The sequence below is a fragment of the Reyranella sp. genome (genome assembly GCF_965279625.1).
In the GTDB taxonomy this organism is placed as follows: domain Bacteria; phylum Pseudomonadota; class Alphaproteobacteria; order Reyranellales; family Reyranellaceae; genus Reyranella.
Map to the genome: position 1 here is coordinate 790851 of NZ_OZ257251.1, position 54032 is coordinate 844882.

General features: G+C 66.0%; 59 protein-coding genes (2 of these 59 cut by a window edge). 21 read left to right on the forward strand and 38 right to left on the reverse strand.

Annotation, left to right across the window (positions count from 1 at the left end):
- The 7 genes in view from ACQY78_RS03745 to ACQY78_RS03775 are tightly spaced (at most 9 nt apart) and all read right to left on the reverse strand, a layout consistent with a single transcriptional unit that may run on beyond the window.
- On the reverse strand, positions 1–384 hold the 5' portion of the coding sequence (locus ACQY78_RS03745) for a hypothetical protein (RefSeq protein WP_428682873.1). Its footprint begins 54 nt before the window's first position; the window shows 384 of its 438 coding nt (coding positions 1–384); the start codon lies at positions 382–384; its stop codon lies off the left edge, out of view.
- A gap of 6 nt (positions 385–390) precedes the next feature.
- Positions 391–1803, reverse strand: a complete 1413-nt coding sequence (locus tag ACQY78_RS03750) for an amidase (protein WP_428682875.1) — start codon at positions 1801–1803, stop codon at positions 391–393.
- Between the two features lie 4 nt (positions 1804–1807).
- On the reverse strand, positions 1808–2881 hold the full coding sequence (locus ACQY78_RS03755) for a dihydrodipicolinate synthase family protein (RefSeq protein ID WP_428682877.1): 1074 nt from the start codon (positions 2879–2881) through the stop codon (positions 1808–1810).
- A 9-nt stretch (positions 2882–2890) separates the two neighbouring features.
- Entirely contained in the window at positions 2891–3760 is an 870-nt protein-coding gene (locus ACQY78_RS03760) for a GNAT family N-acetyltransferase (protein ID WP_428682879.1), read from the reverse strand.
- On the reverse strand, positions 3747–4778 hold the full coding sequence (locus tag ACQY78_RS03765; protein WP_428682881.1) for an NAD-dependent epimerase/dehydratase family protein: 1032 nt from the start codon (positions 4776–4778) through the stop codon (positions 3747–3749). The genes ACQY78_RS03760 and ACQY78_RS03765 overlap by 14 nt, the downstream gene beginning before the upstream one ends.
- Entirely contained in the window at positions 4775–6220 is a 1446-nt protein-coding gene (locus tag ACQY78_RS03770; protein ID WP_428682883.1) for a mandelate racemase, read from the reverse strand. The genes ACQY78_RS03765 and ACQY78_RS03770 overlap by 4 nt, the downstream gene beginning before the upstream one ends.
- Positions 6217–7035, reverse strand: a complete 819-nt coding sequence (locus ACQY78_RS03775) for a sugar phosphate isomerase/epimerase family protein (protein WP_428682885.1) — start codon at positions 7033–7035, stop codon at positions 6217–6219. Before ACQY78_RS03775 ends, ACQY78_RS03770 begins: the two co-directional genes overlap by 4 nt.
- Before the next feature lie 108 nt (positions 7036–7143).
- Between ACQY78_RS03775 and ACQY78_RS03780 the strand changes: the two genes are divergently transcribed.
- Genes ACQY78_RS03780 through ACQY78_RS03800 form a run of 5 tightly spaced genes read left to right on the forward strand, consistent with a single transcriptional unit; the run spans position 7144 to position 11789 of the window.
- A complete protein-coding gene (locus ACQY78_RS03780; RefSeq protein ID WP_428682887.1) occupies positions 7144–7911 on the forward strand; it encodes an ABC transporter permease in 768 nt (255 codons plus the stop codon).
- A 29-nt stretch (positions 7912–7940) separates the two neighbouring features.
- Positions 7941–8927: an ABC transporter substrate-binding protein gene (locus ACQY78_RS03785; RefSeq protein ID WP_428682889.1), complete on the forward strand. Its 987-nt coding sequence runs from the start codon at positions 7941–7943 to the stop codon at positions 8925–8927.
- Positions 8928–8945: 18 nt separating this feature from the next.
- Positions 8946–9746, forward strand: coding sequence for an ABC transporter ATP-binding protein (locus ACQY78_RS03790; protein ID WP_428682891.1), 801 nt, complete (start codon positions 8946–8948; stop codon positions 9744–9746).
- A gap of 57 nt (positions 9747–9803) precedes the next feature.
- Positions 9804–11039, forward strand: coding sequence for an acyl-CoA dehydrogenase (locus ACQY78_RS03795; protein WP_425065715.1), 1236 nt, complete (start codon positions 9804–9806; stop codon positions 11037–11039).
- A 3-nt stretch (positions 11040–11042) separates the two neighbouring features.
- Positions 11043–11789 carry a sulfite exporter TauE/SafE family protein gene (locus tag ACQY78_RS03800; protein WP_428682893.1) on the forward strand — a complete coding sequence of 249 codons (747 nt, stop codon included), beginning with the start codon at positions 11043–11045 and terminating at the stop codon, positions 11787–11789.
- 202 nt (positions 11790–11991) lie between these two features.
- On the opposite strand, the gene ACQY78_RS03805 is transcribed toward ACQY78_RS03800, so the two are convergent.
- The 6 genes from ACQY78_RS03805 to ACQY78_RS03830 are packed head-to-tail and all read right to left on the reverse strand — an operon-like array spanning position 11992 to position 18428.
- On the reverse strand, positions 11992–14226 hold the full coding sequence (locus ACQY78_RS03805) for a N,N-dimethylformamidase beta subunit family domain-containing protein (protein ID WP_428682895.1): 2235 nt from the start codon (positions 14224–14226) through the stop codon (positions 11992–11994).
- A complete protein-coding gene (locus ACQY78_RS03810) occupies positions 14223–14582 on the reverse strand; it encodes a hypothetical protein (protein ID WP_422013470.1) in 360 nt (119 codons plus the stop codon). Before ACQY78_RS03810 ends, ACQY78_RS03805 begins: the two co-directional genes overlap by 4 nt.
- Positions 14583–14589: 7 nt before the next feature.
- Entirely contained in the window at positions 14590–15636 is a 1047-nt protein-coding gene (locus ACQY78_RS03815) for an extracellular solute-binding protein (RefSeq protein WP_428682897.1), read from the reverse strand.
- A 13-nt stretch (positions 15637–15649) separates the two neighbouring features.
- Positions 15650–16480 (reverse strand): ABC transporter permease, encoded by an 831-nt coding sequence (locus tag ACQY78_RS03820; RefSeq protein ID WP_428682899.1) that lies wholly within the window; start codon positions 16478–16480, stop codon positions 15650–15652.
- Positions 16477–17346: an ABC transporter permease gene (locus tag ACQY78_RS03825; RefSeq protein ID WP_428682901.1), complete on the reverse strand. Its 870-nt coding sequence runs from the start codon at positions 17344–17346 to the stop codon at positions 16477–16479. The genes ACQY78_RS03820 and ACQY78_RS03825 overlap by 4 nt, the downstream gene beginning before the upstream one ends.
- Positions 17343–18428: an ABC transporter ATP-binding protein gene (locus ACQY78_RS03830; RefSeq protein WP_428682903.1), complete on the reverse strand. Its 1086-nt coding sequence runs from the start codon at positions 18426–18428 to the stop codon at positions 17343–17345. Before ACQY78_RS03830 ends, ACQY78_RS03825 begins: the two co-directional genes overlap by 4 nt.
- 169 nt (positions 18429–18597) lie before the next feature.
- Between ACQY78_RS03830 and ACQY78_RS03835 the strand changes: the two genes are divergently transcribed.
- A complete protein-coding gene (locus tag ACQY78_RS03835; RefSeq protein ID WP_428682905.1) occupies positions 18598–18744 on the forward strand; it encodes a hypothetical protein in 147 nt (48 codons plus the stop codon).
- Positions 18745–18906: 162 nt separating this feature from the next.
- A complete protein-coding gene (locus ACQY78_RS03840) occupies positions 18907–19614 on the forward strand; it encodes a class I SAM-dependent methyltransferase (protein WP_428682907.1) in 708 nt (235 codons plus the stop codon).
- A gap of 210 nt (positions 19615–19824) precedes the next feature.
- On the opposite strand, the gene ACQY78_RS03845 is transcribed toward ACQY78_RS03840, so the two are convergent.
- From ACQY78_RS03845 to ACQY78_RS03880, 8 genes are read right to left on the reverse strand one after another with little or no spacing between them, the layout of a single operon-like run.
- Positions 19825–20826 carry a glutathione S-transferase family protein gene (locus tag ACQY78_RS03845; protein WP_428682909.1) on the reverse strand — a complete coding sequence of 334 codons (1002 nt, stop codon included), beginning with the start codon at positions 20824–20826 and terminating at the stop codon, positions 19825–19827.
- A gap of 7 nt (positions 20827–20833) precedes the next feature.
- On the reverse strand, positions 20834–21901 hold the full coding sequence (corA, locus tag ACQY78_RS03850) for a magnesium/cobalt transporter CorA (RefSeq protein WP_428682911.1): 1068 nt from the start codon (positions 21899–21901) through the stop codon (positions 20834–20836).
- Positions 21902–21925: 24 nt separating this feature from the next.
- Complete coding sequence (locus ACQY78_RS03855; protein ID WP_428682913.1) at positions 21926–22210, reverse strand: putative quinol monooxygenase; 285 nt, start codon at positions 22208–22210, stop codon at positions 21926–21928.
- Between the two features lie 20 nt (positions 22211–22230).
- Positions 22231–22722, reverse strand: a complete 492-nt coding sequence (locus ACQY78_RS03860) for a MaoC family dehydratase (RefSeq protein ID WP_428682915.1) — start codon at positions 22720–22722, stop codon at positions 22231–22233.
- On the reverse strand, positions 22722–23408 hold the full coding sequence (locus ACQY78_RS03865; RefSeq protein ID WP_428682917.1) for a glutathione S-transferase N-terminal domain-containing protein: 687 nt from the start codon (positions 23406–23408) through the stop codon (positions 22722–22724). Before ACQY78_RS03865 ends, ACQY78_RS03860 begins: the two co-directional genes overlap by 1 nt.
- A gap of 7 nt (positions 23409–23415) precedes the next feature.
- Positions 23416–24297: a 3-hydroxyisobutyrate dehydrogenase gene (gene mmsB, locus ACQY78_RS03870; protein ID WP_428682919.1), complete on the reverse strand. Its 882-nt coding sequence runs from the start codon at positions 24295–24297 to the stop codon at positions 23416–23418.
- A gap of 27 nt (positions 24298–24324) precedes the next feature.
- Positions 24325–25392 (reverse strand): enoyl-CoA hydratase/isomerase family protein, encoded by a 1068-nt coding sequence (locus ACQY78_RS03875; RefSeq protein WP_428682921.1) that lies wholly within the window; start codon positions 25390–25392, stop codon positions 24325–24327.
- Positions 25393–25395: 3 nt separating this feature from the next.
- Positions 25396–26535 carry an isobutyryl-CoA dehydrogenase gene (locus tag ACQY78_RS03880; RefSeq protein WP_428682923.1) on the reverse strand — a complete coding sequence of 380 codons (1140 nt, stop codon included), beginning with the start codon at positions 26533–26535 and terminating at the stop codon, positions 25396–25398.
- A gap of 91 nt (positions 26536–26626) precedes the next feature.
- On the opposite strand from ACQY78_RS03880, the gene hemB reads away from it, so the two are divergent.
- Both hemB and ACQY78_RS03890 read left to right on the forward strand, forming a co-directional pair.
- Complete coding sequence (gene hemB, locus ACQY78_RS03885; protein ID WP_428682925.1) at positions 26627–27637, forward strand: porphobilinogen synthase; 1011 nt, start codon at positions 26627–26629, stop codon at positions 27635–27637.
- A gap of 10 nt (positions 27638–27647) precedes the next feature.
- Positions 27648–28136, forward strand: coding sequence for an NUDIX hydrolase (locus ACQY78_RS03890; protein ID WP_428682927.1), 489 nt, complete (start codon positions 27648–27650; stop codon positions 28134–28136).
- Here ACQY78_RS03890 and ACQY78_RS03895 read toward each other — a convergent pair.
- The 4 genes from ACQY78_RS03895 to ACQY78_RS03910 are packed head-to-tail and all read right to left on the reverse strand — an operon-like array spanning position 28133 to position 31376.
- Positions 28133–28258 carry a hypothetical protein gene (locus tag ACQY78_RS03895; protein WP_428682929.1) on the reverse strand — a complete coding sequence of 42 codons (126 nt, stop codon included), beginning with the start codon at positions 28256–28258 and terminating at the stop codon, positions 28133–28135. The genes ACQY78_RS03890 and ACQY78_RS03895 overlap by 4 nt on opposite strands.
- A gap of 30 nt (positions 28259–28288) precedes the next feature.
- Positions 28289–29527: an MFS transporter gene (locus ACQY78_RS03900; protein ID WP_428682931.1), complete on the reverse strand. Its 1239-nt coding sequence runs from the start codon at positions 29525–29527 to the stop codon at positions 28289–28291.
- On the reverse strand, positions 29524–30507 hold the full coding sequence (locus tag ACQY78_RS03905) for a YheT family hydrolase (protein WP_428682933.1): 984 nt from the start codon (positions 30505–30507) through the stop codon (positions 29524–29526). Before ACQY78_RS03905 ends, ACQY78_RS03900 begins: the two co-directional genes overlap by 4 nt.
- A complete protein-coding gene (locus ACQY78_RS03910; RefSeq protein ID WP_428682935.1) occupies positions 30504–31376 on the reverse strand; it encodes a YheT family hydrolase in 873 nt (290 codons plus the stop codon). Before ACQY78_RS03910 ends, ACQY78_RS03905 begins: the two co-directional genes overlap by 4 nt.
- Positions 31377–31543: 167 nt before the next feature.
- Here ACQY78_RS03910 and ACQY78_RS03915 point away from each other — a divergent pair, with 167 nt between their 5' ends.
- The 3 genes from ACQY78_RS03915 to ACQY78_RS03925 are packed head-to-tail and all read left to right on the forward strand — an operon-like array spanning position 31544 to position 36029.
- Positions 31544–32419: a DMT family transporter gene (locus ACQY78_RS03915; protein ID WP_428682937.1), complete on the forward strand. Its 876-nt coding sequence runs from the start codon at positions 31544–31546 to the stop codon at positions 32417–32419.
- A gap of 9 nt (positions 32420–32428) precedes the next feature.
- A complete protein-coding gene (locus ACQY78_RS03920) occupies positions 32429–33586 on the forward strand; it encodes a CaiB/BaiF CoA transferase family protein (protein WP_428682939.1) in 1158 nt (385 codons plus the stop codon).
- 4 nt (positions 33587–33590) lie between these two features.
- A complete protein-coding gene (locus ACQY78_RS03925; protein ID WP_428682941.1) occupies positions 33591–36029 on the forward strand; it encodes a penicillin acylase family protein in 2439 nt (812 codons plus the stop codon).
- A 4-nt stretch (positions 36030–36033) separates the two neighbouring features.
- Here ACQY78_RS03925 and ACQY78_RS03930 read toward each other — a convergent pair whose 3' ends face one another.
- From ACQY78_RS03930 to ACQY78_RS03940, 3 genes are read right to left on the reverse strand one after another with little or no spacing between them, the layout of a single operon-like run.
- Positions 36034–37344 carry a hemolysin family protein gene (locus tag ACQY78_RS03930; RefSeq protein ID WP_428682943.1) on the reverse strand — a complete coding sequence of 437 codons (1311 nt, stop codon included), beginning with the start codon at positions 37342–37344 and terminating at the stop codon, positions 36034–36036.
- 12 nt (positions 37345–37356) lie between these two features.
- Positions 37357–38193 (reverse strand): TauD/TfdA dioxygenase family protein, encoded by an 837-nt coding sequence (locus ACQY78_RS03935; RefSeq protein ID WP_428682945.1) that lies wholly within the window; start codon positions 38191–38193, stop codon positions 37357–37359.
- A gap of 2 nt (positions 38194–38195) precedes the next feature.
- Complete coding sequence (locus ACQY78_RS03940; protein ID WP_428682947.1) at positions 38196–38996, reverse strand: enoyl-CoA hydratase/isomerase family protein; 801 nt, start codon at positions 38994–38996, stop codon at positions 38196–38198.
- On the opposite strand from ACQY78_RS03940, the gene mepA reads away from it, so the two are divergent.
- Positions 38995–39861 (forward strand): penicillin-insensitive murein endopeptidase, encoded by an 867-nt coding sequence (gene mepA / locus ACQY78_RS03945; RefSeq protein ID WP_428682949.1) that lies wholly within the window; start codon positions 38995–38997, stop codon positions 39859–39861. The genes ACQY78_RS03940 and mepA overlap by 2 nt on opposite strands.
- A gap of 10 nt (positions 39862–39871) precedes the next feature.
- On the opposite strand, the gene ACQY78_RS03950 is transcribed toward mepA, so the two are convergent.
- Genes ACQY78_RS03950 through ACQY78_RS03965 form a run of 4 tightly spaced genes read right to left on the reverse strand, consistent with a single transcriptional unit; the run spans position 39872 to position 42984 of the window.
- Positions 39872–40267: a hypothetical protein gene (locus ACQY78_RS03950; protein ID WP_428682951.1), complete on the reverse strand. Its 396-nt coding sequence runs from the start codon at positions 40265–40267 to the stop codon at positions 39872–39874.
- Between the two features lie 26 nt (positions 40268–40293).
- Positions 40294–41091: an ABC transporter permease gene (locus ACQY78_RS03955; RefSeq protein WP_425065678.1), complete on the reverse strand. Its 798-nt coding sequence runs from the start codon at positions 41089–41091 to the stop codon at positions 40294–40296.
- The gene (locus tag ACQY78_RS03960; protein ID WP_428682953.1) at positions 41088–41861 is read right to left on the reverse strand and encodes an ABC transporter ATP-binding protein; all 774 of its coding nucleotides are present in this window, start codon (positions 41859–41861) and stop codon (positions 41088–41090) included. The genes ACQY78_RS03955 and ACQY78_RS03960 overlap by 4 nt, the downstream gene beginning before the upstream one ends.
- 7 nt (positions 41862–41868) lie before the next feature.
- Positions 41869–42984, reverse strand: a complete 1116-nt coding sequence (locus ACQY78_RS03965; protein WP_428682955.1) for a pyridoxal phosphate-dependent aminotransferase — start codon at positions 42982–42984, stop codon at positions 41869–41871.
- Between the two features lie 195 nt (positions 42985–43179).
- Here ACQY78_RS03965 and bamE point away from each other — a divergent pair, with 195 nt between their 5' ends.
- From bamE to ACQY78_RS03985, 4 genes are read left to right on the forward strand one after another with little or no spacing between them, the layout of a single operon-like run.
- Positions 43180–43476 carry an outer membrane protein assembly factor BamE domain-containing protein gene (gene bamE, locus ACQY78_RS03970; RefSeq protein ID WP_428682957.1) on the forward strand — a complete coding sequence of 99 codons (297 nt, stop codon included), beginning with the start codon at positions 43180–43182 and terminating at the stop codon, positions 43474–43476.
- Positions 43477–43507: 31 nt separating this feature from the next.
- The gene (locus ACQY78_RS03975; RefSeq protein ID WP_428682959.1) at positions 43508–44458 is read left to right on the forward strand and encodes a hypothetical protein; all 951 of its coding nucleotides are present in this window, start codon (positions 43508–43510) and stop codon (positions 44456–44458) included.
- Entirely contained in the window at positions 44455–45033 is a 579-nt protein-coding gene (locus tag ACQY78_RS03980; protein ID WP_428682961.1) for a chromate transporter, read from the forward strand. Before ACQY78_RS03975 ends, ACQY78_RS03980 begins: the two co-directional genes overlap by 4 nt.
- On the forward strand, positions 45030–45563 hold the full coding sequence (locus ACQY78_RS03985; protein ID WP_428682963.1) for a chromate transporter: 534 nt from the start codon (positions 45030–45032) through the stop codon (positions 45561–45563). Before ACQY78_RS03980 ends, ACQY78_RS03985 begins: the two co-directional genes overlap by 4 nt.
- Here the strand turns inward: ACQY78_RS03985 and ACQY78_RS03990 are convergent, their stop codons facing one another.
- Positions 45564–46130 carry a hypothetical protein gene (locus ACQY78_RS03990; protein WP_428682965.1) on the reverse strand — a complete coding sequence of 189 codons (567 nt, stop codon included), beginning with the start codon at positions 46128–46130 and terminating at the stop codon, positions 45564–45566.
- 121 nt (positions 46131–46251) lie between these two features.
- Between ACQY78_RS03990 and ACQY78_RS03995 the strand changes: the two genes are divergently transcribed.
- Both ACQY78_RS03995 and ACQY78_RS04000 read left to right on the forward strand, forming a co-directional pair.
- Positions 46252–46548, forward strand: a complete 297-nt coding sequence (locus ACQY78_RS03995; protein WP_428682967.1) for a PepSY domain-containing protein — start codon at positions 46252–46254, stop codon at positions 46546–46548.
- A 53-nt stretch (positions 46549–46601) separates the two neighbouring features.
- A complete protein-coding gene (locus tag ACQY78_RS04000) occupies positions 46602–47171 on the forward strand; it encodes an NnrU family protein (RefSeq protein WP_428682969.1) in 570 nt (189 codons plus the stop codon).
- Here the strand turns inward: ACQY78_RS04000 and ACQY78_RS04005 are convergent.
- The 5 genes from ACQY78_RS04005 to ACQY78_RS04025 form a co-directional block, all read right to left on the reverse strand.
- Positions 47168–48703 carry an amidohydrolase family protein gene (locus ACQY78_RS04005; RefSeq protein ID WP_428682971.1) on the reverse strand — a complete coding sequence of 512 codons (1536 nt, stop codon included), beginning with the start codon at positions 48701–48703 and terminating at the stop codon, positions 47168–47170. The genes ACQY78_RS04000 and ACQY78_RS04005 overlap by 4 nt on opposite strands.
- Before the next feature lie 26 nt (positions 48704–48729).
- Positions 48730–49560 (reverse strand): ABC transporter permease, encoded by an 831-nt coding sequence (locus ACQY78_RS04010; RefSeq protein WP_428682973.1) that lies wholly within the window; start codon positions 49558–49560, stop codon positions 48730–48732.
- The gene (locus tag ACQY78_RS04015; RefSeq protein ID WP_428682975.1) at positions 49532–50314 is read right to left on the reverse strand and encodes an ABC transporter ATP-binding protein; all 783 of its coding nucleotides are present in this window, start codon (positions 50312–50314) and stop codon (positions 49532–49534) included. Before ACQY78_RS04015 ends, ACQY78_RS04010 begins: the two co-directional genes overlap by 29 nt.
- 10 nt (positions 50315–50324) lie before the next feature.
- Positions 50325–51323, reverse strand: coding sequence for an ABC transporter substrate-binding protein (locus ACQY78_RS04020; protein WP_428682977.1), 999 nt, complete (start codon positions 51321–51323; stop codon positions 50325–50327).
- A gap of 64 nt (positions 51324–51387) precedes the next feature.
- On the reverse strand, positions 51388–51837 hold the full coding sequence (locus tag ACQY78_RS04025) for a YqaA family protein (RefSeq protein WP_428682979.1): 450 nt from the start codon (positions 51835–51837) through the stop codon (positions 51388–51390).
- Positions 51838–51988: 151 nt separating this feature from the next.
- On the opposite strand from ACQY78_RS04025, the gene ACQY78_RS04030 reads away from it, so the two are divergent.
- Positions 51989–52321, forward strand: a complete 333-nt coding sequence (locus tag ACQY78_RS04030; protein WP_428682981.1) for a hypothetical protein — start codon at positions 51989–51991, stop codon at positions 52319–52321.
- 157 nt (positions 52322–52478) lie between these two features.
- On the forward strand, positions 52479–54032 hold the 5' portion of the coding sequence (gene mdlC, locus ACQY78_RS04035; protein ID WP_428682983.1) for a benzoylformate decarboxylase. It continues 48 nt past the right edge of the window; the window shows 1554 of its 1602 coding nt (coding positions 1–1554); the start codon lies at positions 52479–52481; its stop codon lies beyond the right edge, outside the window.

Genomic DNA, 54032 nt, shown 5'->3' on the forward strand with positions numbered 1-54032 from the left:
GAGTGCATAGACCGTCGGCACGACGATCACGCCCGGCAGCCGCCAGCCGCCGCCGACCGGCACGCCCTTGATCGGCAGGACGACGAACCAGTTCACTGCCAACACAAGCGTGATCGCGAACAGCATCCACCCCAGAGGCCCTTTCAGGATGCCGGGCAGGCGTGCGACCACGAAGGCGCCGAGGACACCCCAAAGACCGCCCCAGAAGGCCAGCGAGACGATGGCCGGAACGCCCCAGGGCGGCACCGGCCGCGTGTTGTAGAGATTGGGCCGGCCGAAGCCCAGTTCGGCGGCGATGTAGAAGCCCCACTGATGGAACACCAGCACGCTGAGCGCGCCGGCGACGAAGCCCGCAACCACGATGCGCCAGAAATTGCCCATCACGTCACTTCACCTCCGAGGACGCCGATTTCGCCACGGATGCGCCTGTTCCAGCTGGGCGGCCAGTGACAACAGCGTGGCTTCCGCGCCGTAGCGGGCGACGAAATGCATCCCGATCGGCAGATCGTCCTCCGTCCATTCGAGCGGCACGGACATGGCGGGCACGCCGGCGGCATTGCAGACGGAGGTGAAGGCCACCATCGGCGCGAGCCCCTCCTCGTACTTCTCCAGACTTTCATCCATGCGCACCGTGCCCAGCGGCAGCGACGTGCGGGCGATGGTCGGCGAGAGGAGAATGTCGAAGCCCTCGAAGAAGGCTCCGAGTTGCCGACCGGTGCGGTGGAAGACCTGCACCGCGCGGATATAGTCGTGGGCACTTATCCTGCCGCCCTGCTCCGCATAGAGCTGCGTGACCGGTTCCAGATCGCCCGGCCCCGGCACGCGGCCATTGGCCCGCAGCTGGATGTTGGTGAAGGTGTTGGCGCACATCACCGTGCCGAAGGCCTTGCCGGCCGCCGCGGCATCGTATTCGGGCGCGGCCTCCTCGACGTGATGGCCGAGCGCCTCCAGCCGCTTCGCCGTGCGCTCGACGGCCGCGACCAGCGCCGGCTCCATCGATTCCCAGCCGACGGGCTTGCGCAGGAACGCGACACGGAGCCTGCCCGGCGCGCGCTTGGTCGCGTCGAGGAACGAGCCCCGGGCTTCGGGCGCGCCATAGGGATCGCCGGGTTCGCCGCCGGTTAGCGCGTCGAGCAGCGCCGCGCTGTCTCGAACGGAGATCGACACACAAAGCTGCGCGCCCGCGCCGGCCAGCGTCTCGCCAATCGGCGCCAGGCTGATGCGGCCGCGCGAAGGCTTCAGTCCGAACAGGCCGCACAGGGAGGCCGGAATGCGGATCGAGCCGCCGCCGTCGGTCGCATGCGCCATCGGCAGCGCCCGCGCTGCCACGATGGCCGCCGAACCTCCCGAAGAACCACCCGGCGACAGGTCGACACGCCAGGGATTGACCGTTGCGCCGCCGAAGGCGGGCTCCGTCGTTGGCGCGAGGCCAAACTCGCTGGTGTTGCTGCGGCCAACGATCACCAGGCCAGCGCGGCGCATGCGTGCCACCGCGGCGCTGTCATTTACGGCCACGGGTTGCTTCGCGAAGAAGCGCGAGCCGACCGTGGTCGGCGTGCCGGCACAATCGGCCATGAGCTGCTTCACGACGAAGGGAATGCCATGGAACGGGCCATCGCCCGCCGCCGCGACGGACCTGTCGAGCAGGTCGCCTTCGTAGAAATCCGTGATCGCGTTCAGGCGGCCATTGGCCTCGCGCAGCCGCACCAGAGTGGTGTAGAGCAGTTCCCGGGCACCGATCTGGCGGTGGCGGACCAGCTTCGCGACGGCCAGTGCGTCATGTGTCGAGAAAAGATCTTCCAACGGGTCAGTTCCGCCAGCGCTCGAGGTTCGCCGCCACGAAGGCGTCGTCATGAAGCTCGGGATAGGTCGCGTAGAGCCGGTCGATGCCTTCGCTCTGGCCGGGGCTCAGCTTCTCGTGTGGATCGAGACATTCGATCGACTTCAGAAGGCCCTGTCGCCGCAGGACTTCGTGGCAGCCCGGAATGCAGCCGGCGAAATCATGGTCGACGTCGAACACGACGCTGTTGCAGTCCGTCACGAATGAATCGAGCGCTAGCACCTCGGGCGGGATCGCGCCGTTCGACACCGAGAGCTTGAGCCGTTCCAGCATCTTCGCCGCGCCGCGCGTCCAAACGCTCCAGTGGCCGAGCAGGCCACCCTGGAAGCGCAAGGTCACCTCGCGATTGCCGGTGCGTACAACCATCGGCGTCACCAGATCGGCCACGATGTGATCGTCGTTGCCGGTGTAGAGGGTGATGCGCTCCTCGGCGTGCGCCGCGGCGATGCCGAAGCAGACATCGAGCGTGCGGTAGCGGTTGAACGGCGCCACCTTGATTGCCACGACATTGTCGATCGCGGCGAAGCGGGTCCAGAACTCGCGCGACAGCTTGATGCCGCCCACTGCAGTCTGCAGGTAGAAGCCGATCAGCGGCATCTCCCTCGCGACGGCGGCGCAATGCTCGATCAGTTCGTCCTCGCTCACGCCCTTCAGCGCGGCCAGCGACAGCAGCACCGCGTGGTAGCCGAGTGACCGCGCGGTACGCGCTTCCTCGATCGCCTGCGCCGTCTTGCCGACCGCGCCCGCGATCATGACCAGCGGCCGGTCGGTCCAGTCGCGCGCCGTCTCGATGGCGAGTTCGAGGACAGGGCGATAGAGCCCGACCTCGCGGATGGCGAATTGCGTGGAATGCACGCCCACCGCCAGCCCACCGGAGCCGGCATCGAGGTAGTAGCGGCTCAGTGCCCGCTGCGATTGCTTGTCGAAGTTCCGCTCGGCGTCGAGCGCCAGCGGGTGCGCGGGGATGACAGTGCCCTGCCGCAGCAGGGACAGGACCGGCGCCGGAAGATCGCGCCAGTGGAGGGCCTTGTCGGTGCTCATGCCTGCATCCTATCCCAGTTCCGGGCCTGCGAGGGCAAAGACATGCGAAGGGTCGTCCAGCCTCTTCGCCGTCCCCAGGGTCATCCGCATGTAGCCGCGGGGCGAGGTCGCCCCCTGCTCCTCGAGCCAGGTCCGGACGGCCCGATGCGCGTCCGGCACGTCGATGATGAACGGCCCCGGCGCGGCGGCGGCCGCACGCGAGATCAGACACAGGGCGATGGCCTCGCGGTCGGCCACGACCGGTCCCAGCGACGTCGCCACCCGGCCCTCGCGACCCAGCACGAAGCCCACGATCTTGCCGCCGACGTCTTCGGCCAGCCAGGCGCGGCCGGGTTGACGCAGGGCGAGGTGCATCAGGACCGAAGGCCGCTCCATGCCGGTGAGCGGCCGGTCGTAGACGGCGAGCCGCGGGAGGTCGGCCGGCGTGATCGGCCGGATCGTGACGCCACCAGGCAGTGCGACCGCTTCGCCCTTCACGCCGTCGAAGTGCCAGCGCGCGATCGGATACAGGTCACGAAACCCCAGGGCCAGGTAGATCGGCCGCCCCTGCTCCGTCGCATCGAGGCCCGCGACCGCGTCGGCGGCCTGCACTTCCTCGATGCAGCGCTTCAGCAGGCCCGTGCCGACGCCGCCACGGCGACGGTCCTTGGTCACCAGCACCATGCTGATCCAGGCGAGATTCTGGCCAAGCGGCAGGACCAATGAGCTCGCCTGCCACGTTCCGTCCGGTGCCGTACAGCCGAAGCCGCGTCCGGCGCCCAGCATGAAGCGCCAGTCAGCGACATTCTGGTTCCAGCCCGCCTCGATCGACAGAGGCCAGACCGCGTCAGCCTGCTCCGGATCGATCGGCTTGACGTCCAGCGCGTCAGTATTTGCCATCGCGCACCTCGTAGTGCGTGGGCTTGTTTAGCGTGGCCATGTCCCTCTGCAGCCAGTCGGTCGTCCACTCGATCATCTTCGAAAGCGGCACGCTGGGCGGACCGAACTCCTTCTCCATGCGGCTCGCATTGTTCAGCCACCCGGTCGGCGCCTCCTTGCCGGTGAGGATCGGTGTCCTCCCCAGCAGCTTGCCGAATTCGGCGGCCAGCTTGCGGATCTCGATGGTCTCCAGGCCCGTCACGTTGATCGGTGTCGTCGGCGTGGTCGCGCGTGCGAGGCAACGCAGCGCGACGCAATTCGCATCGCCCTGCCAGATCACGTTGACATGGCCCATCGACAGGTCGATCGGCTCGCCGTCCCTCACCTTGCGGCCGACGTCGTGCAGGACGCCGTAGCGCATGTCGATCGCGTAGTTCAGGCGGAACAGCCGGCCGGGCGTGCCGTGGCGAGCCGAGAAATACTCGAACATGCGCTCGCGCCCGGCGCAGGAATTCGCATAGTCGCCGGAGGGCGGCACCGGCGGCACCTCCTCCGTCGCGCCGCCACTGTCGACCGGCACGAACGGATAGACGCACCCCGTCGAGAAAGCGACGATGCGCGACTCCTTGAAGACCTCTGCGACCATCGCCGGGACCTGCACGTTCATCGCCCACGTGAGCGGCACGTCACCCGTCGCGCCGAACTTGCGGCCGGCCATGAAGACGACGTTGGCGGCTTTGGGCAGATTCTCCAGTGCTAAACGATCCAGCAGATCGGCCGAAATCGGCTCGACCCCGGCCTTCTCCAGCGCCTCCTTCACACCGGGCTCGCTGAAGCGCGCCACGCCCATCACCCGCTTGGTCGGCGCGGCGCGCTTGGCCATGCGCGCGAGCGTCGGCCCCATCTTGCCGCCGACACCCAGGACGAGGATGTCGCCCGGTGTCGCCGCCAGATCGGCCACCAGCTCGGCCGACGGCGCGGTCATGAAATCCTCGACGGCTTCGACGCTCTCGAAGCGGGCCGGAAGGTTGGCGCTCATTTCTTGCCTCCAGGATGGGCCGGGACCAGCCGTTCGCGCGGCGCGGCAGGCATGGAGCGCAACGCCGCGAAATCGAGATCGACGCCGACTGCAAAGCCCGGGCACCTGAGGGAGCCTAGTGCCAGCGCGCCGTCGCGGACCTTGAGCCGCGCCGGCTTGCCGGGCTGGCGCTCGTAGAGGTCGGGATGGGCGGCCACGAACGCATCCTGTTCGGCATCGGAGGCCGACGACATGCCGTCGATGAAATGATGGGCGTTGCGCTCGACATGGGTGAGGCCCAGCAGCGAGACCAGTGCCAGGTCCTGCTGGACGCTGACCCCGGGCTGCGTCGTCAGGTCCTCGGCCGACATGAAATAGCCCGGGCCGAGCCTGGCGACGCGCGCGGCGTTCAGGATCGATTTGTAGAAGCCCTTGCAATTCTTGCTCGAAACGCCGGCATAGCCGAGCTTCAGCGCCTCGGGAAACGTCGACAGCTCGCCGTCGGATTCGTCGATTATGACGGGGCGATACGTGGCGAGCGCCGTCACCGGCCGGCTGAGCGCCGCCTGCCGCTTGATCGGCTGCTCTATGAACAGTGTCGCCTTGACCATCTTCGCGAGCGCCGGCGTCTCCTCGACCTTGCGCCACAGCTCCACGATGCCGTCGACATCGTCGTACTGCTCGTTGCCGTCGAAGGTGACCTTGTAGTCGCCGGCTGCCGCATCGAGCACGGAAGCGATGCGCGTCAGCCGATCCAGGTCGGCCCGGATATCGCCACCGACCTTCAGCTTGTAGTAGCGCCCGCGATAGTAGGAGACGACTTCCTCCAGCGTCTCCGGCAGCCCGTCATTGACCCGTTCCGACGCCGGCCGCTCGGCCGTCGTCAGCGGATCGACCAGGCCCACCGTGTGACGCAGATCGATCGAGGGGCGCGGCTTCAGCCCCTTGAGGAAATCCGAGAGATGACGGGCGTCGATGTCAGGCGTCAGATCGGTCGCGGAAATGCCCGGCACATTGGCCGTGATGATCTGCGCAAAGGATCGGCCCGTCGCCTTGCCAAGCGCGTCCAAGATCGCCCGGTCGAGCAGGGCCGGTCCGTAGGAGGCGACCAGTGGATTGAGCCCCAGCTCGGCGCCGCGCGAGATCTGCTGGCGGTAGCTGCCGGCATAGAGCCCGAACGGTGTGTCGAAGCCGCGCGCGGTGTAGTGGTCGATGGCGAGCTGCAGGGCCTGCCGGAGCTGGTCGAGATTCTGGGCGTCGGAGAAGTCCGGGCTCTTCTCGAACCACTTGGCGCCCAGCGCCTCGGCGGCGACGCCTTCGCTGGTGCGGCCGTCCTCCAGCGCGATGCGCACGCGGATGATTGCCTGGATGCCCTGCGTCACGGTGATGACGCCGAAGCGGAACGGCAGGCGCAGGCGATGCTCGCGCTCGAAGCGGTCGACCGCCTCAACCTTCACTTTCATACCGTTTGCTCCAGCAGACCTTGAACATAGCCGATCATGCGCGCCGCGCAGGTCGGGCCGTCGGGTTCGTAGATGAAGGGTTCCATGGCGACCCAGCCATCATAACCGGTGTCGTGCAGCGCCTCGACCACGGGAGCGAACTTGTCGGCCCCCTCGCCCGGTCCACGCTTGTTGCGATCGTTGAACTGGACATGCGCCATAAGCCCCGTCGGCATCCAGCGACGGATGACATCGGCGACCGGCTCCTTCTCTTCCAGACTGGAGGCCAGCGTGTCGACCATCAGCCGGAAGGCCGTGCTGCCGATGCGGCGCACGACGCCTTCGGCCTCGGCGAGCGTATTGACGAAGTTGCAGTCGGGTCGCGCCAGCGGTTCGAGGCAATAGACCACGCCGGCTTTCTCCGCAGCGGCGGCAGCGGCGGCCCAGGCTTCCTCGACTCGCTTCGCATCATCCGGGTGGGCCACGCGGCGTTGGCCCGGCGAGCCGTGAACCAGATAGGCGCCGCCCAGGTCGGCGCACAGTTCGATGGATGACAGCAGCACGTCGACGCTACGCCGCCACACCGCCCGATCTTCAGTCGCGATCGACATCCCCGCCGGTGCCGCCAGCAGCCAGTGGAGGCCGCTGACCTCCACGCCGGCGTCGGCACAGGCCTTACGGACGGAAGCACGCCGGGAGGCTGGCATGCGCCATGCATCGTCGCCCAAAGTGAAGGGCGCCACTTCCAGCCCCTTGTAGCCGAGCGCCGCCGCCAGAGCGCATTGGCGCTCGAACGACAACTCGCGGATGACTTCATTGCACAGGGAAAGCTTCACGGACGAACCTCGCCTTGACGGGCAAATGCGCGTTCGCCAGTCTCATCGCATGGGGGCACATGATATCAGCGGGACGAAAGCGATGAACAGTTTCATCGCTCCGCGCGCATGACGAAATTCGGCACCTTGGCCAACCGCTACTGGCCGACCCTCGTCCTCTTCGCCTTCCTGCTGGCGAGCTGGCAGGCCGCCGTCACCTTCGGCAACATCCGCGAGTATCTCCTGCCCGCTCCGCTGTCGGTCTGGAACGCGCTCTGGCATGGCGATACGGCCTGGTGGCCCCACCTCTGGACCACGACTTTCGAGATCATCGGCGCCTTCCTGATGGCCGCCGTGGTCGGCGTGGCGCTGGGCGTCGCCATCGCCTGGTCGCCTGTCCTCGCCAACGCGCTCGTGCCGTTCCTCGTGTTCGTGAACACCCTGCCGAAGGTGGCGATCGCACCGCTGTTCCTGATCTGGATGGGCTACGGCATCTTCCCCAACATGCTGATGGGTGCGCTCATCGGCTTCTTCCCGGTGGTCATCAACACCGCCGTCGGCCTGTCCCAGGTCGAGCCGGACATGCTCGACCTCGGGCGCGTCTTCAACGCGCCGAAATGGAAGATCTTCGTCAAGATCCGCATCCCGAACGCGCTGCCCTACATCCTGAGCGCGCTGAAGATCACCGCGACCGCCGCGGTAGTGGGCGCGATCGTCGGCGAGTTCGTCGCCTCGCAGCGTGGCCTGGGCTACGTCATCGTCACCACCCAGAGCAGCATGAACACCTCCGTGGCGTTCGCCGCCCTGGTCTGGATTTCCGTCGTGGGCCTCGTGCTCTACGGCGCCGTCGTATTGCTGGCGCATCTCTGGGCCCCCTGGGCCGAGGGCGTCGACTGAGTTCGGGGATGGGGAAAAGGGAGACTGCTATGACTCGCACACTGTCGCTGGCGCTGGCTGCGTTGCTGGCCACCTCCGGCGCCGCCTCGGCGCAGGAGAAGTTCACCTTCGCGCTCAACTGGTTTGCGGTCGGCGATCACGCCGCCTACTGGGTCGCGCTCGACAAGGGCTACTACAAGGCCAAGGGCCTCGACGTGACCCTCGAGAACTCCAAGGGGTCCGGCGATTCGATCGCCAAGGTCGACACAGGCCGCGCCGATGCGGGCCTCGCCGACGCTGCCGTCGTCATCGCCTCGGTCGGCCGCGGCACGACCGTCAAGACGGTCGGCATGGTGTTCGACAAGACCCCGCTCAACATCTTCAGCCTCAAGGAAAAGCCGCTCGCCAAGCCCAAGGACCTGGAAGGCAAGACCCTCGCCGCCCCTCCGGGCGATTCGCAGCGCCAGATGTTCCCGGCTTTCGCCAAGGTGAACGGCATCGATCCGGCCAAGGTCTCCTGGGTCAACATCGAGCCCGCCGCCAAGATCGCGGCCCTGGCCGAGAAGCGCGTCGACGGCGTCGGCGACTACAGCACCGGCCTCCCGCTCTACGAGAAGGCGGCCGGCAAGGGCAATGTCGTGATGATGCCGTGGGCCGACTTCGGCTTCGACATGTATTCGATGTCGATCATCGCCAGCGCCAAGACGATGAAGGACAAGCCGAAGGCCCTGAAGGATTTCCTCGAAGCCTCCTACATGGGCTGGCGGGACGTCATGGCCGATCCGAAGGCCGCCATGGAAATCCTCAAGAAGCGCGTGCCCGAGGTCGACGTCGAGGTGATGACGCCCAACATGATGATCGGCCTCGGCCTGATGAAGACCGACCGCTATGCCAAGAACGGCATCGGCTGGATCGACGAGAAGAAGATGTGCGAATCGGTCGATCTGGTGAACGCCTACATGGGCCTGCCGAAGAAGGTCGAGTGCAAGGACGTCTACTCGACCGAGTTCTTCACCAAGGTCGCGATGCCGAACTGATCCAGGCAGTCGCGTCGCGTGGCAAAGGGACTGATCGACCTCGACCAGGTCGGCATGACGTATCAGGCGGCGAGCGGCCCGGTTGAGGCCCTCGCCGGCATTTCCGCCTCGATCGGGGCCGGCGAATTCGTGTCGCTGGTCGGCCCGAGCGGCTGCGGGAAGTCGACCCTGCTGCGCATCGTGGCCGGGCTGCGACCGGCCACGTCCGGAACCATCATGGTTGCCGGCCGCGCCGTGACGCAGCCGATCCCCGATATCGGCATGGTGTTCCAGGCGCCGATCCTGCTGAAATGGCGGTCCATCCTGGAGAATGTGCTGCTGCCGGCCGAACTCGCCGGCAAGGACCCGCGCGCGCTGCGGTCGCGCGCCGAGCAACTTCTCGACATGGCCGGGCTCGGCGGCTTCGGTGCCAAGTTGCCCCGTGAACTGTCGGGCGGCATGCAGCAGCGCGCCGCCCTCTGCCGCGCCCTGCTCCTCGACCCGCCGCTCCTGCTGATGGACGAGCCGTTTGGCGCCCTCGACGCCATGACGCGTGACGACATGGCGCTCGAACTGCTGCGGATCTGGGGAGAAAGCGACGTCGCCCGCGAGGCCCGCAAGACCGTGGTCTTCGTCACTCATTCGATCCCGGAGGCGGTCTTCCTGTCAGACCGCGTGATCGTCATGTCGGCCCGCCCGGGCCGCATCGCGGCGGACCTCCGGATCGACCTGCCGCGCCCCCGCACCGTGGAACTGCGGGCGTCCGAGGCCTTCGGCAAGCTCAACCTCGAGATTTTCCGCGCCCTGACGGGCAAGACCCTCGTGGGCGCGGCCCTTTAGGGCGTTGGCGCGGCCTGCCCTGCCTGATAAGACGCGGGCGAAATAGCAGGAGCAGACATGGCCAACGCCGCCACCCCGATCAAGAGCGCCGCCAAGGGCATCAGCGCAGACGCCAGGGCCTTCGACTGGGAAGACCCGTTCTTCCTCGACGACCAGCTGACCGAGGATGAGATCGCCATCCGCGACGTCGCGCGCGACTACTGCCAGGACAAGCTGATGCCGCGCGTCCTGATGGCCAATCGCAACGAGAAGTTCGATCGCGAGATCATGAACGAGTTTGGCGCTCTGGGCCTTCTGGGCTCGACGCTGCCGGAGAAGTACGGCTGCGCCGGCGCCAACTACACGACCTATGGCCTGGTCGCCCGCGAAGTGGAGCGCGTCGATTCCGGCTACCGCTCGGCGATGAGCGTGCAGTCCTCGCTGGTCATGCATCCGATCTACGCCTACGGCAGCGAAGAGCAGCGCATGAAGTACCTGCCCAAGCTCGCCACCGGCGAATGGGTCGGCTGCTTCGGCCTCACCGAGCCGGATCACGGCTCGGATCCGGGCGGCATGAAGACCCGCGCCACGACCGTCCCCGGCGGCTTCAGCCTGTCGGGTTCCAAGATGTGGATCACCAACTCGCCGATCGCCGACGTGCTGGTGATCTGGGCCAAGCTCGACGGCGGCGCGATCCGCGGCTTCATCCTGGAGCGCAGCTGGAAGGGCATCGAGACGCCGAAGATCGAGGGCAAGTTCAGCCTGCGCGCCTCGGTGACGGGCGCCATCATGCTCGAAGACGTCTTCGTGCCGGTCGAGAACCTGATGCCCAACGTCGCCGGCCTTGGCGGTCCGTTCGGCTGCCTGAACAACGCCCGCTACGGCATCGCCTGGGGCGCCATGGGCGCCGCCGAGTTCTGCTGGAAGCAGGCGCGCAACTACACGATGGAGCGCAAGCAGTTCGGCCGGCCGCTGGCCGCCACCCAGCTCATCCAGAAGAAGCTCGCCGACATGCAGACCGAGATCGCGCTCGGCCTCCAGGCCTGCCTGCGGGTCGGCCGCCTCAAGGACAAGGGCCATGCCCAGCCGGAGATGATCTCGCTGATCAAGCGCAACAATTGCGGCAAGGCGCTCGACATCGCCCGCGTCGCCCGTGACATGCATGGCGGCAACGGCGTCTCGGACGAATATCACGTGATCCGTCATGCGATGAACCTCGAGGCCGTGAACACCTACGAAGGCACGCACGACGTGCACGCGCTGATCCTCGGCCGCGCCATGACCGGCATCCAGGCGTTCAGCTCCGGCGCCTAACCCGTGTCCCTGCCACCCCCCGGCGACATCGCGATCGTCGTCGCCGGGGCGCTGGCGGCTGGCTTCGTCAACGGATTGAGCGGCACCGGCTTCGCGCTGGTTGCACTGGGCTTCTGGCTGCAGGCCATGTCGCCCCTTACGGCCGCGCCTCTCACCGCCCTGTGCGGCGTCGCCGGCCACATTCAGTCCCTTCCCCGCATCTGGAGCGGCGTGCGCTGGACCCGCCTATGGCCGATGCTGGCCGCGGGGATCGTCGGCGTGCCGCTGGGCACCTTGCTGCTCGACCATGTGAAGCCCAGCCCTCTCAAGTTGGGCGTTGGCATCCTGTTGATCGTCTACAGCGCGTGGATGGCCTTCGTGCGCCGCCCACCCATCGTGACGGGCGGCGGTCGTCCGGCGGATGCCGTCGTGGGTCTGATCGGCGGCGTCATGGGCGGGATGGCCAGTCTCAGCGGCCCGGCGCCGGCGATCTGGGCACAGCTGCGCGGCTTCGGCAAGGACGAGCAGCGCGGCGTCAACCAGCCGTTCAACATGAGCGTCCTGTTCCTCGCGCTCGTCTCGGCCGGCATCGCGGGCTTCCTCGACCGGACCTTCCTGATCTGGGCGGCGATGACCGTACCGACGACGCTGATCGGCGCGAAGATCGGCCTGGCCCTCTACGGCCGCATCAACGATGCCCAGTTCCGCCGCATCCTGCTCGGCCTGCTCGGCCTGTCGGGAATGACGCTCGTGGCGACAAGCCTGCTCTGACACTTGTTGGAATAGGTCAATCGGAAGGACTAGATAGTAACATTGTTGCGCCAGCGCTCACCCCGGCACGGAATCCAGGTGGTGCGACATTCAATTTGTTTGTTTCGTTTATTGCGTTTATTTCGTTATCCGCCGTAAGTCCGACTTCTTCGGCGGCCTGCTAACCTCCCCTCCGCATCCGTCCGCCCGGCTCCGCCCACGGTCACAACGGGGTCGGGTCGAGGAATCGCTTCAGGACGTTTCCGGTGAGCTGGCTCACGTTGTTCCTGTAGCTCGCGTGCGACAGGGCACAGACCCAGGCGATCGAGCCGGTCGAGAAGACCGCACCGCCGTTGGCTGTCGGGAAATAGACCAGATCGGCCCTTACCTGCGCATTCTGGTCTCCCATCACGCCGCGATGCAGCGTACGGACCTCCTCCGGTGCGGGCGTCCCGCCATAGCCGAGCCGGTCGGCCGTCGCGAGCCAAACGGTGCCGGGAGGCGACCCCAGCGACCAGTCCACGCGATCGATCTCGACCCCGGCGGCGCCGTTGCCGCGCAGGCCGAAATCGCCCAGCGGCGCGGCGAGATCGATCCCGTCGGTCAGCCACGACAGCGCCGGATCCTTCGCGCCATCGAGCCAGCGGTAGGGCGAGGAATGGGTGAAGACCTGGCCGTCGAAACCGACACCGACCAGTCGCTGCGGCGGACGGCCATTGCTGCGCCAGGTCGAGGACGGCTCGCCCGTGAAGGCCAGCGCGGTCTCGCCCGCCTCTCCTTCCCAGGTGCGCAGGCCGGTCATGCCGCGGCGCATCTCGATCGTGTGCGGCACGGTCGGATGATAGGCGATGCGCCAGTAGAAGCCGTTGCCCCCGAGATACATGTGCCGCCCGCCGCCGCGCTGATAGGCGTCGAACGCCTCCCACACTTCGCGGCTGATATATTCCGGGTGCGACCCCGTGACGACGCAGGTGTAGGGCGCCAGCACCTGGACGCCGTGGCGGTGGATGTCGTCGTCCGTGATGACGTCGTAATCCTGACCCGTCTCCTCGAGCCAGTCGATGAAGTGGGTATCGTTGCCGTAGTTGAACACGTTGCCGCGAGGCCGCATGTTGAGAATGGGTCGTCGCGCGCTGCTGATGCTCCAGCCGCTGCCGTCGGCATGCGTATCGTAGGTCGAGAGGCCGACCTCGCGATGCTCCTGGATATAAACATCGTCCCGCGACAGCGTCAGCACGCCCTCGAGCATCGCCTCGGCGTGGACCTGGTCGAGCCGAAGGGCACTGTTGGCATAGGCGAGAAAGGTGCCGGTGCTGGCCACGAAGGCGAGCTTCGAACGCGGCTTGCCCAGTTCGGCGCGCACGAAGAATCCGACGAAACTCTCGACCGGCTCGTCCCCCGCCTCTGCACGCAACCGCAGCGCATAGAAACCGCTGCGCCACTCCGCCGGGACGGTGAAGCGCAAGGTCGGCTCCCACTCCGCGTCGGCCATGTCGTCGCTGTGGAAATGGATGGCACCATACTGCTCAGGGCAGTCGGTCCAGCGGTCCGTGCTGCCGTCCCAGTTGGCGCCGGTCATGCCCCGCGTCGGCATCTGACGCAGCCTGCCATGGAGGTGGTGGGCCGAAAGGTCGGTGACACTCTCGCTGGCCATCCCGCGCGAGAAATCCCACGCAGCGATCAGTCGCGCGTCGGTCATCGGAAAGTTCATGCTTTCGCAAAGCCGGTGCAGCCCGTCGATCGACTGCACGCTGGCATGGAGCCGAGGCCGGTCAATCTTGCCGTCGTAGAAGCCGTCGAACAGCTGGCTGCCGCCGTCGCTGGCGTGGGCCGCGATCACCAGCGGCACCGCGGCCGGCCATTCGAGACCCATCGGCCCCTCCGCCTCGACGCTCTCCGAGCGATCCCGCCCGGCCTGCGCGTCGGCGCTGCGGACCATGACCGCAAGGCGGCCGGCGTCGGCATCCCAGCTTGCCCCCGCCAGCACCCACTCGCGCGACAACAGGGGCGCACTGGTCGCTACGCGCCACGTCCGGCCACCGGCCGCGACGACGAACTCCAGATGGCCTTCTGCGTCGAGGCCGAGCCGCCAGCCCTCCTGCGTATCTTCCCGCCAGCGCGACAGGATGGTCTGGGCGCGGTCTCCGGTCATCGTCGGCCACAGAAATGCTCCGACGGTGAACGACTGGAACGACGTGAGCGCCGGCGCGTCGGCCACGATGGCGCACGAGCCCGGCCGGATGACCTGGTGGGCGAGAGACACTGTGCGCTCGAACGGTACTTCCATCTCGTGGACCCGGATTCCGGGCCCCGCGGGATCGGGATCGCCACAGCGCACGCGCACCAGGGCAGCATCGGCCTTCGATACCGAAGGGCTGGAGAGATGGAAGGCTACTTCTACGCCCGGCGAGACCACCATCGGCCACGCATATCCCAGAACGGAGGTCGTATCGGTCATGCCAGTTTTTCACTCAGATGCGGCGGCAGGGTTCGGCCGGTAACGGCTTCCCAGCGCAGTTTGAAGACCTCCCACTCCGCCTCGGCGATGGAGGTGAAGACGTGATTGCGCATGAGCTCGATCGGCTTGCCGCGCTGGCGCGGCAGGCGGCCCAGCATCCATTCCTTGCCGGGCTGCGTGACGATCAGCACATAGCGCCCGGGCTGGTCGGGATCGCCCGCCCACCGCAGGCGATGCAGCAGCTTCTGGAGTTCATCGCCATGCGGTCCGCGCGGTTGCCGCCGGAATTCCTCGACCAGGTCGAGCCGGTCGGGGTCGATCGGCCAGTGTGCAGCCTCGGGATAGGTGACGAGCACAGGCGGCCTATTTGGTGAGCCAGCTGATCCAGCGCTCGCGCAGCTTGGCGCGATCGGCGGCGATCCACGCATAGTCGGCGATGATCAGCTTGTCGTAGTTCTCCGGATAGCTCGGCCGGAAGCGCCGCTCCTCGGCCGGCACCTTGCCGGCCGCTTCCTTGTTGTTCGAATCGAAGCTCACCTCGTTGCTGAACGGCAGGTGCTCCGACGGGTCCTGTACGAAGAAATCGAGGAACTTGATGGCGTTCGCGGTATTCGGTCCGCCCTTCAGCACCGCCCAATTGCCGGTATCGCGGATGGCGCCGTTCCAGGTGAAATCGAAATCGCCGCTCTTGGCGAGCGGAACGGCACGGCTTGAGTAGAGCATGCTCATGACGGCGTCGCCGCCCCGCAGGATCTGCATGGAATTGTCGCCGCTCTTCCACCAGGCTGCGACGTCCTTCTTGATCGTGTCGAGCTTGCGGTAGGCACGGTCCACGTCCATCGGGAACAGCTTGTCGCGCGGCACCCCGTCGGCCATCAGGGCGGCCAGCGGCACCCACCAATCGCGGTCCCCGGTGTCGGGCAGCGAGCGCGGGCCGGGAAACTTGGCCACGTCGAAGAAATCCGCCCAGGATTGCGGCCCGCCCGTGGGGAAGGCTTTCTTGCTCCAGGTCAACGCCATGCCGCCCACCGTCCGGATGATTCCGGCCGGCGTGCAGCTCCCCAGCAAAGCATTGGCCACGATGCCCGGCATGGCAGCGCAGTCGAGCGGCTGCAGAAGGCTCGCATGCTGGATAAGGTCCGGCGGCGTGGCGGTCACCACGTCGAAGGGCACGTTGCCGCTGCGCGCCCCGGCGATCGCCCGCGCCCACTGGTCGGGAAGCTCGATGGCGATGGCGCGAACCTTGATGCCGGTCTGCGCTTCGAAGCGCTTGTAGAAATGGGCCTGCAGGCTGTTCGTCATCAGCCCACCGGTGGTGGCGATGATCACCTCGCCTCCGGCGGCACGGGCCGTCGAGATGAAGGGAAAGGTGGCGGTGGCTCCGAGGATCGTGCGGCGCGTCAATTTCATGCTGCTCTCCTGTTCAGTTCTCGGAAGTCGGCCTGCGCGCGACGGGCGAGGCCTGCCGGCCGCGGCCAGCGAAATGACCAACGACCAGAGCCAGTACGGTAAGCCCGGTCAGGACCGTGGCCACGGCGGCCAGGGTCGGCGAGACATTGTAGTCGATGTCCTCGAACATCTTGCGCGGCAGCGAGCGATGATCGAGGTCCGAAATGAAGAACGAGATCACGGGCTCGTCGAAAGAGATGATGAAGGCGAAAAGCGCTGCCGAGACGATGCCTGGGAGTATCTGAGGCAGCGTGACCCAGGTGAAAGCCTGCAGCGGACTGGCGCCGCACGACAACGCCGCGCGCTCGAGATCGGCGTCGTAGCGATGCAGCGACGCGAGGATCGTGAACACGACGAACGGCATCGCGAGCGCGGTATGGGCGGCAACGAAGCCGAGCGTCGTGCCGGTGAGCTTCAGCCCGTCGAACACCAGGTAGGTGGCGATGGCGATCGCGATGTTGGGCACGATCACCGGCCCCACCACCAGCAACTCGAACACGGGCTTGCCGGGAAGCCGGCCCCGCACCAGGGCCAGCGAGACCAGCGCCCCGACGACGGTCGCGACGATCGACGTCAGCACCGCGATGCGCAGGCTGAAGAACGTCGCGTCCAGCCAATCCCGGTCGGAGAAATAGGCCGCGTACCATTCGAGTGTGAAGCCCGAGGGCGGGAACTTCAGGTAGCGATCGGGGCCGAACGACATCGGCACAATCAACGCCGTCGGCACGAGTAGGAAGATGGCGACACCGTAGGCGAGCGCGTTTGTCGCGAGCCGTCCTGCCGTCAGTTCCGACCGCCTCCTCACGCCTGCCCCACGAACCGGTCGAGCCGGATGACACGGTGGAAGACGATCATCAGCCCGAGCACGGCGAGCAGCAGAACTCCGATGATGGCGCCGGCGAACGGCCAGTTGAGCAGTTCCGTCACCTGCTGCTGAACGAGCGTCGCCAGCATCATCTGCTGCGGGCCACCGATCAGCGCGGGCGTCACGAAGAATCCCAGCGCCAGCAGGAACACCATCACGCATCCCGACGTGATGCCGGGCATCGACAGCGGCAGGGTGACGTGGCGGAACACCGCGAAGCCGTTGGCGCCCAGCATCCGGGCGGCACGCGCATAGTCGTCCGGGATGGCGCGCAGGGTGGCATAGAGCGGCAGCACCACGAACGGCAGCAGCACATGGCTCATCGCCAGCACGACGGCCCCCTCGGTGCGCAGGAGCTGCATGGGCGCGTCCACGAGGCCGAGGCCGGTCAGCAGGTCGTTGACGACGCCGTTGCGCTGCAGCAGCACGAGCCAGGCATAGGTGCGCACCAGCACCGACGTCCAAAGCGGCAGCAGGACGGCGACCAGCAGCAGGTTCAGCATCAGCCCGCGCGTGCGCGCCATCAGGGCCGCCAGTGGATAGCCGAGCAGCAGGCTGATCAACGTCACCAGCGCCGATATCCTGATCGTGCGGTACATCACCCGCAGATAGACGGGCTCGTCGAACACCCGGCGATAGTGCTCCACCGTGAAGGACGGCACGAACAGGCTCTCGCGCAGGAGCATGCCCAGCGGCAGCAGGAACGCGAGCATCAGCACCAGCAGGAACGGCGTAGCCAGCAACAGGCTTGCGGCGGGACTGTAGGTCCGGCCCCCCAGCATGAAACGCGACGGCCGGGCCGTCATGCGGCGTAGGCGCGGGCGTGGCGCGTCTGCCAGCCCAAGGCGAAGGGAGTACCCGGCGCCGGCTCGCCGAGCGAACCGTCGGGCCCGACCCGGACGCGCAGCGTCGGCCCCTTGCTGCGCAGCAGGAGCGTCGTGACGCTGCCGGCATAGATGGCCTCTTCGACCGTGGCCTGCAGACCGGCACCGTCGCCCGAGAGACGGATATTTTCCGGGCGGATCGCCACCCTGACCGTCTGCCCGGCCCGTATGGCATCCGCCGCGGTGACGCTTGCCCGCTCTCCTCCCTCGAGGGTGACGCCGACTTCGCTTCCCGCTGCGGCGTCGCCCGAAGAGACGGCCGGCCAGAAATTGGTCTCGCCGATGAACCCTGCGACGAAGGCGGAATTGGGCTGCTCGTAAAGTGCCTTGGGCGTGTCGAGCTGCTGCAGCTTGCCGAGATCGAGCACGGCGATGCGGTCGGCCATGGTGAGAGCCTCGGTCTGGTCGTGCGTGACGAATATCACCGTCACACCCAGCTCGCGCTGCAGATGCTTGATCTCGATCTGCATTTCCTCTCGCAGATTCTTGTCGAGAGCGGACAGTGGCTCGTCCATCAGCAGCACTTCGGGATTGTAAACGACGGCCCTCGCCATCGCGACGCGCTGCTGCTGGCCACCCGACAGCTGGGCGGGCTTACGCTCGCCGTACCCTTCTAGCCGCACCGTCCTGAGTGCCGCGCGCGCCCGTTCCTCGCGCTCGGCCCGGCCGATCTTCCTCATGCGGAGCGGAAAGGCGATGTTGTCCAGCACGGTCATATGCGGGAACAGCGTGTAGCGCTGGAACACCATCCCGAGATTGCGCTTGTGGGACGGCGTCCAGGTCACGTCCTGGCCGCCGATCTCGATTCGCCCCGAGTCGGGAAAATCGAAGCCCGCGATGTTCATCAGGACCGTTGTCTTGCCTGACCCGGAAGGTCCCAGCAGGGCAAGAAATTCTCCGGTACGGACCCCGAACGTCACCCCGTCCACGGCGGCGACATCGCCGTAGCGCTTTACCAGCTCGTGAACGCCGACATGCTCGCCATTTCCGGTGCCTGTACGCAACTCTGCCCCGCCTGCTGTCACACGCATCCTAATGAGCGGCCGACGTCGCGCACAACCTCATAATTGCACGGCAGAACAAGCCCGGTTCCTTGAACTCTTGAAATCCCGGCAGGCTTGCGGCCCTGGTGTCGGCGAGCGTCGCGGGCTTCGTCGACCGGATCTTCCTTATATGGGCGGCGATCACCGTGCCGACGACGCTAACGGCGCGAAGATCGGGCTAGCGCTCTACGGCCGCATCAACGACGTCCAGTTCCGCCGACTCCTGCTGGGACTGCTCTGCCTGTGGGGCCTGACGCTGATCCTGTCGTTGCGCTAACCCACCAGAAGCGTCAGGCGGTCACTGCCGGCAGGGGGGTGTCGATCCTTTGCCACCAAGTCTCTCCGGCGGACCTTGGCCAAGTAGGTATGAACACCGGAAAGTCACCATCCCCAAGCGGTCGAGGTGACTCCTGGTGCCCCTTCTCCTATTCTCATTGCCATGAGCACCCCTGCCCCCCCGCCGAAACGCACGCGTGCCCCCTCCCCGGTCGCCAATTGGGAAGCCTATGATTTCATAGATCTCGGCGCCGGTTCGGGTGGTTCGATCCGGCACTGCTCCCGGCGCTTCAAGGCGCGAGGCATAGGGATCGAGCGAAGCCTTAAACGGGTTAACCAGGCCCGGGAGGCAGGCATCGAGGTGATACATGGCGACGGCGCCCTCTTTGATTGCGAGAAAGTGGTCCGATTTGTCACGATGATGGACATGCTGGAGCACTTGCCCGATCTGAATGTCGTGGAGATTGTCCTTGCGAAGGCAATCAAGGCCGCACGGCAGTTCATTTTCATCCGACACCCCTCCTTCGAGGGTGAAGAACGAGCGCGTCAACGCAATTACGTGGTCGGGCACTGGCGTGAGGGCTTCGGACATACGGCCCACATCATGCTTTCTGATTTCGCTGAGATGTTCGCCCGGCTGGGCGTCGGCCCAGTGACGGTCAATAGCGTCGAGCCGATCCGGCATACGAGTCACGAAGTCATTATGGGTATCGACGGAGACAAGCCCGATGAGGCGATCGACCCGCCGCTCTGGCGACGGCATGACATCTTCGTGCAGATCGCCCCTATGCCGGCGGACGAATGGGAAAGCATCACCAAGCCACTGTCGAAAGAATATCCGCTGGGCGTGCACAGATTTGTCCTAAGCTGATTCGCTATACGCGAAGTTTCTCGGCGCAAGAGCGTTTCACTTTTTGACGTGCGCATATCTGGCGCGTGCAATGCGGTTCGCCACCGACCGCTGCAACCAGACGCTCGCGCGGGCTATTCGAAAGAGGCCGCATCGATGCTGGCCTCCTGCCTAGCCAGCATCTTGGATCACATCCCGACTCGATCGGGAATCCCCGTCGATTCGTTCAAATCATGAACGGTAGCCGGCGAGAAACTTCAGGCAGCCACTTTCAGCCAAAAGCGGTTCGAGACCGCATGCACCTTTCAGCGACTGGAACTTGCGCCGGATCTCGGTCAGCGAGCGGGCATGGTATTTCTGAGGCTCCTGCTTCCAGTCAGTGCCGCCAAGACGCATGGAGAAGCTCTTGTCGCCGCGCGCGATCGCGGCGGCATTTGCCGCCGACCAGGGCAGGAACAGCGCGCCGACCTCTTCGGTGAGAAGCGGCATCAGCGTCGGCATGAGGTCCCGCAGCGGCTCGAAGTCCCCTTCCGACTGGGGCGCAAGCATGCGCCGCAGCCACGCCATAACGTTCGGCGCCGAAGCCCGCATGATCGCGCCCGGCGTGGGATCGGTTGCCGCCTCATAGAGCTGCGCCCACAGGCCGAAATCGGCCATCGCCGGCCGGCCGCCCAGAAGGTAGGGGCGCGACGCCAGATGCGCGTCGATCAGGCCCAGCGCCTTGGCGAACGAGGCCTCGATCAGCGGCTCCGTCTTGTCGTTGGAGCCAACGAAGCCAAGTCTGCCCATCATGCGCTCGGCCACGGCCGCGCGGGCCTGCGCCACCGCAAGCGTGCCCTGCGCGCCCATCATCTGCTGGGCGATGCGCTCGGCGGTGGACCAGACGTCGGGCTGGTAGCGCCAGCGGTAGTGGAACATCCATTTATTGCCCCACTCGTCGCCATACTCTTCAAGGAGCGCGGAGACGAAGGCGAGCGCGGGGTCGCCGGGGGTCACGGAACGCTCGGGATGCGATGCCTCGAAGCGTTCGAGGATCGGCGTCGAGTCCTGGATGCCTTCGCCCTCCGGCGTCACGACCAGCGGCACGAGCGGCAGCTTGGCGTATTTCTGGAACTCCGCCTGGACGGCCGGCGACCGCGGGATCCATTCATGGTCGAGGTTCTTGTAGCGAAAGAAGGAGCGCACCTTCACCGAATAGGGCGACAGTTCCGAGCCGTAGATCCGGTAGGTCATGGCAGTCTCAAATCCAGCGTTTGCGCTTCAGCCACAGGAAGATGGAACACACGATGACCACGACCATTATCCAGAAAAAGTCATAGCCGTACTTCCATCCCAGCTCGGGCATGTTGCCGGTGTCACGGTCGAAATTCATGCCGTAGATGCCGGCCAGGAAGCTGAGCGGCATGAAGAACACGGTGATGACCGCCATCGTCTTCATGACCTCGGACATCCGATTGGACGAGTCCATGAGGTAGACTTCCATCAGGCCATTGGCCATTTCGCGGTAGCTCTCGACCAGGTCGAGCACCGCGACCGCATGGTCGAAACAGTCCCGCAGATAGGTCCGTGTCTCAGGCATGATGAAGGGCACATCGGGCCGCATCACCGCCAGCACGGTCTCGCGCTCGGCCCACTGAATGCGATGGAAGGCGACGAGCGCGCGGCGGGCCTGATGGATATGCGCCAGCGTGTCCTTTGTCGGATGGCCGAGCGCCTCCTCCTCCAGCTCCTCGAGATGGGTCGACAGGGCCTCGATCAGCGGGAACTTGCGGTCGACCACGAGATCGATCAGCGCATAGACGAGATAGTCGATGCCGAACATGCGCAGCCGCGACCCCGAGGTCTGCAGACGGTCACGCACCGGCTTGAAGATGTCAGCCTTCAGGTCGTGGAAGGAGATGACGTAGTTGTCGCCGAAGAAGATGCTGACCTGCTGCCCCTTCAGCACGCAGTCTTCATAGGCCGGGTCATTCAGGACGATGAAGCCCTGCCCCTCGTAGAGGTCGAGCTTGCTGCGCTGGTTGGAGTGGAACACGTCCTCCAGGGCCAGCGGATGCAGGTTGAACGCCATGCCGAGGTTGCGCAGCATTTCCGAGCTGGGCCGCCCGCCGACATCGATCCAGGTATGGCCGGGCGTGCCGAGATGGAAGCGGCACTGGTCCACTTCCACCTCGTGCAGGACTTCGACTTCGTCCTGCGTGTATTCGACGAGGGTGAAATCGAGCGCTTCGTCGGGAACCGGTGCGCGCCCGGCCAGCGTGCCGGGAGCCGTACCGGGCTTGGTGTGGCGGCGAAAAAGCCCGTCCATGCGCTCACTCGCCCCCTATAGCGGTCAGACTTCTTCCATCGCCTGGACGTCGGGGCGGCCGGCGAGATAGTCGCCGAGCTTGCGTCCGAGTTCCTTGAAGTGCGGCGCGGCCCGATGGGCCTCCAACGCCGCCTGGTCCTCGTAGCGTTCGAGCATGACATAGACGTTAACATCTGCCGTCTTGTGCAGCGCATAGAGCTTGTTGCCGGGCTCGTCCGCATGAACCTTGGCTTGAAGCGCCTTCATGGTCGCCTCGAAGTCTGCGTTCGTGCCGGGCTTGATGGTCAGTTTCGCGATGACGCCGATCATATTCTCTCCTCCTGCCGTCTCTATTGCGGCTTCTTCTTCAAAAGATACTTGTGCTCGCCATCGCACACCAGTTCGCCCTTCTGGTTATGGATGGTCAGCTTCAACACGGCGACGCCCGTCGTGCGCCCGGGCTTCAGTTCGGTCACCTGAAGCATCGGATAGAGGGTGTCGCCGACATAGACCGGCTTGAGGAAGCGCGAGGACTGTTCGAGGAACCCGATCAGCGATTCGCCCACGAAATGCGGGAAGATCCCGCCGCCGGCCGCGCCCTGGATGGCGACCTGCAGCCCGTGGGCCAGCATGTCCCGGTGCCCGAGCGCCTTGCAGTACTCGCGATCGTAGTGGATCGGATGATTGTCGCCGCTGGCGAGCTGGAAGGCCGAGAACAGCGCCTCCGTCTGCGTGCGCGAGTTGATGTAGAATTTCTGGCCGACCGCGAGATCCTCGAACCAGTGAGCTGGTCCGAAACGATGCTCGGCCGGATCGAACGGCTTGGTATCGGCGTCCGGCATCAGGCAGCCTTCGCCTTGCGGGCCATGCCGTCGAACAGGTCGAGCATGCGCTCGCGCCACGAATATACAGGATCGTCCTTTTCCAGCAGTTCGAGCGGGCTGATGGTGCGCGGCCACATGAAGGTGCCCGCGAGGATGTAATCGGGATAGGCCGCCTCGGCGCCGGACAGGAACTTCTGCTCGCGCAACGCCCGGCGCGCCGGTTCGAGCGAGGCGCGGAAGGCCGCCAGCCCCTTTTCTCGTGCCTGCGCCTGGAAGGACGCGAAGTCCTTTGTGCCCAAGCGCGCACCACGCGACTCGGCGATGTACTCCTTGTCCTCGGGCCGCACGCGATCGTAGAGATCGCCCACGATCAGCGGGAAAACGCCGGCGTTGACCACCGTGTCCGTCCAGCCGTTGATGAAGCGCGCATAGGATCGGCCCATCTCGCTCTTCAGCAGCAGCTTCTCCGGGTACATGTCGTCGAGATAGACGGCGATCGCCCAGCTGTCCTTCACCGGCTTTTCGCCGTCCTTGATCACCGGCACGGTCTTGGAATCGGCGAAGGCGATCTTCTCCTTCTCCGTGAAGCCCATCGGGACGTTGGTGTAGTCGAGGCCCTTGTGCGCGAGCGCGAACTTGGCCCGCCAGCAGAACGGGCTGGGACGACGATCGTCGTCGAAGGCCAGGTCGTAGAGCGTGATCATGCGGCCCTCACTTGCCGTCCAGCATCTTGATGATGCCGGAGAAGTCCTTGGCGCCGTTGCCGGAATTCACGAACAGGCTGAAGAGCTGGGCGGCCTCGGCACCGAGCGGCGTGCTGGCGCCGGCGGCATTGGCCGCCTGCTGGGCCAGCATCAGGTCCTTCAGCATCATCGCCGCCGTGAAGCCCGCCTGGTAGTCACGGTTGGCCGGAGACGCCGGCACCGGGCCGGGCACCGGGCAGTAGTTGGTCAGCGACCAGCACTGCCCCGAGGCGGTGGAGGCCACGTCGAACAGCTTCTGGGCGTCGAGACCGAGCCGCTTGGCCAGCATGAAGGCCTCGCTGACCGCGATCATCGACACGCCCAGGATCATGTTGTTGCAGATCTTGGCGGCCTGGCCGCCGCCGCTCGTGCCCGCCAGCACGATGTTCTTGCCCATCTTCTCCAGCACCGGCTTCGCCTTGGCGAACGACGCCTCGCTGCCACCGACCATGAAGGTCAGCGTGCCCGCGGTGGCGCCACCGACGCCGCCCGAGACCGGGGCATCGACCATGTCGAGGCCGGCCTTCTCCGCCAGCGCCGCCACGTGGCGCGCGCTCTCGACGTCGATGGTCGAGCAGTCGATCAGCAGCGCGCCCTTGGCGACGTTCGGCAGGACGTCCTTCTCGTAGACCTCGCGGACATGCTTGCCGGCCGGCAGCATGGTGACGACGATCTCCGCGCCTTTCACCGCTTCCGCAGCGGAGGAAGCCTTGTGCGCCCCCTTCTCGACCGCGATCGCGACCGCGGCGTCCGACAGGTCGAACGCCACGACGTGATGCTGGGCCTTTGCCAGGTTGGCGGCCATCGGGCCGCCCATGTTGCCGAGACCGATGAAGGCGATCTTCGCCATGGTTTCCTCCGTTTGGTTGCTGCCGCCTCAGTCGAAGAACAGGTCGTTGGACACCGGCTGGAAGTGCTCTTCGACCAGGGCGCGGGCGACCCCGTCGATGGTCGTCGGGTTCCATTGCGGCTTCTGGTCCTTGTCGATCAGCAGGGCGCGCACGCCTTCGAAGAAGTCATGGCCCTTCTGCATGCAGCGCTGCGACATGCGGTACTCGATCGTCATCGTGTCCTCGAACGAGCGGTTGGCGCAGCGCTTGAGCTGCTCCAGCGTGATCGCCATCGACAGCGGCGAGAGCTTCATCAGCGCCGCCAGCTGCTTCTGCGCGAACTCGCTGTTCGACTTCTTCAGCTTCGCGACGATCTCCTGCAGCGTCTCTGCCGAGAAGCAGCGATCAATCTCGGGCATCAGCGCCGGCAGCGTCTGCTCGCCGGCATCCGCCTGGAAGCGGGCGATGACGGCATCGACCTTTTCGTCGGCGCGCGGGCCGGACAGGTCCGCCGCGCCCAGGGCGGCCTGCAGCTCGTCGATCTTCGCGCTGGGCACGAAGGCGTGTGCGATTCCGGCCCAGACGGCATCCGCTGCCTTCAGGCGGTAGCTGGTGAGCGCGAGGAAGGTCCCCAGAGCGCCCGGCAGCCGCGTCAGGAAATAGCCGCCGCCGACATCGGGGAAGAGGCCGATCGTCGTCTCGGGCATGGCGAAGAGATACTTCTCGGTCACCACCGAGTGCGAGCCGTGCGCCGACAGGCCGACGCCGCCGCCCATGTTGATGCCGTCGATCAGCGAGATCCAGGGCTTGGCGTAGCGATAGATGCGACGGTTGACGATGTACTCGTCGCGGAAGAAGTCGCGGCGCAGGGTGCCCGCGGGATTGTCGCGCATTTCGCGATAGAGGCCCGCCACGTCGCCGCCGGCGGAGAAGGCACGGTCACCGGCGCCGCGCAGGACCACCGCCTTGATGGAAGGATCCTTCTCCCACTCCGGCATCACGCGCTCCATCTCGAGGATGATGCCGTGCGACAGCGAGTTGAGGACCTTCGGACGGTTGAGCGTCATGACGCCCAGACCGTCCTTCACATCAAACAGAATTTCAGCTTCGGACATTCTTCATCCCATCAACAAACGGCGTGAAATGATCACGCGCATGATCTCGTTGGTGCCTTCGAGGATCTGGTGCACGCGCAGGTCGCGGAGATAGCGCTCCAGCGGGAAATCCTTCAAGTAGCCGTATCCGCCATGCAATTGCAGCGCTTCGTTGACCACCCGGAAGCCCATGTCGGTCGCGAAGCGCTTGCCCATGGCCGCGGCCTGGGTCGCCTCGGGCGACTTCTGGTCGAGCAGCGAGGCAGCCCGCCAGATCATGAGACGCGCCGCGTCGAGTTCGGTCGCCATGTCCGCCAGCTTGAACTGCGTCGCCTGGAAGTCGGCCAGCGGCTTGCCGAACAGTTTGCGCTCCAGGACGTAGCGCGAGGCCGTCTCCAGGCAGGCGCGTGCGCCGCCCAGCGAGCAGGCGCCGATATTGATGCGCCCGCCGTCGAGCCCCATCATCGCGATCTTGAACCCGTGCCCTTCGGGGCCGAGACGGTTGGCCACCGGCACCCTGCAATTCTCGAAGATCACCGAGGCGGTCGGCTGGCTGTTCCAGCCGAGCTTGTTCTCCTGCTTGCCGAACGAGAGGCCGGGCGTTCCCGCCTCGACCACCAGAGTCGAGACACCGCTGGCCCCCGGCCCGCCCGTGCGCAGCATCACGACATAGATATCGCTGCGCCCGCCGCCCGAGATGAACGCCTTGCTGCCGTTCAGCACATAGTGGTCGCCCTGAAGCTCGGCCCGCGTGGCCAGCGCCGCCGCGTCGGAACCGGCCCCCGGCTCGGTCAGGCAGTAGCTTGCGAAATGCTCCATCGAGCAGAGTTTGGGCAGGAAGCGCCGGCGCTGCTCGTCGTCGCCGAAGGCGTCGATCATCCAGGCGGCCATGTTGTGGATGGAGATATAGGCCGCCGTGCTGGGACACGCCGCCGCTAGCTCCTCCATGATCAGGGCCGCGTCGAAGCGGCTGAGGCCGCTGCCGCCAACATCGTCGCGCACGTAGATGCCGCCGAAGCCGAGGGAAGCGGCTTCCCGCAGCACCTCCTCCGGAAAGATCTTATCGGCGTCCCAACGCGCGGCGTGCGGCAGCATGCGGTCGGTCGCGAACTGCCGGGCCGTATCGCGGAAGGCCTGTTGGTCTTCTGAGAGATTGAAATCCATGCGGGCGAGACCGTATCAACTCTGGCGCCGGCTTTCTGCAGGAAAAGGAGCCGCATTGCGGCCCCCACGGGTTCGCGCGATAAGGCGGATCATGTCTGCCCGTTTCACGACCCTCGGCCGCTATCCCACGACCCGCCTCCGCCGCAATCGCGGTGAGGAATGGTCCCGCCGGCTCGTCGCCGAACACAAGCTATCCGTCGACGACCTGATCTGGCCGGTCTTCGTGCAGGAGGGCCAGAACGCCCGCACGCCAGTCGCCTCCATGCCGGGGGTCGACCGCCTCTCGATCGACCTGTTCGCAGAGGCCGCAAAGGAAGCCCGCGATCTCGGCATTCCCGCCATCGCGATCTTCCCGGAGACCGATCCCAAGGCCAAGACGCCCGACGCTCGCGAGGCCTACAATCCGGGCAATCTCGTCTGCCGCGCCATCACCGCGGTGAAGAAAGCCGTCCCCGATATCGGCATCGTCTGCGACGTGGCGCTGGACCCGTTCAACAGCGACGGCCATGACGGCATCGTGCGCGACGGTCGCATCCTGAACGACGAGTCGGTCGAGGCGCTGGTCAAGCAGGCGATCGTGCAGACCGAGGCCGGCGCCGACATCCAGGCGCCCTCCGACATGATGGACGGCCGCATCGGCGCCATCCGTGCGGCCCTCGACGCCAAGGGCCACCAGCACGAACAGATCATGTCGTATGCCGCCAAGTACGCCTCGGCCTTCTATAATCCGTTCCGCGACGCCATCGGCAGCTCGGGCGCCCTGAAGGGCGACAAGAAGACCTACCAGATGGATTACGCCAACTCGGACGAGGCGCTGCGTGAGGTCGGCTTCGACATCGAGGAAGGCGCCGACATGGTGATGGTGAAGCCCGGCCTCCCCTATCTCGACATTGTGCGGCGCGTGAAGGACACGTTCGGCGTGCCGACCTACGCCTACCAGGTGAGCGGTGAGTACGCGATGCTGCGCGGCGCGGCCGATCGCGGCTGGCTCGACTGGAACAAGGTACTGATCGAGACGCTGACCGGCTTCAAGCGTGCCGGCTGCGACGGCATCCTGACCTATGGTGCGATCGACGCGGCCCGGCTGCTCAAGTCCAAATGATCGCCCGCCTATGATCGAGCGCCCCTCGGCCCGCCTGATCCTGCTCGATCCGCAGGACAGGCTGTTCCTGTTCAACGTCCACGATCCCCAGGTGTTCGATCCGGCGCAGCCGTTCTTCGATCCTTTCTGGGTGATGATCGGCGGCATGGTCGATCCGGGCGAAGACTATGCGCAGGCCGCGGTACGCGAGGCGGGCGAGGAAACCAAGCTGCCGGTGATCGGCACGCCCCGCTGGGTCTGGAAGCGCGAGCGTGTCATGAGCTGGCGCGGCAAGGAGGTTCTGCACCGGGAGCGTTTCTTCCTGGCGCGCACCGACCGCAGCGAGATCGACACGTCGGGCCTCGACGAGAAGGAACGGAGCTGGACGCTTGGCCATCGCTGGTGGACCGCCGACGAGATCGCCGCTTCGACCGAACGTTTCGAGCCGATCGACCTCGGCACCCGCCTCTCTGCCCTTCTTCACGACGGGCCACCCACCGAGCCGATGGCCCTCAACTAGCGGCGGTCGCGCTCCTCGCGCTCGCGCTTGCGCCGCTCCTGCTCCTCCGACGCGCCGCGATAGGCACGCCATGCCAGCACGAGCGCAACCAGCGAACAGGCCACGCCCACGATCATTGCCACTGGTTCCGCCTCACCCATCTCCGAATATCCTCATGATGGCCTCGTCTGCCCGATGAACGATGTCCCTTCCTGTCCTGAAAGAGGCTTCGTTTCGGGCATGAAGGCGGCATAGATCAGCAGGCCCATCCCCGCGATCGCCGCCAGGGCCAGAAAGGCCGCCGAATAGCCGGCCATGACCACAATCAAACCGGCAAAGGTCGCGCTGAGCGCGGCCCCTAGGCCCAGCGCCGTCGCAATGGCGCCGAGACTGACGTTGAAGCGGCCCGTCCCCCGCGTGAGGTCGGCGACGACCACCGGGAACAGCGCGCCAAAAATGCCGGCGCCGACGCCGTCCAGCGCCTGCACGCCCACCAGCCAGTAGGCATCGTCCGATAGCGGATAGAGCGCCCCGCGCAGCGCGAGGATGAGGAAGCCGGCAAGGAACAGCGGCTTTCGTCCCCAATCGTCCGCCTTGGCGCCGACCAGCAATGCCGCGGGGATCATGACGAGCTGCGCAATCACGATGCAGGCTGCCATGAGCGTCGTTCCGAGCCCCTCGTTCACGAGCGCGAGCTTCTGGCCAACGAGCGGTAGCATTGCCGCATTGGCGAAGTGGAAGAGCACGACACTTCCCGCAAAGACCAGCAGGGAACGATTCTCGAAGAGCGCGGCGATCCCGGCGGGTCTTGCATTGCCATGGTGGATTCCGTCATCGAGGCCACGGGCCACGTCGTGGTCGATGGCACGGGCCGGGATTGAGAGAGTGGCCACGATGCTCGCCACCGCCATCGCCGCCATCAGATAGAAGACCGCGATCGGCCCCATGAAAAAGGCCGCGCCGCCCGCCAGGAGGGCCGCGACCGCATTGCCCGCGTGGTTGAACGCCTCGTTGCGTCCCGTGCGGCGGGTGAAGGCCTTCGGTCCCATCATGCCCAGCGTGATGGCGGCGATCGCTGGCGCAAAGATCGAACCTGCTATGCCGGCCATCGACTGGGCAATCGCCACGGGCAGAAATTCAGGGGCGAGCGGCAGGATGAGACAACACGCCGTCACCACGATCGCGGCAACGATGACGGCCGCGCGCTTGTAGCGTGTGACGTCGATGAAATTGCCGGCCGGCGTCTGGGCCAGGATGCCGGCAATGCCACCGATCGACATGACGACGCCGATGCTGGCCGCGTCCCATTTCTGGACCGTGAGCAGGTAGATCGCGAGGTAGGGTCCCAACCCGTCGCGCACATCGGCGAGGAAGAAATTCAGCGCGTCAAGACTGCCATCTCGGCGCGTCATGCCCGGTTGATCCCAAAGAAGGTTGCCACGGCGAGATCACTCCAGGGCAGAGGGCTACCGGCGCCATGAAAGCCGACATGGCCGCCCTGCGCCGGCAGCAAGGATGTCAGCGCCTCGTTGCCGGCCCAATCGTAGCCGCTGTAGAGCCCGCCGGGAATCCACGGATCGTCGAGCGCCCCCAGTACCAGGGTCGGCACGCGAATACCGCCCATGAAGCGAATGGGCTTGCAGCGCTCGTAATAGTCCTCGGCGCCGGCGAAGCCGTGACGGGGTGCGATGAAGACTTCGTCGTATTCCCAAACCGAACGGGCCCCAAGGATGGCGGACCTCTCGGCCACCTCGAGTTGCGCACCCGCCGCCGTGGCCTCCACCTTCATCTGGCCGAGGAGATGGCGGTGATAGATGAAATTGCGCCGCTCCAGCATCCGCCGGCAGGTCGCGGAGAGGTTGACGGGGGCGCAGACCGTCGCCGCAGCGAGCAAGGGCGCCGTCCCGCCCTCCTCACCCAGATATTTGAGCAGCATCGCCCCTCCCAGCGAGTAACCGACGGCTCGCAGGCCATCGGACGTCAGTTCGGCGGGAAGGTTCGCCAGCAAGGCGCGGAAATCCTGGCTGCGGCCGGCATAATACTGACCGCCGCAGGTTGCGCGCGACGGTCCCGCGCCGCGGAGGTTCACCCGAAGCACGCGTTCACCGGCGTCGAGGAGACGGCGGGCCATGCTGAGCATGTAGGAGCTTTCCTGCGAACCGGTCAGCCCGTGGATGAGGATCGTCAGGGGCGTGCCTTTCGCCGGCAGCGATGGCCGGTCCACGGCACAGACCAAACGGTCACCCGTTCCATCGAGGAGATCGACCGTGAGCCGCTCCGACCTGTGCGGGGCGAGATCCGGGCGCGGCGGCTTCAGGTAATTGGCCAGCGTCTGGAGGTCCGCCCCCCACCAGGGGAAGCGCGCACGAAACGGCGGGAGATGGAGAGTCACTCTTCCATGGTAGCAAGTCGGTCGAAGAATTTCTCCACTGCCAGGTCGCACCATGGCCGGGCACTGTCATGGGCATGGAAGCCAATGTGTCCACCGGCCGGCGGCATGAGCGGGACGAGCGACGTATTTTCGGACCAGTTGAACTCCCGATAGTACTCGACGGGGATCCAGGGATCGTCGCACGACGCGATGACCATCGTCGGCACGCGGATCTCGGGCATGAAGGCGAGCGGCGAGCACAGCTCGTAATAATCCTCGGCGCCGCGGAAGCCGTAACGCGGCGAGATAAACCGATCATCGTAGTCCCAGACACTGCGCGCGGACTTGATGATCTCGCGTTCCTCAGGCGAGGTCAGCGCACCCGGCGCCAGCGCTTCGGCCTTCATGTCGTTCAGGAGATAGGTGTGATAGAGCCAGTTGCGCGCCCGCATCATGTGCTTGCAGGTGCGTGACAGGTCGATCGGCGCGCAGATGGTTGCGGCGCCCCGCAGGGGCGCGAAAGATCCCTCCTCGCCCAGGTACTTGAGGAGCATCGCCCCGCCCAGCGAGTAGCCGACGGCGACTATTCCATTGGTAGTCATGTCGTCGGGGAGCTGCGATAGGACGCGGCGGAAGTCGGCGGTACGCCCGACATGATAGTGCTCACGGCAATGCGGACGCGACGGTCCACAACCACGCAGATTGAGCCGCAGCACGCGGTAACCGCCGTCCAGCAGATGACGTGCTGCATTCAGTATATAGGCGCTGTTCTCGCTGCCCGTCAGTCCATGGATCAGAACGGCGAGCGGTCGCTCCTCCACCAGTTCAACCGGATGATCGAGCATGCCGAGCAGGATGTCGCCGGTTCGGTCTGCCATCGCGAAGGCCATACGCTCGCTGGTATGGGGGGCGAGGTCGCATACGCGCGCCGACGTGAGCCGGATGGCGATCGTCTGAAGGTCCGGTCCCCACCACGGAAAGCGCGGCTTGAATGGCGGCAAATCGAGGGAATCGATGGACGGGGGCACGGGGGGTCCGTATTCACGCTTGGGTTCGCATGAAAACGCTCGCCACCTTGCCAAGTTCCCCTCTGCTCGGTGTGCTGTTCGCCGTCGCGGCCGCGATTACCTTCAGCACGGCAGGCGTCATCGTTCGTCGGATCGACCTTCCTGCATGGGACGTGTCCTTCTGGCGCTCGGCCCTCCTCGTCGCCACCATGCTGCCGCTTCTGCTCTGGCAGCGCCGGCAGGTGATGATCGACATCCGCAACGGCGGCCGCGCCCTGTTGCTCAGCGCCGTTCTGCTTGCGGGAAGCTTCGTGAGTTTCATCCTGGCGCTCGGGCTGGCGCCGGTCGCCAACGTGCTGATCATGTTCGGCGCGACGCCCTTCATCACCGCCATCGCCGCCCGCCTGTTCCTGCGCGAGCCTCTGCATGGTCACACGATCCTCGCCATGGCGGCGGCCGTGGTTGGCCTGGCAATCAGCGTCGCCGGGTCCCTGAAGCCGGGCGCCCTGGCCGGCATGGCGGTCGCCTTCATCGTCGTGCTCTGCATGAGCGGCAATTACGTTGTCGTCCGGCACCGCCGCGACATCGGCATGACCCCGTCGATCTGGCTGGCCGGCCTGATCTCCGGCTTGGTGGCGCTGCCCTTTGCCCACCCCGAGAACGTCACTTGGTCGCAATTGCCCTGGCTTTTCGCCCTGAGCCCGGGCCAGCTGGCGGTCGGCCTGCTGCTCTACATGGCCAGCCTGAAGCGCATTCCGGCGGCGCAGGCGGCCCTGCTCGGCTTGCTCGAGCTGGTGCTGGGGCCGGTCTGGGTGTGGCTGTTCGATGGCGAAAAGCCGGACGATCTCACCTTGTTTGGCGGCGCAATCGTGATCTCGGCGGCGGCGGTCAACGTGTGGCTGGATTCACGACGATCCACTGGCTAAGAACCGGGCATGACCCAGAATACCAAGGGCCCGCTGTCGGGCATTCTCGTCGTCGATCTCTCCCGCATCCTGGCGGGTCCCTACTGCACCCTTCTGATGGCCGAAATGGGCGCCCGGGTGATCAAGGTCGAGCCGCCCAAGGGCGGCGACGATGCCCGCGCCTATGGTCCCTTTGTAAACGGCAAGTCGACCTATTTCGCGTCGGTGAACCGCGGCAAGGAGAGCATCGCGCTCGACCTCAAGAACGACGAGCACCGCAAGATCTTCGAGAAGTTGCTCGAGAAGGCCGACGTCGTCGTCGAGAACTTCCGCCCCGGCACCATGGAGAAGCTGGGCTACGGCTGGGAGACGCTGCATGCCAAGTATCCCAAGCTGATCTACGCCTCGGCCTCGGGCTTCGGCCACACCGGTCCCAACTCGAAGGACCCCGCCTACGACATGGTCATGCAGGGCCAGGGCGGCATCATGAGCATCACTGGCAACGAGGGTCAGCCGCCGAGCCGGGTCGGCATGTCGATCGGCGACATCGGCGCCGGCCTCTACACCGCCGTCGCCGTGAATGCCGCGCTCGTGCACCGGCTCACGACCGGAGAGTCCACCAAGGTCGACATCGCGATGTTCGACTGCCAACTCGCGCTGCTCGAGAACGCGATCATGCGTTACACGGTCGAGAAGGAAATCCCCGGCCCGCTCGGTGCGCGCCATCCCACCATCACCCCCTTCGAGGCCTTCGCCACTTCCGACGGCTCGATGATCATCGCGGCGGGCAACGACAGCCTGTTCATCAAGATGTGCGAGGCGCTGGGCCGTTCCGACATGGCGAACGATCCCGCCTACAAGTCGAATGCGCTGCGCCAGAAGAGCCAGCAGAAGCTGAAGCAGGAAATCGAGTCCGTGCTGAAGACCAACACGACCGATCACTGGATCGCCGTCGTGTCCAAGGGCGGCGTGCCCTGCGGCCCGATCAACAACATCGCGCAGGCCATCGAGCATCCGCAGGTCGCCGCTCGCAACATGCTGGTCGACGTGCCGGACGGCAGCGGCGGCACGCTGAAGCTGGCTGGCAACCCGCTCAAGATGTCGGCCTTCCCCGACCCGACGACGCGCGCGCCCGCGCCGGACCTCGACAGCGACCGCGACGCGATCCTTTCCTATCTGGGCGGTTGACCCGGTGAGGCTGTTGGTCCGCCTCGCAGCCTTTCTCGGAAAGCTCCTGCTCGGCACGGCGCTGGCCGTCGCGGTCTTGCTGGCCGGCACGTACTTCCATGTGCGTGGCGCACTGCCGAGCTACGCGGGCCAGCTCGAGGCGACGGGCCTCAAGGCCCCCGTGGAGATCCTGCGCGACAAGAATGCCGTGCCGCACATCATCGCGGGGTCGATCGAGGATGCCTCCTTCGCCCTGGGCTACGTCCATGCCCAGGACCGGTTCTGGCAGATGGAGCTGATGCGCCGCATCGGCCAAGGGCGTCTCGCAGAACTCGTGCCGCCGGCCGTGGTCGGCCAGGGACTGGTCGACACCGACCGCACGATGCGCGGCCTCGGCGTCTACCGGCGCGCCAACGAGAGCGTGGGCGCGCTGTCGCCGGCCATGCGCGCCCAGCTCGACGCGTATGCGGCGGGCGTGAATGCCTGGATCTCCAACGACGCCCAGCAGTACGGGCTGGAACTCACGCTGATCAAGCTCCTGTCCGGCGGACGTTACCGACCCGAGCCCTGGCGGCCCGCGGATTCGCTGGTCTGGGCGAAGCTCATGGCGCTCGGCCTCGACGGCAACTGGCGCGCCGAACTCTTGCGCCTGCGGCTGTCGCAGAAGATCGGCGAGGACGGGGTGAAGTTCCTGATCCAGCCCTCCGGCGACAGCAAGGACTCGACGCTCTCGATGGTCATGGCGGCCACGAAGGGCATCGACCTCGACCGCATCTTCCATGGCACCGACAACGAGGTCACCCGCAAGCGCGAGGCCTCGAACGAGTGGGTGCTGTCGGGCGCACACGCGGTCTCGGGACGCCCGCTGCTCGCCAACGATCCGCATCTCGGCTTCAGCTTTCCCGGTGTCTGGTACCTCGCCCGCCTGGTCGGTCCGGGCTTCGACATCCGCGGCGCCACCTCACCGGGTTCGCCCGCCGTGGTGCTGGGCCACAACGGCACGATCGGCTGGGGCTTCACGACCACCAACCTCGACAGCCAGGACGTCTTCGTCGAGCGCGTCGATCCGACCGACCCCAACCGCTACATCACGCCCGACGGCGCCCGTCCCTTCGCGGTGCGCGACGAGACGATCAAGGTCGCCTGGGGCGATCCCATCACGATGCGCGTCCGCGAGACGCGGCACGGCCCGGTGATCGACGACTTCGTCCGCCGCGGCGACAACCTCACGCCGCAGGGACACGTCCTGGCCCTGCAGGCGACCGCACTCGATGGCGCCGACACTTCGGCCGAGGGTTTCAGCCGCATCGGCTCGGCGCAGAACTGGGAGGATTTCCTGTCGGCGGCCCGTCGCATCGTCTCGCCGATGCAGAACATGGTCTATGCCGACACGTCGGGGAATATCGGCCTGATCTCGCCGGCGCGCGTACCGATCCGGCGCAAGGGCGACGGCTCGATGCCGGTGCCGGGATGGACCTCGGAATTCGACTGGGCGGGCTTCGTGCCGTTCGACGACCTGCCGCGCGTCTACAATCCAGGGACCGGCGTGATCGTCAACGCCAACGGCAGGCTCGTGCCCGACGACTACCGCCACTTCATCAGCCGGGACTGGGCCGAGCCCTATCGCCAGCGCCGGGCCGCGCAGCTGCTGGGCGAGGTCGAGCGCCATCCGGTCTACGGCATGATCGTCATGCAGGCCGACAATCTCACGCTCGATGCCGCGGAGATGTTGCCCTACCTGCTGAAGGGGACGCCGCGCAACGCCCGCGCCGCGCAGGCCCGCGAGCTGCTCGCGCGGTGGAACATGTTCATGCTGGCGAGCCGCCCCGAGCCCCTGATCTACGACGCCTGGCTCGCCGAACTTCAGAAGGGCCTGCTGGGCGACGAGTTGGGAGAGGATCTCTACGCCTCGCTGGCGGTGCCCAATGTCCCCCTGCTGGTGCGTATCCTGCGCGACAAGCCGGGCTGGTGCGACGATGGCGGCACGCGCCAGACCGAGTCCTGCGAGGAGGCAATCGCCCTGGCGCTCGACCGTGCGCTCGACTGGATCTCGCGCCGTCAGGGCGCCGACATGACCAAATGGCAATGGGGCCGTGAGCACCTCGCCGTGCATCGCCATCCCCTGTTCGATGGTATCCCCCTGCTGCGTGACATCGCCTCGGTGCGCTATCCGTCCGACGGAGGGAACCAGACGCTCAACCGGGCCTCGCCCTCGTTCCGCGGCAACCGGCCGTTCGACGCGGTGCACGGCGCGGGCTATCGCGGCATCTACGATTTCAGCGATCTCGAAAACAGCCGGTTCGCGACGCCGCTCGGGCAGTCTGGAAACATGCTCTCCCCGTGGGCGCGCAACTTCGTCGAACCCTGGCAGAAGCTCGCCTACATCAACATCGGCGGCACCCGCGCCGAAACGGCCCGCAGCGCCATCGGCACGCTGACGCTGGCGCCCCCGTCGGCACACTGACGGGTCAGGCCTCGAGCGTCGGCGTGCGGCGCACCAGCAGCTTGTCGATCCGCCGCCCGTCCATGTCGACGATCTCGAAGGTCCAGTCTTCGTAGGTGAATTGCTCGCCGGCCGTCGGGATATGGCCGAGCTGGGCCAGGGCGAAGCCGGCGATCGTGTGGAACTTGGTGCTGACGGGCAGCTTGTCGAGCTTCAGCCGGTCGAGGGTCGCATGCACCGGCGCCATGCCGTCGATCAGCAGCGAGCCGTCCTCGCGCTCGAAGACGTCGGGATCCTCGCCCAGCGCCTCCGGAAGGTCGCCGGCCAAGGCTTCCAGCAGGTCCGCCTGCGTGACGATTCCCTCGATGCCGCCATACTCGTCGACCACCACGGCAAGCCGTACCGGCGTCTTCTTGAACTGCTCCAGCACCTTGAAGATCGGCATGGCCTCATGGACCATCAGCGGCGCCACGACCACGGCGCCGGGGTCGATTGTGCCGCCGCGCAGCATCTGGTTCAGCAGGTCCGTCTTGGTGACCGCGCCCAGCAGGTTGTCGATACTCCCGCGCCCGACCAGCATCTGCTCATAGGGGCTCTCCAGGACCGTCCGCACGATCTCGTCGCGCTCGTCGTTGATGTCGATCCAGTCGAGTTCGGTTCGGGGAGTCATGATCTCGCCGATGCGGCGATTGCCGATTTCGAGCGCGCGCACCATGACCTCTTCCTGCGCATCCTGCAGGAGCCCGGCATCCTGGCTGGCCTCGACCAGCAGCTTCAGCTCACCCGGCGAATGCAGGGATTCCTCCCCTGTTCCCGGCCGCAGCCCGCACAGTCTCAGCACGAGATTTCCCATCCCGTTCAGCACGAGGATGGCCGGGCTGAGAAGCCACCTGAACAGGCTGAGCGGCCGCACCACCCACAGGGCCGTGCCTTCGCTGCGCTGGAGGGCGAGGCTCTTGGGCGCCAGTTCGCCCAGCACGATGTGCAGCGCCGTGATCAGCAGGAAGGAGATACCGACGGCGATCGCGTAGGCGCTTACGCCGGCCATCGTGCCCCAGAGCTGCGCCAGAGGCTCTTCGATCAGGTGCGCGATCGCCGGCTCGCCGATCCAGCCCAGCGCCAGGGACGAGATGGTGATGCCCAGCTGCGTGGCCGCGAGGTTGGAATCGAGATGGTCGAGGGCCCGCACCAGCGCCTTGGCATTGATCCGTCCCGAGGCGGCGAGTTCGATGACCCGGCTGCGGCGGACGGCGACCAGCGAGAACTCGGCGGCCACGAAGAACCCGTTGGCCGCGACCAGCACCAGGACCGCCAGCAAACCTCCCGCTCCGGACATGTCCCTCTCCCTCTATCGCGGCTTGTCGCCAGCGAGCGTGATCCGGTGCATCACGCGCCGGAAGCCGTGATAGTCGTTGATCGGATTGTGCATCGCGCAGCGATTGTCCCAGAAGGCCAGCGAGCCGGCTTCCCAGCGGAAGCGGCAGGTGAACTCGGGCCGCGTCTGGTGCTCCCACAGGAAGCGCAGCAGCGGCAGGCTCTCCTTCTCCGTCCAGCCCTTGATGTGCGCCGTATGGGCGTCGGACGTATAGAGCGCCTTGCGGCCGGTTTCCGGATGGGTCCGCACGATCGGATGCTCGGCCGTCATCACCTTGAGCTCGGCGCCCGCCGCCTTCATGCGATCCTCGCGGGTCTTGGTCACGTCGGCCTTGGCCGAGGAACTGACGCCGATCAGCCCGTCGAGCGTCGCCCTCAGCCCGTCCGACAGAGCCTCGTAGGCGAGGTACTGGTTGGCGAACATCGTGTCGCCGCCGAAGGCCGGTACCTCGCGCGCCAGCAGCATGCTGCCCATCGGGGGCACCGGCAGGTAGGTCGTATCGGAATGCCAGATCCCGCCGAAATTGTTTCGCTCGTGCTCGAGCTTCACCACCGGGGTGATCATCTGCGACTCGGGGAGGCCCTTGAGCTGCGGATACTCGACCGGTTCGCCGAACTTCCGCGCAAAGGCGAGCTGCTGGAGCGGCGTCACGGTCTGGTCGCGCAGGAAGATCACGAGATGGTCGAGCAACGCCTTGCGCATCTCGGCCACGACCTCCGCATCGAGATCCTGCGCCATGTCGACGCCGTGGATCTCCGCGCCCAGCGCCCCCGCGATCGGCCTCACTTCGATGTGGCGATAGTTTCGCATGTCTACCTCTTGGCCCAGGAGGGCGTCGTCTTCGCCATGAAGTGCCGGATGCCTTCAGCCGCCTCCGGTTGGCGCAGCAGGCCGACCAGGTTTCCCGCCGCCTCGTCGAGCACGTCCAGATCATCCTTCTTCGCGCAGGAAAGGACCAGCCGCTTGGCCACGGCCAGCGCCTTGGGCTCCATCTTCAGGATGTCATCGAGTAGACCCTGCAGCGTCGCTTCGACCTCGGCGCCAGTCGCGCAGAGATGGCGCCCGACTCCCAGCCGGTACGCCTCGGCGGCGTCGATCACGCGGCCCGTCACGGCGAGGTCGCGCACCGCCCCCTCGCCCATGCGCCGCACCAGGAACGGGACGATCTGCGAGGGGATGAAACCGACCCTGGGTTCGGGAATACCGAAGCGGGCGTCTTCGCGCAGGACCACGACGTCAGAGCAGCAGGCCATGCCGAAGCCCGCCCCGACCGCCGAGCCTTCGACAACGGCGATGGTCGCTTGCGGCAGAGCTTCCAGGGCGAGTAACGCGTTGCCGAACTGACGATAGGTGGGCAGCAGCGGGTCCAAGCCACCCGGCGGCACGGGCGGAAGGTCGGCCATCGTGTCGAGATCGCCGCCGGCGCAGAAGTGCCCGCCCGCCCCGCGCAGCACCAGCACCCGGCAGGCCGGATCGTTTCCGACGCCGACGAAGGCGTCCTCCAGTTCCAGCATCATGCGGTGCGTCAGCGCATTGCGCCGCTGCGGCCGGTTCAGCGTCAGGAACGTGACGGCGCCCTGCCGATCGATCTTGAGGTACTCGTAGTCGGCCATGGGCAAAGTCTTAGCGAGCGACTATCGTGCCAACAAGATGATGCGCATCGCGGTTCCGCTGCTCGCGGCTCTCCTTTTCCTCACGAACGCGGCCCGCGCCGACGACTGGGCCACGGTCCAGACGCCCGCGCCGGGCCCGACCCAGTCGATCGGCTTCTATACCGCCGGATGCCTGCAGGGCGCCCAGGCGCTGCCACTGGAAGGCCCCGGCTACGAGGCGATCCGGGTCAGCCGCAACCGCTACTGGGGCCAGCCTGTCACGATCGAGTTCATCAGGACCCTGTCGGAGAAGATCCGGGCCGCCGGCCAGGCCCATCTCTACATCGGCGACATCGGCCAGCCGCGCGGCGGTCCGGCCCCGTCAGGCCACGCCAGCCACCAGGTCGGGCTCGATGCCGACATCTGGTTCGAGCGCCAGCCCGGGGCGCGGCGCGCGCCGGGCGACCGCGAAAACCCGCGACTGCGTTCGCTGGTGAAGGCCGACGATAGCGGCATCGACGACACGGTCTTCAATGAACAGCATGTATTCCTGCTGAGAACGGCCGCGCAGATGCCGAATCTGGACCGCATGTTCGTCAACAAGTGGATCAAGCAGCGGCTCTGCCAGACGGTCGGGGGCGACCGGTCCTGGCTGCGCAAGCTCGTACCCTGGTACGGGCACGATTCGCACTTCCATGTCCGCCTCTACTGCCCGCCCGGCAACCCTCAGTGCCAGCCCCAAGCCGACTATGCGCAGGATGACGGCTGCGGCGAAGCGCTGGAATCATGGTTTCGCAAGGCGCCGGTCGTTGCGCCAACCACGCCGCCCAAACCCTACCGGCCCAAATTGCCGGCAGCCTGTACAGCGGTGCTGAACGCCCGGTAGCGTCGCCAGATCAGCCGATCCCGCCGCAGCGATTGGCGCGCTGGCGGGCCTGGACGTCGAGCCAGTCGAGACCGCCCACCGTGCCGATGCGGATCCAGTCGACCTGGATCGTGCCGTCGGGCACGCGCTTAACGACATAGCGCGACTCCGCCTGCGGGGCGCTCTGCGGCACATACAGGACCGTCGTCGTGCCGGGCGCCGAAGACGGCTCGATGTTCACGACGAAGCCGCTGGCGGCCGGCGCGGCGAGGCAGGTGACCATCGCGTCATAGGGGACGGTGTAGATGCTGGACCAGGCCGGCACCGGCTTGGGCGGCGTAATGGGCTCGCTGCCCAATTTGTCCACTGTCGAGCACGCTGCGGCGGCGAGCGAAAGAACAACGGGAACCATCACATGCTTGAGCATCACTCACCTCCGGAAACGGCCCTATTCTACTCACCCTGACCGAGGAGTGAACCGGCCCGTCGCGACGAGCGGAAAAACCATTGGAACACCTGGAAGCCGATCACCAGGTAGACGGCCGACAGCCCGAAGGCGAGGGCCAGCATGTCCCAATGGACCGTCTTCTCCAGCATGATCGAGCGCATGCCTTCGAAGATGTAGGCCGGCGGCAATCCCCAGGCGATGACCTGCAGCCAGTGCGGCAGCACGGAGACCGGATAGTACACCCCGCTCACCGGCATCAGCACGAAGACGGCCGCCCACGCGAAGCTCTCCGCACTCTGTCCCACCCGCATGACCAGTCCCGACATGGCGAGCCCGATCGACCAGGAGAACATCTGCAGGATCAGGAAGAAGGCGAGCAACGGCAGGCCCAGCGTGTAGATCGAGTAGCCGAAGAACGCCCAGGCCATCAGCGACACCGGGATCATGCCCAAAAGCGTGCGCAGCAGTGACGCGATGATGATGCCGGTGGCCAGCTCCCAGGAGCGGATCGGGCTGACGAAGAGATGGCCGAGATTGCGCGACCAGATCTCCTCCAGGAAGGCGATCGAGAGCGAGAGGTTGCCGCGCACCACGACCTCCCAGAGCAGCAGTCCCGACAGGAGCACGCCGGCGGCCTGCGCCACGAACGAGGCCTGCGGCAACAGATACTGGGTCATGAAGCCCCACATGACCATCTGCACGGCCGGCCAGTAGATCGAGTCGACCAGACGCATCACCGAGCTGCGCCAGAGATAGATATGGCGCAGCACGAGCGCGTAGATGCGGTTGGCGGAGCCGCTCATGGCTTGGTCCCGTCGGGCTTCAGGGCGTCGAGGCCTCGCGCCCGGCCCCGCGCCATGTCGAGGAACACCTCCTCCATGTCCTCGCGGCCGAACCGATCGAGCAGTTCGCGCGGACTGCCGCGCTCGAACACCTTGCCGGCCTGCAGCAGGATCACGTCGTCGCACAGACGCTCGACCTCGGCCATGTTGTGCGACGCGAGCAGGATCGTGGCGTGGGTTTCGCGCTGGTACGTTTCCAGGTAGCCGCGCACCCAGTCGGCGGTATCCGGGTCGAGCGAGGCGGTCGGCTCGTCGAGCAGCAGCACGTCGGGCCGGTTGATCAGCGCCTTGGCCAGCGCCACGCGCGTCTTCTGGCCGGCCGATAGCTTGCCCGCCGGGCGATCGAGGAAGGCCGAGACCTGCATGTGCTCGGCGATCTCCTCGATGCGGTGCCGCAGGTCCTTCACCCCATAGAGCCGGCCGTAGAACTGCAGGTTCTGGCGCACCGTCAGGCGATGCGGCAGGTCGACATAGGGTGAGGAGAAATTCATCCGCGGCAGCGCCGCGTAGCGCCGCCGCAGCATGTCGATGCCGAGAACCTCGATGCTGCCGGCCGTAGGCTCCAGCAGGCCGAGCAGCATGGCGATGGTGGTCGTCTTGCCCGCGCCGTTGCCGCCGAGCAGTCCCAACACGGCCCCGCGCGGGGCCGAGAAGCTCAGATCGTCGACCGCGACGATCTCGCCATACACCTTGCGCAGGTGCTGGACCGCGATGGAGGGCGATTCTGGCATGCCGGCATCACAACGCCTTGACCGCCGCTTCGATGCGATCGAGACCCTTGCTCAGCCGCTCCGCGCTCGACGCGAAGCACAGGCGGACATTGCCCTGCCCGCCCGGCCCGAACGCCTCGCCGGGTGCCAAGCCTACCTTGTACTGCTTGGCCATCGTCTTGCAGAAGGCCAGCGTGTCGCTGACGCCCTCGACCGAGAAGAAGGCATAGAAGGCCGCATCCGGCCGCGCGATCTTCACCTTCGGCAGGGCGGAGAGACGCTGGAACACCAGTTCGCCACCCGACCGGCAGCGTTCGACCATTTCGCTGACGAAGGCATCGCCCTGCTCCAGCGCCGCCACGGCGCCCTTCTGCAGGAAGGCGGGTACGCCCGACGTGTTGATCTGGACCAGCTTGGCGAATTGGTCGCCCAGCGCCGCCGGATGGGTGAGCCAGCCCAGACGCCAGCCCGTCATCGCCCACGGCTTGGAGAAGCTGTTGAGGACGATGACCGGATCGTCCGGTCCGGCCAGCTCGAGGAAGGACGGCGCCACCTGCCGGCCGTCGGGACGCTTGGTGTAGATCAGGCGGGCATAGACCTCGTCGGCCATGATCCAGACGCCGCGCTTCCTCGCGAATTCAAGCAGCGCCGACTGCTCTTCGGTGGACATCGTCCAGCCGGTGGGATTGCCCGGAGAGTTGACGAAGATCGCACGCGTGCGGTCGTCGACCGTGTCGAAGACCTTCTGCAGGTCGAGCTTCCAGCCGCCGGCCGGCGTCCGGTCGAGCGCCACGTACTTCGGGACACCACCCACCAGCTTTGTCGCCGACGTGATGTTCGGCCAGATCGGCGAGACGATCACGATGTTGTCGCCGGGATCGAGCAGGAGCTGGCAGGTCAGCAGGATGGCCTGCATGCCGCCGGTCGTCACCGTCAGGCGCTCCACCGGGCATTTGATGCGATACAGCCGCTCGGTGTAGGCCGACAGAGCGCTCCGCAGCTCGGGAATGCCGCGCTGCCACGTGTAGAACGTCTCGCCCGCCTGCAGTCCCTTGGCCGCGGCGTTGCGCACGAAATCCGGAGTCACGAGGTCGCTTTCGCCGAACCACAGCGGCACGACGTCCGGGTCCCCGAAAACGGTCATTGCCACTTCGGAAATGGGGGTTTCGGCCAGGCCGGCGGTGGCGCCGCTCAGCGAAGCCGGGAGGCCCGGCGCAACAAATCTGGGGTGGTCCTGCATCCTGCGGACGTACCGCATCGTTCCGAATTGCGCCAGCCATCCGCCTGCACGACAATTGTTGGCGGCCAGGCCCAACCCTACTAATCACAGGAGAAAGCCATGAAGTATCCACCCAGCCTGCTTGCGGCCGCCCTCCTTCTGGCCGGCTGCGTGCACGGCGACAACGTCGAGCGTCTCCAGGCCGGAATGGACCGCGAGCAGGTCCGAGCGGTCATGGGACCGCCCGAAGGATCGACCTATACCCCCGGCAAGGATTGCGCCTACTACACGGTTCTGAGGGACTTCTGGAGCCGCACGCCATGGTCGATGTCCGACCGCTACTACGTCTGCTTCACGGACGGGAAGGTCGAGACCTACGGCAAGGCGGCCCAATCGGCCCAGATGACAGCGCCATAGGCTGGCGCTACGCTACCGTCAGGGAGAGACAATGCATTCACATCAGGATGACGGGCAGATCGCGCAGTGGCTTGGCGATCGCCAGGACAGCCTCTATGCCGACGGGCGCCGCTGCGACGAAATCCAGTATCTGCAGTGCAAGCTGATCCTCAAGCCCGATCGCTTCACCTCGGCCCATGTGTTCAAGGAATTCGCCGCTCTGGTCCAGCGCGCCGCGGCGACCACGGGCGTCGGCTATCAGCACACGCCTAAGTCCCAGCAGCGACCCGAGGTGCGCGAGGTCCTGTTCCTCGATACCGGCGGCTACCACCTCTACAACAACAACTTCATCGTGCGCCGCCGCATCGCCTATCAGGACGGCTTCGCCATCGGCGATCCTGAGATCGTCTTCAAGTATCGCAGCGACAACATGGCGAAGGCCCAGGCCCTCGACGTGCGGCCGCGCATCGACGGCAAGTACAAGATCAAGTTCAAGCTCGAGGTGATGCCGCTCAAGGAGAAGATCGGCGGCATCCGGCGGCTGCTGTCGCACAATGTCGAGTTCGGCCTCAGCCAGGCGCCCCAGGCGGCCCGGATCGTGATGTCGTCGCTTGGCAACATGTCCCTGCCCGAGCTGACGCAGATTTTTCCGACCCTCAGCTCGGTCAATTGCGACGGTCCCAACGACGTCTCCTTGGTGAACCAGACGATCGTCGAAGAGTTGCTGCAGGACATCTGCCTGCTCGACTTCGGCCATCACACCGCGGCGACGGCCAATCTCGGCCTGTGGCGCGCGCGCGGCGACCATCACGCCTTCGTCGGCGAATTCGCCTTCCAGCTCCGGTTCGCGGGCCCCGACGACATCAAGCACAAGTCGCTGAACCTCTGCGAGCGTTTCTTCCTGGAACTCCAGCAGGTCGCGGCCGACTGGCTGACGCTGACCACGACCAAGACCGGTGCGGTGTACCGCCTGAAGGGCAACCCGCCGCAAGCGCACGAATGAGCGTCGCCGAACCCGCCCCGCCCCCGCCCTCGCCCTCGCTCGGGAAGCTCTTCTGGGTTTTCCTGGTGATGGGCGCGACCAGCCTGGGCGGCGGTGTCGTTGCGTACCTTCGGACCGGCCTCGTCGTGCGCCAGCGCTGGCTCGACGACCTCACGTTCGTCGAGCTGCTCTCGATCAGCCAGACCCTGCCCGGCCTCAACGCGACCAACATGTCGATCCTGGTGGGCGACCGCCTGCGCGGCGGCATGGGTGCCCTGGTCGCAACTTTGGGCATGTGCCTGCCCGGTGCCAGCCTCATGATCGCGGCCGGCTATCTCTATGGCGCCGGCGGAGACGGCCCGTGGTCGAAGGCCTTCCTGCATGGCATCGCTGCCGGCGCGGTCGGCCTGATCCTGGTCGTCCTGGTCCAGCTCGGCGCCAAGACGCTGAAGACCTTCGCCGACTATGTGTTCGTCGCCGCTACCGCCGTGGCGGTCGCCTTCTTCAAGGTCCCGGTGCCCTATGCACTGCTCGCGGCGGGATGCATCGCCATCTGGTGGCACCGGCCGCGCGACCGCGACAAGGGCAACCCATGAAGCAGCTCTGGGACCTTGCCGGCGTCTTCGCCTATCTCTCGCTCCTGACCGTGGGCGGCGGCATGGCCGCGTTCCCGGAGATGAAGACGCTCACGGTCGACACCTATCACTGGGTGACTTTTCCGGAGCTGCTGCATTTCTACAGCCTGGGGCAGCTCGCGCCGGGGCCGAACATGATGATGGTGGCGTCGATCGGCGTCACGGTAGCCCATCTCCCCGGCGCCCTCGTTGCGCTGGTCGCGTTCTTTCTGCCGACCGGCTTGCTGACCTTGTTCGTCGGTCGACTGTGGACGCATCTTGCGACCTGGCGTTGGCGGCCTTCGATCCAGACCGGCCTCGGCTCCGTCGCCGTCGGCCTCGTACTGGCCGGCGCGATCATCATGGGACGCGGCGCCATCACCGAGTTCTTCTTCGGCGTGATCGCGCTGGCGGTTTTCCTGCTGCTCTGGCGGACCAAGATCAACCCAGCCTATCCGATCGTGGCCTCGGGCCTGATCGGAATGGCGCTGCATTATCTCAACATTGCGTAGCTAGAGAAGGCTGGCCGTCTCGGCCAGAATTTCCGGCCCTGCCTCGCAGCTATCCCTCGACACGCCGATCGCCACCAGCTTGTCTTCGACTCTCAAACAGCCATTGCGCCATTCGCCGGAGAGCGTCGTCCCGGAAATCGTGACGGTGCCAAAGCCGTTCGGGAGATCGTTCGAGTAGCTACCCTCGAAGCGATCGGTTTCGTTCCACACGTAGCGACCAACCCCTTCACGGCGCCCCTGATGGTAGGTGCCCTCGAAGCGATCGATCGGTTCCCGGTGCTCGGTCCACTGGACGACACCGGTTCCTTCCTTGAGCGCCGCGCGGCACGATCCAGTCCACGTAGCCTTGTCTTGCCTGTCGGGATGCCAGTCCGCCATACGACACCCCACTCCGGGCTCGTAGAGCCAATTTCCGGTTTCACAGGGTGTGTCCCAGCTGATCTGCACGGAATCGGGTTCGTCGCGACCGCAATCGCTCTTGCCGGGTGCGAACGCGAGCTGCTGCGCAACAACAGGAAGGACCGTAAGCATCAAGGCCGAAGAAACAAGAACGGGCAGAATTCTCATCGGAACCTCGACCACTACGCAACCATGTAACTGAAACGCGGCACGGCAATGTCCGTTGCATGCAACGTTGTGGGCCAATCCGCATTACCGATCGAAGTTTCGTAACCGCAGGAGTGTCCCCATGAAGCTCGTCTCATCGCTCGCCGCGGGCCTTGTCCTCTCAGCCACGATGGCCGTTGCTCAGATGCCACCGACCACGGGCACGTCCACCACCCCCGCCGCCCCGCCGGCTGGCATGCCGGGCACTGCCCAGACGGCCACTTCCGCCCGGACTCAGATCGAGGCCAGCGGCTACACCAACATCAAGGACCTCAAGCGCCGCGACGATGGTTCCTGGCAGGCCACCGCCACGAAGAACGACACCGAGGTTGCCGTGTCGGTCGACACGAGCGGAAGTGTCACGCAGATGTCTCGGTAAATTTCGAGATCGGGCAACCTGCTCCAGGCAGGATAGGCATGCTAGGATGAAGCATGTCGATCCTCCTGCTTGGCCTCGCTCTTTTCATTGGCGTCCATTTCTTCACGACCCTCAGGGGTCAGCGGGCCGCAGTAATCGGCCGACTGGGTGAAGGCGGCTACAAGGGACTTTACTCCGTCTTGGCCGCGGCCGGGCTGATCCTGATCGTGATCGGCTTCGGGCAGTATCGGAGTGGCGGATATATCCAGGTCTGGAACCCGCCCTTCCGCGCCTTCCACCCCATCGCCGCGGCTCTCTTGTGGTTTGCCTTCGTCGCCCTCGTGGCGACTTATGCGCCGGCCAGCCGGATCAAGTCGCTCCTGCGCCATCCCATGCTGGTTGCGGTCAAGGCCTGGGCCCTCGCACATCTCCTCGTGAATGGCGACCTGGGCTCCATGCTGGTCTTCGGCAGCCTGCTCGCCTGGGCTGTCTATGACCGCATCGCCGTCAAGCGCCGGGGCGATATGGGTGCCCCGCGCGTCGGCTGGTCGAAGAACGACGTTCTGGTCGTGGTCATCGGCACGGTGGCCTATGCCGCCATGATCTGGCTGCACGACTCGCTGATCGGCGTGGCTGCCGCCTAGTGTTTGTGCCCATGGTAGGCGTGGTGATGGCTTCCGCCGAACCGGTCGATATGTAGCGGCTGCTTGGCCAGCCCCGGACAGAACGTGTTCACCACCTTCTCGAGCTTGTCGTAGAGCGCCTTGGCCGGCTTGCGGCCCCGTTCCAGCCGCTCGCGGGCCTTCTCGGCGAGGCGCGCGAGCTGAGCCATGTCGACGTTCAGCAGCTTGCGATCCTCGAGGATCATGCGACCGGCAACCATCACCGAATGCACGGCCGATCCGTCTTCGGTGTGGACGATCTGGTTGGTCGGATCGTTGAAGGGGATCCAGTTGATGTGGCCCAGATCCAGGAAGACGATGTCGGCCTTGTAGCCGGCCTCCAGCTTTCCGATCTTGTCGCCCAGGCCCAGCGCGCGGGCGCTGCCTGCCGTCGCCGCGTGCAGGACCTCCTCGGTCGTGATCCACTCACGGTTATCGGGCCCCTGCACCTTGGAGACCATCGAGGCCAGCCGCATGTTCTCGTACATGTTCTGATTGTCCGAACAGCTCGCGCCGTCGGTGCCGATGCCGACATTGACCTTGGCATCCAGCATGCCCCGCATATCGGCGATCCCGTTGCCCAGGACCATATTCGAGCCGGGATTGTGCGAGACCGAGGCACCCTTGTCGCCCAGCAGCTTCATGTCGTCGCCGTCGAGCCAGACACCATGCGCCACGGTGAATTTTGGACCGACCAGCCCCAGCGAATCCATGTAGGCGGTGAGCGACGTGCCGTAGAGCCGGTAGCCGGCGACGACCTGCACCTTCGATTCGGAAACGTGGGTGTGCAGGCCGGTGTCGTAGTCCTTGGCGAGCTTCAGGCAGGCCAGCAGGAATTCCTTGCTGCAGTGATGCGGGATGGTCGGCGCCACAGCCAGATGCACGCCCTGCCGGTCGAGCTTCCAGCCATGCAGCGCCTTCTTCATCTGCTTCACGCTCGCCTTGTAGGGCGAGAATTGATAGGCCTCGACCTCCTTCTGCAGCGAGGGCGGTAACTGCTCCATCAGCCCGGGAATGGCCTGAAAGAAGCTGGTGTCCGCCACCATCGGCGCCAGCATGGCGCGCATGCCCACGTCGGCATAGGCCTGCCCGATCGCCGCGAGCCCTTCCGCCGTCGGCATGGGGAACTCCGCCGCGAGATCGTAGGCGGCGGTGCAGCCCTTCATCACCATTTCGCAGGCGCCGATCAGGCTCGACAGGTACTTGTCCTCGAGGGTGCGGGCGCCGCTCATGTAGGGGCCTGCCGTCAGCAACAGCTCCAGGGTCACGCGGTCCACCATGCCCTTGGCCAGGTTGCCATGGCTGTGGGTGTGGCCGTTGATCAGGCCGGGATGGAGCAGCTTGCCTCTGGCGTCGATCACGACGGCGGATTCCGGTGCCGAGACCTTCGATCCGATCTCCACGATCGTATCGCCGTTCACCAGGATATCGGCCTTGGGCGCGACATGGCCCTTGATGTCGACCACGCGGCCGCCGCGGATAACGGTCATCGACTGCTTCGGCGCTTTCGCCATGTCACACTCTCCCCTTGCGCGGCCGGTCAGGCCCCCGGCGTCGTATTGCTGCTCGACCACGGGAAGAACACCCGCTCGGCTGCGACCACGATCTGGAACAGCACGACGCCCATCACCGACAGGATGATAAGCGCCCCGAACGCCACAGGCACCTTGAAGAACGCCGTCGACGTTTGAATGAGGAATCCCAACCCGGCGTCGGCATTGACGAACTCCGCCACGACCGCGCCGACGACGGCGAGCGAGATTGCGACCTTGAGACCGGCGAAGATGAAGGGAATGGCATAGGGCAGCCTGATGCGCAGGAGCTCGCTGAGCTTCGACGCGCGACAGGCCCGGCTGAGCTCGATCAGTTCGGGCGGCACGGACAGCAGCCCGGTCGCGACCGAGATGACCAGCGGAAAGAACGCCACCAGCACGGTGATCACGATGCGCGGCAGTTCGTTGGTGCCGAGGAGCACCACGAGAATGGGCGCCAGCGCCACCTTGGGGATCGACTGCGTCCAGACGAGGAACGGATAGACCGCCGCCGCAATGGCCGGCGAGGCCGTCAGCACGACGGCCAGCGGCAGGCTGATCAGGATCGACACCAGGAAGCCCAGCATGACCGTCTTGAAGGTCGCCATCGTGTGGCCGGCCACGGTGGGCCCGATGGCCATCGTGTCCTTCCAGATATCGCTCGGCGCCGGCAGCAGGTAACCCGGAATCCCGAAGGCGCGACAGGCGCCTTCCCACAGCAGGAACAGGCCGGCGGTGGCGATCAGAGGCACCACCACCTCGTACAGGGCCGCGCTCCTCTTTCGTCGTCGGGGCGGCTTCTGCCGCTCCTCAAGCGGCGGCGCGGCCTGGACTGACATTGCGTGTTCCGAAGATGAGTTGGCGAATGCGGTGGCTTGCCTCGTGGAATTCCGGCGCGGCCTCGGTCTCGAAGCTGCGCGGGCGCGGCAGGCCGATATCGATGATTTCGGCGATCCGGCCGGGCCGCGGCGACATCACGACCACCCGGTCGGCCAGGACGACGGCCTCCGTGATCGAGTGTGTCACGAACAGGACGGTCTTGGGCCGCTCGCTCCAGATGCGCAGCAGCTCCATGGTCATCTCTTCGCGGGTCAGCGCGTCGAGCGCCCCGAACGGCTCGTCCATCAGCAGGATGTCAGGATCGTGCACCAAGGCCCGGCAGATCGCGACCCTCTGCTGCATGCCGCCCGACAGCTCGCGCGGCGACTTGCCCTCGAACCCCGTGAGGCCCACCAGCTTGAGCAGCGCCATCGCCTTGTCGGTGCTGGTCGAGTCGATCCGATGCATCATGCGCAACGGAAACAGTACGTTGTCGAGAACGCTGGCCCAGGGCAGCAAGGTCGGCGCCTGGAAGACGATGCCCGTTTCCGCCCGTGGCTCGGTGATCTCCTCCCCACCGATCGAGGCCCGCCCCGCCGTCGGCAGGATCAACCCGGCCACGATGCGCAACAGTGTGGACTTGCCGCAGCCCGACGGGCCCACCAGGGTGATGAACTCGTTGCGGCCGATTTCCAGCGACACGTCCTGCAGTGCCGTGACCTGATCGCCATCACGGCTGTTGAAGATTCGCGTGACCCGATTGAGCGAGATCACCTCGGGGCCCCTACTTGGTGACTTTGCTCGTGTCGATCGCGGTCTTGTAGTCGAACTCCGGCTTCAGCTCGTTGGCCGTGGCGATGGTCTCCCACGAGAACTTGAGCCGTTCCGGGCTTTCCTTGCCCCAGCCGAACTCCTTGGTGTGGTCGTTGAAGACGAACTTCATCACAGCCTTCACGCTGCCCATGCAGTCGTCCAGCTCGACCTCGGGAAAGCGGGCAACGTGCAGCTTGCAGGCTTCCTCAGGATTGGCCGCGGCCCATTCGAAGGCCTCCTTGGTGGCGGCCAGGAAGCGCGTCACCAGGTCGGGCTTATCCTGGATCATCTTGTCGGTGGTGATGAGGCTCGCCGCGTAGATCTTGAAGCCGACCTCGACGAAGGGAAGCGGCAGGATCTCCTGGCCGGCCTTAAGCGCCGCCTTGTTGATGTAGTAATAATGGATCGAATAGAACGGCGCCGCGTCGATGTTCTTGGCGATGAGCTGGGCCGCCATCGCGGCGCCATCCATGTTCGTCCAGATCAGCTTGTTGGGGTCCGTCCCCGCCTTCTTGGCGACCTCCGGGAAGTAGAAGCGATGGCTGTTACCCGGCGTGATGCCGATCTTCTTGCCTTCCAGCCCCTTGAAATTGGTGATGCCCGAACTCTTCAACACGAAAAGTGAGTGGGGAGATTCGTTGTAGAGCACGGCGATCGTCTTGACCGGCACGTTGGTCCGAGCCCGCGCCGTCATCACCGCGGCAATGTCGGCGACCCCGAAATCGGCCGCGCCCGAGGCCACCTTGGTGACGGTGTCGCCGGAGCCGTAACCGCGGGTGATGGTGATGTCGATGCCGTGCTTGGCGTAGATGCCCTTGCTCCAGGCCCCGTAATACATCGCGTGCTCGCCGGACGGAATCCAGTCGGTCTGGAACCGGACCTTGTCCTGGGCGAGCGCCGGCCCTCCGAACAGGAGCGTCAGGGCAAGTGCGGCCAGTCCTGTGCGTCGGCGAAACGATGATGACTGCATGAGTGCCTCCCCCTGACGTGTCGTGCACCACGAAGGAAGCAATATCGGTGCCACGCCCCTATCGCTAAGCGAGCCAGCCCAGGGTCGCCGCGACCAGGACTGCGTAGCGCGCGGTCTTGCCGATCCCGACCAGCAGGACGAACGGCAGCAAGGGCGTGCGCAACGCGCCGGCCACGACGGTGAGAGCGTCGCCGCCGAAGGGCAGCCAGGCGAGCAACAAGGACCACACGCCCCAGCGGGCGTACCAGCGCTCCACCCGTTCATAATCGCGCGGTTTGACCGGAAACCAGGACCGCTCGCGGAAGCGCACGATAAGGCGCCCCAGCACCCAGTTGACGACCGAACCCAGCGTGTTTCCCACGGACGCTGCGAACAGCAGCGTGCCCCAGTGAGTCGGCTCGGCGACCACAAGGCCGACCAGCACCAACTCGGACTGAAAGGGGAAGATCGTGGCCGCGAGGAATGCGGCGGCAAACAGTCCCGCGTGACTGAGGATCAGAGGGCCGAGGTCCATCGAGACTCTATGTAGCGGATAAGGGGCGTCTTGGCGCAGCCATGGCGAAGGTCGCGCGCAAACCTTTCCGCGTCCTGATGCAACACCTTCGGAGAGCAGGCGTTGATCCCGCACACGCTACGATTTTCGCTGAACCCACTGGAGGAAAACCATGAACAAGACCCTCGTCACCCTCGCCGCGATTGCCATCACCAGTATCGGCGGCGCCGCTTTCGCCCAGACGATGCAGCCGAGCACCCCGGCGGGCCGCGACATGAATTCGATGCCGGGCCAGACCAGCAACCCCAACACGAACCTCCCCGCCACCTCGTCCAACGCGACGGCGGCGGAAGCGGCGGCCAAGTCGCAGCTGGAAGCCAAGGGCTACAATGGCATCAAGTTGCTGACGCGCGATACGGCAGGCAACTGGACCGGCAAGGCCATGCGCAACAACGTCGAGGTCGCCGTGACCCTCGACACAGCGGGTAACGTCCGCGAACAGTAGACGCCACGCTCTACTGGCATGCGGATTGGCGGGGTGCCCTCCCCTCGTAGGGCGCCCCGTTCGCATGCCGCTGTCCTGCCAGATTCGCGAGTGGCGGGACGGGCTGATGACGTTAGGATGCGGCCTGTCTTCATATAACGACAAGGGAAGAAGCCGCATGCGCACAGTCAAGGACGTCACCTTCGACCTGCTCCGCAAGCTCGGCCTGACGACAGTGGTGGGCAATCCCGGCTCCACCGAAGAAACCTTCCTCAAGAACTTTCCCGAAGATTTCGATTATGTGATGGCCCTCCAGGAAGCGAGTGTCGTCGGCATTGCTGACGGAATCGCCCAAGGCCTGCGCAAGCCGGTGATCGTCAACGTCCATACCGGGGCCGGCATGGGCAATGCGCTGGGCTGCATCGTCACGGCCTACCAGAACAAGACGCCCTTGATCATTACCGCCGGCCAGCAAACGCGCGAGATGCTGCTGCTCGAACCGCTCCTCACAAACATCGACGCCGTAAACCTGCCGCGGCCATGGGTGAAGTGGGCCTACGAGCCGGCGCGCGCGGAAGATATCCCCGGCGCCTTCATGCGGGCCTATGCGACGGCGATGCAGCAGCCGGCCGGTCCTGTTTTCCTGTCCCTGCCGCTCGACGACTGGGACAAGCCCATGCCGGAGATCGACGCCTTCCGCACGATCGGCACGCGTATGGGACCCGATCCCGCCCGGGTCGAGGAATTCGCGGAGCGCATCAACGCCGCCCGATCGCCCGTCATCGTCTACGGATCGGATTTGGCCCGCAGCCAGGCCTGGAACGAGGGCATCCGGTTCGCCGAAACACTGGGCGTGCCGGTCTGGACGGCGCCTTTCGCCGAACGGACGCCCTTCCCGGAGAACCATGTTCAGCATGCCGGCGCCCTGCCCGCGGCAATCGGGCCGCTAGGCAAGAAATTCGCCGGTCACGATCTGGTGATCGTGATCGGTGCGCCGGTGTTCCGCTATTACCCGTATGTCGGCGGCGACTACGTGCCCGACGGTACGCAGCTGCTACAGGTGACCGACGATCCGAACATGTCGTCCAAGGCTCCGGTCGGCGACAGCCTGGTGTCGGACGCGCGGCTGTTCCTGGAGGCGATCCAGCCGCTGGTGAAGAAGCGCACCGCGTCTGTGACCGCGCCGTTGCGGGCCGCGCCGAAGAAGCCCGACATGAACGCCCAACCGCTGGCGGGCGACGCGATCATGGCCGCCGTCCGCGACGCCTGCCCCGCCGACTATGTGCTGGTCGAGGAGGCCCCCTCGGTCGTTCCCGAGATGCAGGACCAGTTCCGCATCGACAAGCCCGATTGCTTCTACACCTTCGCGTCAGGCGGGCTGGGTTGGGACATGCCGGCTGCGGTCGGCCTCGCGCTGGCGGAACGCAGCAGCGGCCGCAACCGCCCCGTCATCGCCCTGATGGGCGATGGCTCCTTCCAGTACTCGGTCCAGGCGCTGTACACGGCCGTGCAACAGAAGGCGCACGTCGTTTTCGTCGTCCTGCAGAACCATGAGTACGCGATCCTCAAATCCTTCGCCGAACTCGAGGAGACGCCGAACGTGCCGGGCCTCGACCTGCCGGGCATCGATCTCGAGGCGCTGGCGAAGGGCTACGGCGCACCCGCGAAGCTGGCCAAGACCGGCGCGGAGGTTACGGCGGCCGTGGCCGAAGCCCTCGCCCGTCCTGGCGCC

What these genes read in the sequence shown, in the direction of transcription:
- ACQY78_RS03875 (WP_428682921.1), bottom strand. Translation starts at nt 25,392, where the DNA reads ATGTCCGAAGCTGAAATTCTGTTTGATGTGAAGGACGGTCTGGGCGTC.
- ACQY78_RS03990 (WP_428682965.1), bottom strand. Translation starts at nt 46,130, where the DNA reads ATGAGAATTCTGCCCGTTCTTGTTTCTTCGGCCTTGATGCTTACGGTC.
- ACQY78_RS03985 (WP_428682963.1), top strand. Translation starts at nt 45,030, where the DNA reads ATGAAGCAGCTCTGGGACCTTGCCGGCGTCTTCGCCTATCTCTCGCTC.
- ACQY78_RS03930 (WP_428682943.1), bottom strand. Translation starts at nt 37,344, where the DNA reads ATGTCCGGAGCGGGAGGTTTGCTGGCGGTCCTGGTGCTGGTCGCGGCC.
- ACQY78_RS03845 (WP_428682909.1), bottom strand. Translation starts at nt 20,826, where the DNA reads ATGACCTACCGGATCTACGGCTCGGAACTGTCGCCCTATTCGGTGAAG.
- ACQY78_RS03865 (WP_428682917.1), bottom strand. Translation starts at nt 23,408, where the DNA reads ATGATCACGCTCTACGACCTGGCCTTCGACGACGATCGTCGTCCCAGC.
- ACQY78_RS03980 (WP_428682961.1), top strand. Translation starts at nt 44,455, where the DNA reads ATGAGCGTCGCCGAACCCGCCCCGCCCCCGCCCTCGCCCTCGCTCGGG.
- ACQY78_RS03835 (WP_428682905.1), top strand. Translation starts at nt 18,598, where the DNA reads ATGGGCGGCGATCACCGTGCCGACGACGCTAACGGCGCGAAGATCGGG.
- ACQY78_RS03760 (WP_428682879.1), bottom strand. Translation starts at nt 3,760, where the DNA reads ATGGCAAATACTGACGCGCTGGACGTCAAGCCGATCGATCCGGAGCAG.
- ACQY78_RS04020 (WP_428682977.1), bottom strand. Translation starts at nt 51,323, where the DNA reads ATGCAGTCATCATCGTTTCGCCGACGCACAGGACTGGCCGCACTTGCC.
- ACQY78_RS03960 (WP_428682953.1), bottom strand. Translation starts at nt 41,861, where the DNA reads ATGCCAGAATCGCCCTCCATCGCGGTCCAGCACCTGCGCAAGGTGTAT.
- mepA (WP_428682949.1), top strand. Translation starts at nt 38,995, where the DNA reads ATGGGCAAAGTCTTAGCGAGCGACTATCGTGCCAACAAGATGATGCGC.
- ACQY78_RS03920 (WP_428682939.1), top strand. Translation starts at nt 32,429, where the DNA reads ATGACCCAGAATACCAAGGGCCCGCTGTCGGGCATTCTCGTCGTCGAT.
- ACQY78_RS03940 (WP_428682947.1), bottom strand. Translation starts at nt 38,996, where the DNA reads ATGGCCGACTACGAGTACCTCAAGATCGATCGGCAGGGCGCCGTCACG.
- ACQY78_RS03780 (WP_428682887.1), top strand. Translation starts at nt 7,144, where the DNA reads ATGACGAAATTCGGCACCTTGGCCAACCGCTACTGGCCGACCCTCGTC.
- ACQY78_RS03900 (WP_428682931.1), bottom strand. Translation starts at nt 29,527, where the DNA reads ATGACGCGCCGAGATGGCAGTCTTGACGCGCTGAATTTCTTCCTCGCC.
- ACQY78_RS03785 (WP_428682889.1), top strand. Translation starts at nt 7,941, where the DNA reads ATGACTCGCACACTGTCGCTGGCGCTGGCTGCGTTGCTGGCCACCTCC.
- ACQY78_RS03815 (WP_428682897.1), bottom strand. Translation starts at nt 15,636, where the DNA reads ATGAAATTGACGCGCCGCACGATCCTCGGAGCCACCGCCACCTTTCCC.
- ACQY78_RS04030 (WP_428682981.1), top strand. Translation starts at nt 51,989, where the DNA reads ATGAACAAGACCCTCGTCACCCTCGCCGCGATTGCCATCACCAGTATC.
- corA (WP_428682911.1), bottom strand. Translation starts at nt 21,901, where the DNA reads ATGGACGGGCTTTTTCGCCGCCACACCAAGCCCGGTACGGCTCCCGGC.
- ACQY78_RS03860 (WP_428682915.1), bottom strand. Translation starts at nt 22,722, where the DNA reads ATGCCGGACGCCGATACCAAGCCGTTCGATCCGGCCGAGCATCGTTTC.
- ACQY78_RS04025 (WP_428682979.1), bottom strand. Translation starts at nt 51,837, where the DNA reads ATGGACCTCGGCCCTCTGATCCTCAGTCACGCGGGACTGTTTGCCGCC.
- ACQY78_RS03955 (WP_425065678.1), bottom strand. Translation starts at nt 41,091, where the DNA reads ATGAGCGGCTCCGCCAACCGCATCTACGCGCTCGTGCTGCGCCATATC.
- ACQY78_RS03855 (WP_428682913.1), bottom strand. Translation starts at nt 22,210, where the DNA reads ATGATCGGCGTCATCGCGAAACTGACCATCAAGCCCGGCACGAACGCA.
- ACQY78_RS03950 (WP_428682951.1), bottom strand. Translation starts at nt 40,267, where the DNA reads ATGCTCAAGCATGTGATGGTTCCCGTTGTTCTTTCGCTCGCCGCCGCA.
- ACQY78_RS03880 (WP_428682923.1), bottom strand. Translation starts at nt 26,535, where the DNA reads ATGGATTTCAATCTCTCAGAAGACCAACAGGCCTTCCGCGATACGGCC.
- ACQY78_RS04000 (WP_428682969.1), top strand. Translation starts at nt 46,602, where the DNA reads ATGTCGATCCTCCTGCTTGGCCTCGCTCTTTTCATTGGCGTCCATTTC.
- ACQY78_RS03805 (WP_428682895.1), bottom strand. Translation starts at nt 14,226, where the DNA reads ATGACCGATACGACCTCCGTTCTGGGATATGCGTGGCCGATGGTGGTC.
- bamE (WP_428682957.1), top strand. Translation starts at nt 43,180, where the DNA reads ATGAAGTATCCACCCAGCCTGCTTGCGGCCGCCCTCCTTCTGGCCGGC.
- ACQY78_RS03915 (WP_428682937.1), top strand. Translation starts at nt 31,544, where the DNA reads ATGAAAACGCTCGCCACCTTGCCAAGTTCCCCTCTGCTCGGTGTGCTG.
- ACQY78_RS03910 (WP_428682935.1), bottom strand. Translation starts at nt 31,376, where the DNA reads ATGGCCTTCGCGATGGCAGACCGAACCGGCGACATCCTGCTCGGCATG.
- ACQY78_RS03755 (WP_428682877.1), bottom strand. Translation starts at nt 2,881, where the DNA reads ATGAGCACCGACAAGGCCCTCCACTGGCGCGATCTTCCGGCGCCGGTC.
- ACQY78_RS03825 (WP_428682901.1), bottom strand. Translation starts at nt 17,346, where the DNA reads ATGACGGCCCGGCCGTCGCGTTTCATGCTGGGGGGCCGGACCTACAGT.
- ACQY78_RS03995 (WP_428682967.1), top strand. Translation starts at nt 46,252, where the DNA reads ATGAAGCTCGTCTCATCGCTCGCCGCGGGCCTTGTCCTCTCAGCCACG.
- mmsB (WP_428682919.1), bottom strand. Translation starts at nt 24,297, where the DNA reads ATGGCGAAGATCGCCTTCATCGGTCTCGGCAACATGGGCGGCCCGATG.
- hemB (WP_428682925.1), top strand. Translation starts at nt 26,627, where the DNA reads ATGTCTGCCCGTTTCACGACCCTCGGCCGCTATCCCACGACCCGCCTC.
- ACQY78_RS04005 (WP_428682971.1), bottom strand. Translation starts at nt 48,703, where the DNA reads ATGGCGAAAGCGCCGAAGCAGTCGATGACCGTTATCCGCGGCGGCCGC.
- ACQY78_RS03840 (WP_428682907.1), top strand. Translation starts at nt 18,907, where the DNA reads ATGAGCACCCCTGCCCCCCCGCCGAAACGCACGCGTGCCCCCTCCCCG.
- ACQY78_RS03965 (WP_428682955.1), bottom strand. Translation starts at nt 42,984, where the DNA reads ATGACCGTTTTCGGGGACCCGGACGTCGTGCCGCTGTGGTTCGGCGAA.
- ACQY78_RS03765 (WP_428682881.1), bottom strand. Translation starts at nt 4,778, where the DNA reads ATGAGCGCCAACCTTCCGGCCCGCTTCGAGAGCGTCGAAGCCGTCGAG.
- ACQY78_RS03795 (WP_425065715.1), top strand. Translation starts at nt 9,804, where the DNA reads ATGGCCAACGCCGCCACCCCGATCAAGAGCGCCGCCAAGGGCATCAGC.
- ACQY78_RS03770 (WP_428682883.1), bottom strand. Translation starts at nt 6,220, where the DNA reads ATGAAAGTGAAGGTTGAGGCGGTCGACCGCTTCGAGCGCGAGCATCGC.
- ACQY78_RS04010 (WP_428682973.1), bottom strand. Translation starts at nt 49,560, where the DNA reads ATGTCAGTCCAGGCCGCGCCGCCGCTTGAGGAGCGGCAGAAGCCGCCC.
- ACQY78_RS03975 (WP_428682959.1), top strand. Translation starts at nt 43,508, where the DNA reads ATGCATTCACATCAGGATGACGGGCAGATCGCGCAGTGGCTTGGCGAT.
- ACQY78_RS03890 (WP_428682927.1), top strand. Translation starts at nt 27,648, where the DNA reads ATGATCGAGCGCCCCTCGGCCCGCCTGATCCTGCTCGATCCGCAGGAC.
- ACQY78_RS03935 (WP_428682945.1), bottom strand. Translation starts at nt 38,193, where the DNA reads ATGCGAAACTATCGCCACATCGAAGTGAGGCCGATCGCGGGGGCGCTG.